Here is a 56688-nt window from a genome sequence, read left to right on the forward strand (position 1 = left end):
ACCCGCCGGTACCCCCGCCAGCGCCACAGCCGCCAGCACCCGGCTCACCCGTTCCGCCGTCACCCCGCTCTCCGCCGCCGCGACCGGGCGCAGTACCCGGCTCAGCGACGGGCCGGGGACCGGGGGGCCGGGGGTCAGGAGGGTGTCCCGGGTGGTGGGGTCGAGGACGGTGCCGTCCGCGCGGACCCACGCGTCGAGCAGGCCGCTCGCCTCCAACGCCGCCTCCAGACCGGCCCGTTCGCCCGCCGTCAGGCCGTCCGCGAAGTCCACCAGCCGGTAGAGCGGCGCGCCGGTGCCGGGCGGGCGCGCGGCGGTGCGATGCGGCGGGGGCGGCGGCTCGGGATCGGTACGACGCTCCCACTCCGCGTGTTCGCGGCGGAGCCGGTCGTGGGTGCCGGCCAGCTCCCGGACGGTGACCGCCAGCGCGAGCTGCCGCCCGCCCGCCTCCGCCAGCCAGGGGGCGACGGCGGCCCGCACCGCCTCGGCCACCTCCTCGGGAACCTGCGCCGACAACGGCCCGTCCGCCGGGTCATGGGCGGGTACGACGTCCAGGGGGACACCGGTGAGGGCGCGCAGCCGCTCGGTCCAGGCCCCCGCCCCGGCGGCGTACGCCTCCGACTCCCGGGCCGTCTCCGCGCGCCGCAGCTCGACCCGGCCCCGGGCGTCCTCCGCCTGCGCCTCCAGTTGTTCGCGGGCGGCGTCCGCGTCGTGCGCCTCCTGGCGGGCCCGGTCGGCTCGCCGGACGAGGCCGGTCAGTTCGGTGACCGTCCGGGACCGGTTCCTGATCACCGGGCGTACGGCGTCGAGCCGAGCGTCCCAGGCGGCCAGCGCCGCCGCGCACGCGTCGGTGTCGACGGCCGTGACCGCGTCGTGCCGGACGAGGTGCAAGTCGCCGTCCGGGGAGGTCAGTTGGGCCGTCTCGGCAGGGGTGAGGGGTACGACCGGGAGGGCGAAGGGGTCGCCCAGGTGGACGGGGTCGAGGCCCGCACGCTCCGCCTCCGTCACCGACTCGCCGTGCGCCGTGCTCAGTTCGACGAGCCCCTCACCGAACTGCCGTGCCTCCGCGCCCAGTCGGCGTCCCGCGGCATCCTCGTTGCGGTGGGTCTCGCGCAGCGACTTGAAGGCGGTGACGGCCGTGCCGTGCAGCGCCTTGACCGTGGTCCGGCGCTCGCCCAGCTCCTGGAGGCTGCGGTAACCGGTGCTCGCCCGCAGCGCCGCGAGGTCCGTCTCGATGCCCGCCCTCTCGTCGTCCAACGCATCGACGCGCGCCGCCAGTTCGTCCTCCTGGCCCCGGAGCGCCTCCACCTTCCTGGCAGCGTCCCCGGCGGCCTTGCGGTGCTCCACGAGACCGCCCAGCTCGGTGGCCGCGTCCTCGGAACGCCCGCGCAGCACGCCGTGCAGATAGCCTCGGTAGCCCGTCAGGAACGTGCGCAGCGCCAGGTCCGTCCGTTCGAGTCGGCCCAGGTCGGCCCGTACGGTGTCGAGGTCGTCGAGGTTGCGGGCGACCTTCTCCACGACCTCGTCGTCCAGGGCGGGGAGGGTCTCGGCGAGGACGGAGACCAGGCCGCCGGAGTCGATGCGGTCGCCGATCGTGGGGCGGCGCAGGCGGTGCAGGAGGTGGAGGAGGTTGCGGTAGCGGGCGGTGTCGGTCAGGCCGAACAGGTCGCGGGCGACTCGGGCTCGGTGTTCGACGGCCCGGTCGGTGATGTTGTCCGGGCCGACGGCCGTTCTGAGCTGGTCGAGGGGGAGGGGCTGGCCGGCGGGGGCGAGGTGGAGGTCGTGGCCCACTCGGCGGGTGGTGACGAAGAAGTACGGCTTCGCCGTGTTGGTGGAGCGGGAGGCGCGGATGGCTGCGCCGAGGGTGAGGTGGGGGGCGGGGCCGGGGGCGTCGGTGTTGTGGCCGTCGGCGCCGGGAGCATCGGTGTCGGGAGCATCGGTGTCGGGAGCATCGGTTCGTGCGAACTCCAGCCACAAGTAGCCGAGGCGGTTGGTCTGTTCGAAGCCGTCGAGCATCAGCCAGAGGAGGGTGGTGCGGCCGGTTCCGGTGGCGTCGAGGGCTCGGGCGTCGCCGTCCAGGAGGTACGGGAGCAGCATTTCCAGGGCCTTGGACTTGCCCGCGCCGTTCTTGCCGCGCAGGAGGAGGCGGCCCTCGCCGAAGGTGAACTCCTGCTCGTCGTACTGCCAGACGTTGCGGATGCCGGCGCGGTGGAGGCGGTAGCGGTGCTGGCGGTCCGGGCCGGGGGTCATGCGGGGGGCTCCTGGGGGGTGTTGAGGGGGGTGGCGCTGTGGGGAGTGTCGGCGCGGCGAGGAGTGGGGATCGCGGAGGGTTCGGGAGGCCGGTGCGGCTCAGTGGGCCGGTGCGGCTCGGGGGATCGGCGGGGTTTCACCGCGACCGTCGTGGCGTACCGGGCCGCCGCCGCGAGCAGTACCCAGGCGGCCGGGCCGTCGGCGCTGCCGCGCGCCTCGGCGACGGACGTGACGACGCGGCCGTCCGCCGTCGTCGCCTCGTACCCCTCGGGCAGGCCGTGGCCGGCGGCGCGGACGGGACCGGCCGGGGCGATCAGCCGCATGCGGGTGAGGTGGTCGAGGACGGCCGCGAGGAAACCGTCGCGGTCGTCCAGCAGCCCCCGCTGCCAGTTGGCGCGTCTGCCGTACTCCTCGACGAGTTCGTCGAGCAGGACGGCCGGCAGCTCAGGCGGGATCGGTACGCCGATGACGAGCCGCCCGCCGACCGCCGGATGCCCTGGGCTGTCGGGACGCAGCCGGTCCACGAGCCGTACCACCAGCAGCAACGCGGCCTGGGCGACCGTACCCGTACCGGGGAGGTGGAGGTCGGTGAGGTCGGTCTCCGGGTCGATCAGGGCGATCCCCTCGGCCCGGATCTCCGCCTCCAGCCCGAGGAGTTCGGAGAACGCCTGCGACTCGCGCCGCTGCCGCGTGCGCAGCCACTCGCGCTCGGCGTCCGTGAGGTCGTCGAGGTGGACGACGGGGGTCTCGACGAGGCGCCGGCGGACGTACGTACGGGGACCGCCGAAGCCGGGGTCGGCGGCGCGTCGTACCAGGTCGGCGCCGTCCCGGCTCTGCGCGAGCGGGCCCGCGACGACGGCCCGCGCGATCTCCCGGTCCACGGTCAGCAGCGCCTCGCCGCCCTCCTCCTCGGCGACCGCCGAGACGTGGCCCTCGGTCTCGGCCAGCACCCCCCAGTCGACGAGTTGCCGCAGGGCCGCCGCGAGGGTCCGGCGCTCGGACTGCCGTCCGCTGTCGGTCAGTTCGAGGCCGGCGTCCACCGCCGCTGCCTTCAGGTCGCCGACGAGTTGCGAGAGCAGGAGCTGTTCCGGGGCGGTGACGAGGACGGAGAGGGCGAGCGTCAGATACGCGTACGTCCGCGGCGTGAACGGGGTGCCGGTCGACGGGCGTTCGAGGCGGTGGCCGGCGGCGGGGCCCAGGCCGGCCTTGAACAGGCGGGCGTAGCCGGCCTCCACGAGAAGGCGGTAGCCGAAGACCTGCTGGAAACGCTGGGCGAGCCAGTCGGCGTGCTTGCGGACCAGGGGGAAGGTGTCCCGGTGGGGGCCGGTGCTGGTGATCAGGGGGTGGGCGAGGAGGAGCCGGGCGGCGGCTCGGCGCTCGGCTGCGAGGGCGACGTCGTGGGTGGAGGGGAGGGGCATCAGGCGGGGGCCTCGGTGGGGAGGGGGGTGTGGATGAGGGCGTTCGGGTCGCTGGGGGCGGGGACGGGGGCTGGCGCGCGGACGAGGGCATCCGGGTTGCTGGGGACGGGAGCGAGGGTGGGGGCGGCGGCGTTCGGGTCCGCTGGGAGGTTCCGGGCCGTGGGTGTGGCCGCTTCCGGCGGCGCGGGCCATGCCGCCTCCCCGGACGTCCCCTCCCCCGGCGCCGCGTCTCCCGACGTCCCCTCCCCCGGCGCGTCCAGCCTCTCCACCGTCAGCGTCAGGTCGTCCGCCGTCAGGTCGCCGTCGACCGACCGGAGGACCGTGTGGCGGCCGGGCGTGCGCCACGCCGTCAGGCGGATGCCGAGGTCCGCGTCGCTCGCCCGCGCGCCGTCGAGGTCGAAGCCGGTCGCCGAGCGGTGCGGGCGGGCCTGTCCCAGCGCGGTCGTGAGGAGTTCGAGCAGCAGCCGCATGGCGGGCGCGCTGAGCCGCACCTGCCCGAAGTGCCCGGAGGCGCTGCGGAGTTCGTCGGCGGCGGCACGCCGGGCCGACGCCTCCTCCCGCGCCTGCTCCAGGAGCCGGCGCTTCTGCTCGGTGTGGTCCTCGGCCGCCGCGGACCGCCCGCGCGGCGCCCTGCTGCCACGCTCGCGCAGCGCGACCGGTACGTCGACGACGGGCCCGGTCCACCAGCTGACGTACGCGGGAACCGTCCCGTCCGGGTCCGGCGCCACGCCGAGATGCCGCGCGCCGTACAGCCCGAAGGCGGCTACGGCGATGTCGTGCGCCTCCTCCGGTTCGGCCGCGTCGAACCAGGCGGCGAGCCGGAGCAGGTCCTTGCGGCGCGACATCTCGCCGGAGGCGGAGCGCAGCATCCGCTTGGCGTTGGCCAGCAGCGACTGGAGCGCCCGCAGCGTGGCGTCCCGCAACTGGTCGACCTGGCTGCCGTGGCCCAGACCGGCGCTGTCGGTGAACCAGTCGCGCAGCCCCTCCCAGTCGGCCAGGTCCCGGCCCCGGCTGCGCTGCACCCGGGTCTCGGGCAGCGCCTCGGCCAGGGCCCCGATACCGGTCGCGTGCGCGTCGACCCGGGTGAGGAGGGCGGGGAGATGCGGCCAGAGGGCGGTGAGGTGCGCGGCGATGCGGGGCGCGCGCAGCGAGACGTCCTCGGTGATCGCCTCGACGTAGTCGAGCAGCAGTTCCTTGAAGCCCTGGTACTCGGCGCCGTCCAGGTCGTACCGCGCGAGGACCTGGCCCAGGTAGGCGTAGAAGTCCCTTACGGATTCGGCGAATTCGGCGAACTGGACGAAGAGCGTGCTGATCCGCTCCCACGCCTGCTGCGGGTCGGCGCCGCCGGGCGCGGAGGCGAGGGCGACGATCTCGCCGAGCCCCCGGTCGACGAGGGCGAGCAGCTCACTGCTGACCTCCCGCGCGGCGTCCGCCCCCGCCAGCACCTCGTCCGCGTCGCGCTGGACCCGCTCGCCGAGTTTGGAGAGCTGGTAACGGGAGCGGGAGCGCTGGTAGTCGGCGATGCTGGTCGCCCGCACCGCGTGCGTACTGCGGAGGAGGTTCCCCCAGGCCGCCAGCTTCTCCAGGCGGGCGGCCAGCGTCTCGGCGCTCAGCTTCCCGGCGCCCGTCTCGCGCTCCAGCTTCGCGAGGACGTCGGGCACCGCGAGATCCGCGAGCAGCGTGCCGCAGAACACCCTCATCACCGCTATGTACTCCAGGCGTTCGGGCGCCGTGAGGTAGGCGTACACACTGAGCCGCTCCCCCACTTGCCACGATTCGTTCCCCTCCATGTCACAGAGGGTACGGACCGCCACTGACAACGCGCCGCCGATCTTCACAGGACGCCTCGAACCGAATACCCGACGCATACGTAAACTCAGTCAAGCAAAGCATGGCAGAACAGCTGGAAGTGCGGAGGAGACCATGTCAGGGAGTGCGGGGACACCCCCGGTTCTCGTCACCTTGGCGGAGATCGCACGTATCGCGGGGGTCGGACGGGCCGCTGTGAGCAACTGGCGCCGACGGCACGAGAACTTCCCGGCCCCGGTCGGCGGCACCGACACGTATCCGCAGTTCTCCCTGCACGAGGTCGAGGTCTGGCTCCAGCAGGAGAACAAGTTCAAGACACCTGTCCATCCTCTCGACCGGCTCTGGCCCGAGTACGAGGCGCTGGGCGAGCGGAATGCGGCGGGGTCGCTGGTGGCGGAGGTGGGGCTGCTGCTGAGCGGGGGCGGGACAATCCGCCCCACAGGTGGGAAAGCCTCGGACCGGCATCGGTCCGACCTCCTGAAACGAACTCTGGCAGTGGCCGATCCCGACGACGGCCGAGCCACCTTCCTCCTGCTCCTGGAGCGCTGGCTCCGTACCCACGTACGGCAGATCACCGCGACGTCCACGCATCTCGCCGAGCTGATGCTGAGCATCGCGGACCTGGAACACCCCGAACCGGTCTTCACCGTCCTGGACCCGGCGTGTGGTACCGGAACACTGCTGGCCGCCGCAGGCCGGCGGTGGGGCGCGGGCCTGCGTCTGCTGGGCCAGGACAACGACGCCACCCTGACCCGGCTGGCCGAGGCCCGGCTCGCCGTCGACGGTCTGCCGAACGTCTCTCTGTGCACAGGAGACACGTTGCGGGCCGACGCTCATCCGGCGGCGGACGCCGATGTCGTCCTGTGCGATGCGCCGTCGAACGACCGGGACTGGGGCCATGCCGAACTCGCCACGGACCCGCGCTGGGTGTACGGCCAACCGCCGCGCACGGAGCCGGAGCTCGCCTGGGTGCAGCACGTGGTGGCGTCCCTCGCTCCGGGCGGCGTGGCGGTGATGGTCCTGCCCCCGGCAATCGCGGCTCGACGCGCGGGCCGACGTATCCGGTCCGGCCTGCTGCGCGCCGGTCTACTCCGCGCCTTGATCGCTCTTCCGCCGGGCGCCGCTCCCCCCTACGGCGTCGGGTTGCACGTGTGGGTCCTGCACGCGAAGGGCGCAGATACGCGGGGGGAGGAGGAACCCCGCGCCGAGCTGACGCTGGTGGATACCGCACAGCACAGTACGGAGAAGGCAGGCATCGACTGGCCGGCAGTGACAGCCCAGGTGACAAGCGCCCTCTCCGGTGAAGGAACACGGGGCAGTGTCTCCGTACCCGTGATCGATCTGCTGGACGAACAGGTGGATCTGACACCGGCCCGTCACGTCCCGAGAACCCGGACAGCGACTATCGTCGATCTCCGGCGTCTGTGGGCCCGGTTCGACGGCCACATGAGCGAAGTACGGGACACCACTGCCGTCCTCGCGCGGCTGCGTCCCACCGGTGATGACGAACCCACCTCCCTCATCAGCCTCGGCGAGCTGGAGCGGGCAGGCGCGGTGGAGATCCGGTCCGGGCAGACACTGCCGGACGAGCTGGTCCGGCAGGGAGAACCTCAGGAGGACGACACACGTGTCGTCATCGGCGCCCCTCTCTCCGGACAGGCACATCTGTGGTTGTCCTCGTCGGCCGTCGCCCAAGGTGAACTGGACGGTTCCCTCACCGTCACCGCCTCGCAGGATGTGGTCGTGTCCGTGCTGGCCCGCGCCTTCGACGTACAGGTCGACGCCGACGCGCCGTCGGTGCTCGGACCTCAGCTGACCCTGCTCAGAGTGAAGCCGGATGTCCTCGACCCCTGGTTCCTCGCGGGCTGCCTGCGCTCACCGGCCAACGTCCAGCAGGCCGGCACCCACGCGTCGACCACGTCGCGCGTCGACGTACGGCGGCTCCAGGTCCCACGGCTCGCGCTGGCCGAGCAGCAACTGTACGGGGAGGTCCATCGGCGGGTCAGTGCCTTCGAACGGGAAATGCGGGAGATGCGGACGGTGGGTGCGGAGCTCAGCCGTTCCCTGGGAGACCTGCTGGCCACGGGGCAGTTGCCCCGCATCTGACCGCTACGGTTCGGGCAACTGATCCAGGTAGGCCGCGACTTCAGCGCGGTAGCCCTTCTCCGCCAGCTCCTCGCCCGCCTCGCGGCAGCGACGCGCCAACGGCTCCGGCATCGGCGGAGGCAGGGCGAGGGCTCCGCGTACCGCCGACCGCCAGCCGTTGAAGGCTCCGGGGTAGTCCCCTTCGCGCATCCGACAGACGGTGATGCCGAGTTCGGCTTCGAGGACGAGACGGTCCGGTGGATCTCCCTCGTCGGCCACCTCCTCGTACAGGACCTCGGCGTCCGCCGTCCGGCCTTCCAGAAGAGCGGCTTCGGCGCACACGAGCCGGGCCTCCAGCACGTCCTCCACGCGAGGTCCCCAGTCCTTGACCGCCTTGGGCAGCATGGCCAGAAGTTCGGCACACCGCACGCCCGGAGCATCCGCCAGTTCCGCGCGAGCCAGGACGATCCGGCCGGCGAACTGCTTGTGACTGAGCCAGCCGCCGGGACGGCGGTGGGAACGCCGTAGCGCAGGAGGGGGCACGGCGGGGGTGCCGGCGCTTGCCAGCCGGTGACGCGTGGTCGGGTCCGGGTACATCTCCGGGTCGGGTGCGGGGTCGCCGGGTTTCGGCAGGAAGGGGCGCAGGACGTCCAGCACATCCCTCGCTGCACGAGGCCGGTGCACGACATCCTTGGCCAGCAGGTCCCAGACCAGGTCGTCGAGTTCCTGCGGGATGGCCGGGTTGATGGAGCGCAGGCGTGGCGGCAGGTCTTCGAGGTGCTGGATGCTCTTGTTGCGGTCCGGCTTCTCCTCGAACGGCTGCCGACCCGTGAGGAGTTCGAACAGGACACAGCCGAACGCGTACAGGTCGACGGCCTCGGAGAGGTTCCGCTCTCCTCGCAACTGCTCGGGGGCCATGTACCCGGAGCTGCCCGGGGTGGCGCCGAGTTCGGTGTACCGGGTCGCATCGGGGTCGGTGAGGTGGGCGATACCGAAGTCGATCACCTGGGCAGCTCCGTCGACGTTGGCCACCACCACGTTGTGCGGTTTCAGGTCCCGGTGCACCACACCATTGGAGTGAGCGTGCTCCATGGCCTCCGCGACATCGACGGCGATGCAGATCGCGGCGTCGAGAGGGAAAGGACGCCGCCGGTCCAGGAAGGCGCGCAGATCGTCCCCGTCGACGTACTCCATGACGAGATAGGGATCACCGTCCGGCAGGTGGCCGCGGTGCAGGAGCGGAGTAATCCGGGGGTGATCGAGATCTGCGAGGATCGCCCCCTCACGCTTGAACCGCTTCGTCAACTGGATCTCATACTGGGTGCGTTCATTTGCGCCCACCCGGCCGAGCGTGTAGTCGTCCAGGCGCAGCACCTTGACCGCGACCGTCCGCCCGGTCTCCACATCGGTGGCTTTCCAGAGCCTGCCCATGCCTCCTTTGCCGAACGGTTTCCTGACCAGATAGCGGCCGTCGAGGACATCCCCGGCTTCCACACTTCACCCCGCTCTCGATGACCTAGCGTCAGCCATACTGTAGCGGGTCACTCATCACACACGATCACTTCCTTGACTTAGTTCACAATGGTGCGCTTTCCTGGGGTCATCGACACTCTCGCCACCACGCCAGTAAGAGGTGCCCGTGTCACTCCAGCTCCCGCCGCCCCGGACCAGCGGCGACATCCGGCTCATCCGCACTTCCCTCCCCCTGCTCCGCGAGGACCCGCAGGACTGCCCCCGCGGTAACGCCCTCCGCGCTCGACCGTTCGTCCGGCAGTCCGGGGAGCGCTCGCGGCGCAAGCCTGTCGAGGACTTCGCGCTCGGCCCGGTCATGAGCGTCCTGGACTCGGTCGAACACGAAGGGGTGAACCTGGAGGACGCACTGGTGCGGCTGCGGAGAAACAACAAGTACCACGCAGGCCACGCGAGTTGGGCGGAAACGGCAATTCGCCGTTATCTGAGGGCCCGCGAGGAACAAGAGACGCTCCGGCGTACGCTGGGGCGCCCGGCCACCTTGCCCGTGCGCGCCCAGTGGACCGCCATCACCCGGAACGACATTCCGGACGCCCGGGGCGCGACCCGCTACGAACGCACCGCCTGGGGCAGGCGATACGCCTGCGCCGACGGAGCAGAGCGCGAACTGTGGCTGCTGTCGGTCAACTCGGTCAAGGAAGACCGTCCGGACGCCGAACTCGCGGAGGCGGCTGCGGTCGCGCTGAAGGGTGTTCCCTCCCACTCGGCGTTCGGCGACATCTTCCGCGAGTCCGAGGGCGGCACCGTCCGCCCGGACCGCGTCCGTGTCATCGGCGTGGGCTGCGGCCACGGCGACCACGACGTGCTCGCCGACTGGTACGCCGAGGAGATCGAACGGCGTTTCACCGAGCACGCCAAGTCAGTGTTGAGCCGAGTGGTGGAGGGCGACCGGCTCAACCCGGGCTCCAGCTGTGTACGGTGCGAGGGCCTGACCGGCTGTGAACTGCCCGCGCGGGCCCCCGGCGTCCTGGGTGTCCCCGGACCGCGCCGTCCCCGGGCCCGCAGATCTCTCTCCGCGACGGACCTGCGCACCCACGCGACCTGCCCGGCGCAGTTCCACCTCACCCGTGTGCTGCACCTGAGGTCCGGCGCCCCGGAAAGCGAGCCGATCCGCCGGGGACGCGCGGTCGATCACTGGCTGAATGTCCAGCACGCGGAGGGAAGTTGCGTCTCGTCTCCCCTGCCGGACACACTTCCCGGCCTCTCCACCGCCGAGTTGCCCACGGCGCTCACGATGCTCTCCGCACATCAGCGGGACTGCCCGCTCGACGGGCTTCCGGACACGGAGCAGGTGCGGGTGCAGCCGCGTCTGTCGCTGTACGACCCCCAGCTCGACATCGTCCTCGTCGCCGATCCCGATCTGCTGTACACCTCGTCCGGCGGCTGGATCTGGCGCGAGACGAAGACGGCCGCGAAACCCCCTTGGGAGGGCCGGGAGCTGATGGAGACGTATCCGCAGCTCGCCTTCGCCGCGCTGATGATGGCCGCGGGGGTGCCCGGGGGTGATCCACGCCGGTCGCGGGTCGAGCTGGAGGTCCTGTTCGGGAACCGATCCCGGTGCGAGGAGGTCGACCCAGGCGACCCGGGCACCCTGGCCGAGGCCCGCCGCATCATCGCGGGCCTCGCCGAGAAGTGGGCGGTCGACGAGACCTACGCCCCCGACCCCGGTGACGCCTGTTCCGGCTGTGACGTACTGGCTCACTGCTCGGCCGGCCGCGGGCACCTGGAGAACCGGTGATCGCGGGCGACTGGTCCGCGCACCGCGGCATCCCTCTGATGCGCACGCTGGCCACCGCGCTCACGATCCTGGAGGAGGCCACCGGCCCGGACGCCCACCTCCTGCCCTATCACCCCGAAGTGCAGCGCGCGCTCGACCGGACGGTGCTCGCCTGTCTGGAGCGCGGAGCCGAACCTCCGGGAAGCCTTCCGGAACTGGTCGAGTGGTGCCGGGAACGCCCCGTGGCGGACTGGCCGGTGGACCTGCCGGACGAGGCCGTCGGCCCCGATGACCTCCTGCTCGATCCGGTCTCGTCCCGCCCCACCGAACTGTGCCACGAGTGGGCGGAGCAGTTCCCGGACAGCGCGACCAGACTCTACGACCGCGAGATCATCGGCACCGCGCTCCGGCTGTGCCGCCAGCACGGCGAGGAGGACTCCTACACCGAGTTCCGCCGTCTCCTCGTCACCCGGCCCCTGCTCACCGCCGCGGACGAGTGGGCCGTCTCGACGGACCACGTGCTCGACCCGGTGAAGGACCTCCTCGGCCTGATCTACCACCCTGTCCCCGACAGCTACCTCCGTAACGACGCCTACACGACCTGCGACCGCTGCCGCACCCTCCTCACCCCTCTCCAGGACGGCGGTTGGTGGTGCGAACGGGACCGTTGCCGACGGCGGGGGCAACCGCCGGCGGGCCGCCGCCTCCCTCTCGAGGAGACAGGCCGACTGCTCCAACTGGACCGTCCGCTACGTCAGTTCGTGACGGGCCCCGGCCAGGCGGAGGTGTCCCTGGAGGAACAACTCGTCGCCCTCGGCCTGACGGTACGAATGTGGCCCGCCTACGACGCATACGACATCCACATCACGTTCCCCGACGGTCACGCGTGGGCCGTCGACGTGAAGGACTGGGCCCATCCGGCTTTCCTCGGCCGGTCCGCTCGCCCGGTACGGCGCGAGCCCCCGTACGACGAAGCCTTCTGGGTGGTACCGCAGGACCGGGTCGACGACCGGCCTGGCTACATCGCCACCTACGAGCGCAACCGTCCGGCCGACGCCGATCACCCCCTGCTCACCGACACCCGACTGATCGCCCGCGCGAGGCACCGTCTCGCGCCCGGCGGGAAGAAGACCGACGATGCGTGACCGCGACAGCTGGCACAAGCCCGTCACCGGCGAACTGACCCGCCTGTGGGACGAAGTGCCGTCCGAACTGGGCAGAGTGAAGCCGAGCCTGCTCTGCCAGGTGGAGCTGGCTCTGGTCGTCATGGAACGCATCGCCCCCGACGAGCCTGCCGCTGGTGCCTACACCCTGTTCGGCGGCTACGAGTTCGCCCGTGCCCGTGGCCATGTCACCACCTCCGAACAGGAGGTGACACTCACCGCGAGCCGCCATCTGCTGTGGCACCTGCGCAGGCGCCGCACCTGGCAGCTTGCGCTGGAGACCTACCAGGCCCTTCCGGACCGGTTCCGTGCCTTCGACATCCCCTCGCCCGGTGTGCCTGCCCGGCGGCGTGAGCCGTCGGTCGCCTCCGACCGCTTCGCCGTCTACGACGCCGCCCTCACCGCGCTGCCCCCGATCGCCCGTAAACCCCTCCCCCTCGCCCCGGCGGGCCGCGCCACCTTCGTCGGCCACCGGCGCCCCACTTCGGTCACCCTTCCCGAGTGGCTGCAACCCCAGCCGAGCCCAGGACACGAGCCGGAGGCAGGCCGGCCCGGGACCGGCGTGCCCCTCACCGTCAGCCGCGCCCACCTCGTGGAGACCGCTCGCTGGATGGACGCGACGGAACGGGAGAACGAGGTCCAGCACCCCGGCCACTGGGAGGACCGACTCGCCGAACTGCACATCCTGCCGCGTGACCCCGACGGACTCGGGTTCTCGGCGGAAGGCGATCTACGGCTCGACGGCCTGTTGCATCTCGCGGGCATGGTGGGCGCCGGAAAATCCACCCTGATGACTCTGCTCGCCGTCTGGGGGGCCCGGCAGAGTCCTCAGTTGCGCACCACCCTCGTCGTGGGTGACGTCGCGGAACAGCTCCGGCTCACGTCGCTGTTCCGTGGCCTCGGGCTGGCCGCCACCCCTGTGCTCGGCCTGACGACCCGGGAGACACACGTTCAACGGCTGCACCGCCGTGATGCCTCCCGCGGAAAACCCAACCTCCTCGACCACGACGATCTGGGCTTCGACCACCTGAGTACGGTCTGTGTGGTCGACGCGCTGCGCGGCACCGAAGCCGGCGAACCGCTGCGCTTCGCGGACGCTCCGTGCACCTCGCTCCACCCGGAGAAGAAGACGAAGCAGGACGAGGGACAGGACAACGCTCTCCCTGAACCGTACAAGCCCGGGCGGCGCCGCTCAGGAGCCGTCGACACCAGCACACCGGACATCAAGGGCACCCCTCACGGCTGCCCCGCCTGGTACGTCTGTCCGCGTCACCGCGGCGCCCGCGAACTCGTCGACTCGGTGATCTGGGTCGCCAACCCGTCCAGCCTCGTGCAGTCCGCCGTACCTCGGCACCTGGGCGACGAACGGCTACGCCACCTCGAACTCGCCTGTCTGCGCAGCGACATCGTCGTCGTGGACGAGGCCGACTCGGTGCAGATGAGGCTCGACGAGATCTTCGCGCCGTCGGCGACCCTCGTCCGCCCCGACCTGGACTCCTGGCTCGACCAGGTACAGACGCACCGAGTCGAGGAGATCTCCCGGCAGGGCCGGCTGCCACTGACCGACAAAGAGATCGAGCGCTGGTCCACCTCGCTCAACGTGGTCCACGCCTCGGTGGACCGCCTCTACGAGCGTCTCATCTCCGAGTTGGACCTGCGCGAGTGGGTCGACATCGAGTACTTCAGTCCGTGGACCCTCCAGGAGAAGCTGATGCGCTCCTGGTTCGAGGACCCCGCCTCGGACGCCCCTGACGGTGTGGCCGACGAGTCCGAGCTCTACGAGGCGTACGAGGACGACGCACCCGCGCCCGAATCGCCGGGCCCGGACCAGAACTCCCGCCGGGCCGACCTGACCGACCGCTTCGACGACTTCCGCGACGACCCCCTCGGCGGCCACGGCCCCTACGGGAACGTCACCGACGACCTGGTACGCCTCACCCAAGATCTGCTCAACACTCTGTCCCCCACCGCGACCCGGGAACGCGTCCTGGCAGTCCTGCGGCTTCTGCTCTCCGACACCCCTGTGGCCGGACAGGCCGAAGACCCGAAGTGGCTGGACGAGACCGCCCAGCGCCTGGAGTTCATGCTGCTCCTCAGCGCCCTCGACCAGCGTCTGGAGCAGTTGGTCTACCTGTGGCCGCAGGTAGAGGCGGCCCTGCGGCTCGACTCGACCGGGAACGAGTTCTCCCGCCGTCCACCGCTCGACTACGCCCCGCTGATCCCCGAGGCCCCGATGGGCAACGTCCTTGGGTTCCAATACCTGCCCGACGAGCAGGAGCGCAACGCCGACGGGCAGCACAGCGGCACCCTGCGCTTCTTCCGATGCGCCGGTGTGGGCCGCGAACTCCTGCTCGCACTCCCCGAAATAGGGGCTGACCCGGGCCGCGGCCGGCGTGGACCGCACGTGATCCTCATGTCCGGCACCAGCTGGGCCGGCACCTCCACCCGAGCACACCTCGTCGCTCCCGTCGGCGCGGTGCTCACGCCGTCGCACCGGTCGCTGGAGGCGGTAAGCCGATCGGAGTTCGCCACCCGCTTCCTGTACGACGACGAAGGCCGCCCACTGAGCCTGTCGGGTACAAAGCCGAAGGCCCGGCCTGCCGCGTGTAAGGCCATGGTCAAGCGGCTGGGCCAGAAAGGGCTGGGAGGCGCTCCCAGCCCGCTGGAGGAGGAACTGGCCAAAGTGACGGACCCTCGCCGGAGACGGGCGATCCTCCTGGTCGGCAGCTACAAGGAGGCGGCCCTCGCGGCGGACACGCTGCACGAGATGGCACGCTGGCACGGCCGGGTCCGGGTCCTGGCCTCCGACGACACCGACCTCGACCAGGCGGTCCTCGGCTCCGAACCTTCCAGGACGGAGGAGGAACGGGCCACCGCTCTGCACAGGGGTGATCTCGCCACGTTCGCCCAGGACCCGGAGGCAGAGATCCTGGTGGCTCCGCTGATGGCCGTGGAACGCGGCCACAACATCCTCAACTCCCAGCGCAACGCCGCCTTCGGCACTGCTCTCTTCCTGGCCAGGCCGCATCCGCGTCCCGACGACCTCACCCTCTCGGTGTTCGCGATCAACAACTGGGCGACCCGCTTCATCCGTGACGAACCCGGCCTGGCACAGGGCTCGTTCAGCAAACTGGCCATGACGGCACAGGCTCTGGACGACGCCGGACTCGCCCTCCGGCACCTGGCCCGCGGCGAGTGGCGACGACTGCTGTCACGGCGGTACATCTACTCCCGGCTGTCCTCGACGGAGAAGAAGTCGTTCGCCTGGGACCAGCTCGTGACGATCTGGCAGGTCATCGGGCGTCTGGTGCGTGGCGGTGTGCCCGCGCGGGTCGTGTTCGTCGACGCCCGGTTCGCACCACGCACGGCCGAGCTCCTGGCTCCGGGCGCCGGTCCGGCACCACTCCCCGACGAAGACGGCCTGCTCACCGGCCTGCGGGATGTCCTCGCCCCGTATTTCGCGGACGGTGCCCCTCCCGCTGACTGCCCCGACCCGGCCGACCCCGTGGTCGCCCGGTTGTTGTACGCGCCGTTGTTCAAGGCATTGCGCGCGATCACCCATCACACGGACTGACCGACCCCTCGCCTGCGGAAAGGCCCAGTCATGGCACGCCCCTACACTTCCATCCGCACCGCTGCCGCCGTCCCCGTCTCGGCGGATGCCTCCTTCGTCGAGCGGTACCGCGCACTGCCTTTCCCCGAGGAATGGACCGGTGCGCTGCTGGCCCTGTGCAACGCGGGCCGCGAGAAACCGCTGCAGACCGTTCCCACGTTCCGCATGGACCAGGTCGTCCAGGCTCTCGCACCCGACGTTCTGGTCCGGCCCCGCCCCAACCGGCACCGGGGTGACTGCACGGACTTCTGGCTGTACGCACCGGAGGACGTCCCTGATCCACTGCCCGACATGGCGTTGAAGGGCTTGTTGGGCGCCTGGCTGAAAGACCTGCGCCCCGAACCCGAGCATCGTTCGCTGCTCACCGAGACCCGGTCCGCGCTGCTGGAGAACCCTCCTGGGTGGCAGGAGGGTGTGACGGTGGAACTGCTGCGCCGGGAAGGGCCCACCGCCGGCGGTACGGCCGCGCCGGAACCGCGTCAGTTCCAACTGACCACGGACTGGCTGGCACGCCGGATTCTCGCTCTGGACCCCTACGACCACGGGACCGGCCGACTCCGGTTCCGGGCCATGCCGCGCGGCCCGCTCGACAGGGGCGCCGAGCTCGTGTCCCAGGCGCTGGAACACCCGGGGGACCGCGATTCACGGTCGTTCTATTCCGTCGTCCTCAACATCACGCTCCAGACCGTGCCCTTCGACCCGCTTCCACGCTTCCACGTGCACAGCCACATCCGCCGCTATGCGACCCGGGTGAGCGCCAAGACCGAGCGGCTGTATCTGCCCTTCGGCCGCCGGACCAGCGTGCTGCTACGCCCCCGGGTGCCGTGGCTGCCGGGGGCTCCGGCGAGCGACCGGTTCGCAGTGGCCCGGCTCGGGTGGAGCAAGGGCGGGTACGACTGGGTCGGTGGTGGCCCCGCCGGAATGCTGCGCGGCATGTCTCTCACCGAGTCGTTCCCTGACGCCGATGCCGTCCTGGCCGACCCGGAGGGCTGGCTGACGAGCGGCATGCGGGCGGCCGTCGTCCACAGCACGGCAATGGGCTCGCACGAGGTCGGCGCCGGTCTGATGACGGATCAGCGGTCGAGGATCGTCGAGTGGGCCCTCCAGGCTCTCCCCGGAGAGCTGAGGCCGGTGCCCGCGCTGGTGCGTACGAGGCTGGCCGCCAGCACCCCGGCCAATCCGCGCCGGGAGTCCTCGAAGGAGCCGGCAAAGACGGAGGAGGAGCATTCACGTGCCGAGGCCCGCCGAGGCGGTACGGCGCTCGCCCTGCGCGACCTGCTTCCTCTCCAGCCGCAGGGTGAACTGCCTGTGCTGGAAGCCCTGTTGCTGTGGCAGACGCCCGAGATGAGGGACACAGCGATCGGCACGCTGACCGCACACCTGGGCCTCAAGGGCGACGGCAACAGGCCGGCCGCTCCGGAGGCGTACGACGGCACAGTGTCCCTGGAGTGGCAGTCCCCGGAACTCACCGTGCGCCTGCGCTGCCACAGGCTGACACGCTCCCTCGGCCACGACCTGGCCCTGTCTGAAGGCACACGGCACTCTCGGGAGGCGGTCACTGCGGCGCTCTGGACGCGTCGCCGGGAAACGGCCGTCTTCCTGACGGAAAAGGGCTTCTCCTCGTCCGTCCCCACACTCGCGCTGGTGGAGATCGACCGGGCGAAGGACTTCACGTCCGCCGACCACGACGCGAAGTTCGCGCTGCGGCTGGGCTTCGCGGACGCCGGGGTACTGACCCAGTTCCTGGCCGTCCCCAAGAAGGCCAAGGGCTACAACAGCGAGAAGAACAAGGAGTTCCGCGCGGCCAAGGCCTGGGACGACGGACTGCGGCAACTGGGCGTACGTGTCCACCCCGAACACAGTCTGGGCGACCGGCTGCCCGAGAACATGCGGTACGCGGCGGTCTGGATGGTGCGCAGGAACCGGCGCAGTCGCACCCGGTGGGCCGGGCACGTACCGGTCGCGGTGCTGGTCACGCCGGTGCCGTCCGGCGAGGGGCTTGCCCGGGTGAAGGGCTGGGACGACGCGGAACGCGAATGGGTCCCATACCCGGTGATGCTGTTGCGGCTGACGAAACAGTCAGAAGTCCCCTCGGGCCCGGTGCCCGCGCCGCGGGACGGCGAGGTCCGGGCCCCGCGGCCCTCCTGGTGGACGGACATGAAGGAACAGCGACAGGCAACTGAGGAGTGGCTCCAGCGAGTCCGCCGTACACTGCGCGGCACACCGACCCTGTTGCTGGCACACGGGCAGAACATGCGCTCGCACTGGACATGGCTCCAGGACGGCAATGTGGTGGTGGACAAGCTGCGTGACGGCCACGCCCCCGCCCGTCGGCTCGACCCTGACCTGCGTCTGGTCAGGGTGCGTACGGCACGTGACCGAGAGACCGCTCAGTGGTGGGCGGTGAACCCGGACGGGGCCAACGGTCTGGCCGCTCATCTGTGGACGAATCCGGAGGAGAATCCGGAGTCGGCCCGGGTGTTCTGGTCCACGACTCCGAAGGCTCGCACCTTCAAGCTGTCCGTGGCCGCCGACAAGCTGGCACCGCGTGTCAACACCAAGGGCAACGTGACCATCGACACCGACAAGGCGGCCTGGAACCCGGGCCTGGTCGAATTGGCCGTCCTGGGATGCCATGTGTCAGACGGCGATGTGCCGGAGGCTCTCGCTCTGGCCGTGCACCAGCTCAGGCAGGCACCGGATCTACCGGACGCGCTGAGCCTGCCGTTGCCACTGCATCTGGCCGGGCTGGCTCAGGAGTACGTACTCCCGACGGTCGGCGAGGACGGAGAGGGAGAAGGCGACTCCGCGACCGACGCGGACCCTGACACGGCTGCTGCGCCGGGCATCGAGACGGCTCCCGAGCCTCTCGACGACGAGCCTGTGGAGCAGCGGGGCGGGGAGATCCCAGCCCCGTCGCGATCGACTGAGGAACGTCCGGCGGTCGAGCCTCGCTGACATGCCGATCGGGTCCGGGGCGCTTGCCACAGTTCCGGACCCGATCATTCTTCCCGGCCCACGGGCGTAAGCCGTTCGGCAGGCTTCATCGAGGGAGAGCCGCTCCGTCCCCGCGACGCGATCTCCGAGATCCACAAAGCCAGGATGATCCAACCGGGCCGTGTCTCCAGCGATCCGAGACTCTGCCGGTCTGCGTGTCTGGATGATCGTGCTGATCGCGACGCTTCCGCCGAGGCGTTCGTCGTCCGTGATCGCAGCACCGTCGCAGGAAACGCGTACCTCTGCGAGTGACACCACCCTGCGAGGTGATGGGCCCGGCAACGTGCCGGGCCCATCACCTCGTTCGTCAGACGCTCAACCGGATGCACTGCCGAAGCATCGGCTCCAGCCGCAACTGCCCTTCCTGCCGGTCGAACACCTGTAGGGCATCGAGACACGCGAAGATCCAGCGAGCCTCTTCCTCGTCGTCCGTCTGACAGACAAGGGCGGTCAACACACCCTCGGTGTCGGCCGGTTCGTCGCCGATGCCCGAGTCGACCGCGTGATAGCCGGCCGCGAGGCCGGGGTCGGAGAGGACATCCGTCGCCCGGACGAACTCACGGGCCCACGAGCGGTCCGTGAGAAGGTCGGCGAGGCGTCGCAACACTTCCTCGGCGTCGCCGAGTTCGGCGTACAGACGGTGGGCGTGGTCGACGAGGAACGGCCAACCGCCCGTACGGTCGTAGAGCCGGTCATCGGTGCTGAACGCCTCCGTCCACTGGCGTCCGGCCCAGTCGCGCAGACCGCGGCGGTCGTGGCGACGCAGAACGACCGGTGCAGCCGAGGTGCGCTCCTCCCCCATGAGCAGGCTCCGCCACAGGGCGAGTTGGGCCGCGTCCGTCACAATCACCACAGCGCGGCTCACACCAGGGGTGTCGGGAAGTTGGGCCTCGGCCAGGTCGACAGCCAATCGGCAGGCTTCCTGCTTGACGGGTTCCTTGCCGACCTTGCTGTTCTCGTGCCAGGCCAGATCGTCGATGACCACACGACGCTCGCCGGGGTTCCCGCCCGTGAGCGCCTGTTTGAAGGCCGCGAGCCTGCCCACCGGAGGCAACACCCAGCCGTCGATACGTCCCGCAACCGTGTGCAGGGTGTGGCTCACCTCGGCGATCCCGGTGGCGGGCGTGCCGAGAACAACCCGCGTCTGGTTGGCGCGCTGCCCGAGGAGGTCGTCGAGCTGGGCGACGGTCAGGGGGGCGGGACGGCCGTCGGACAACTCGGGGCGGCTTGCCAGGACGAGGCTCTCCTTCAGCTCGCAGTCCTGTTCGGCTCTCATCAGACGGTCGTCGACCTTGTGCGAAGTACCGATCATTCGCAGCGCGTTGGGACCGCGCAGATGCCAGCCCTGACCGTCGTTGTTGGGGGCCAGCACTCCGAGGCCGACCATCTCCGAGAGATACGCGCGGAAGCCCTCGGTGTCGAGCTGCTGGAAGCCCGCACGCCAGTAGGTCTCGCACTCCTCACGCAGCTCGGCGTCACTGAGCCTGGTCTCCAAGCCGTGGTGGTGGGCCTGGTAGGCGAGGACGTTGGCGATCACGTCGTACCGGTGGTCGAGTGCCAGCGTGTCGTTGAAGGCCACCGAGATACGCTCCTTGAGCGCGGTGTCCGACTCCACGACCTCGACGTCGACGGCCTCCACGGCATACGGAGGTGCCTCGGCACCGCGCCGCCGCTTGCGGTGCATCACCTCGACCAGCCTGTGACCGAACATCTGGAGCAGGAACGGCTGGTACGAGCAGTGGCCCAGCACCCGGTTGACCAGATCCACGCTGGCGAACTCGAAGCCGAGCGCCCGCATCGGTTCGACAAGCAGATCGGCCGCGTGCTGTGGGGCCAGCGGGCCGATCACCGTAGGCGTCTGCGCGAGGTGCCCGAACGGCCCGTTGCTCGCGAGCTTGGAGAATCGCTGCACCGAGTGAAGGCCCGCGAAGACGACCTTGGCCCGGTCCTTGTTGTCGGAGCCGAGCCCCTTCAGCAGTTTCGTCTGTTCGAAGCGTGGGGCATCCGCCTCGAAGAACTGGTCGCACTCGTCGAGGAGGATCAGCAGTCCGCGCCGGGAGTCCTCGTCGAGCCAGGCTTTGATCCCGTCCCGTACCTGCGTCTGCGTGGAGTCCTTCTGCTGTTTGCGGCCTTTCGGCTTGTCCGCGAGCACCTGGGCCTGCGTCAGCACCCGGTTCAGCACGCTCCAGAACGCCTCGGGGCCGAGCGCGACGGCCTTGCCGATGTTCTCGTGGTCCAGGTTGACGTAGACCGACTGGTGGTAATCCGGACGCTGCTCCTTGAAACGCTCGCCGGCGTCGCTGAGCAGCGCCGACTTGCCGAGGCCGCGCCCGCCGAAGATGACCTGGGTGCCGCGTGGATCGAGAACGCTCCGGCGTTCGGCGTCCCGGCCGTAGAACATCTCCGCACCGATCTGGCCACGCTTCTCGCTGATGTACGGGTTGATACCGGAGAAGGGCAGCAGGATCTGCGTGGTCGTACCGGCCTGCCGGTTGCCGCGGGCCACGAGGTAGGCCAGGGCCGCGTCGTCGACGACCATGAGCGGCTGGAGGCCGTCGGAGCGGGCGGCGAGTTCCGCGCGGGCCTCCCGCCCGAGGACACCGAAGTGGACGACCAGCAGGGCAGCCCCACTGGGGTCCTTGGACGCGCGGCTCCTGACGACCTCGATGGGCGGACGTCCCCAGAGCACCAGCACCCGAAGGGTGCCCCCCTGTTCCTTGATCTGCGAACCGAACGCCGGGCTCTTGGCCCGCCCGTTGACCTCCACTTCGGTCGCGTCGTAGAAGTGGTACTCACGCCGGTCCGGGGACAAGTTCCCCTGGAGCAGCGCGTTCTTGGCGTCATACCCCAGCAACTTCAGGGCAGCCAGCACCTGTTGCCGCACGGGGGCGTTGTTGCGGTCCTTACGCTCGGCCGCTCCCACCTTCCGCCACTCGTCCATCGCGTCCGCCGCGAGGGCCGCCTCGTCGCTGGAGAGGTGCCCGTAGTCGAGAACGCCGAGGGTGGGGTGCCGCCCGCCGGAGCGGACCAGCGCCACGAGTTCCTCGTCGATCCCCGTGGGCAGACCGTCGGGCACGGCCGGGAAGAACTCGGTCAGATGGCACTCGCCGGCCTCGATCTCCGGGACGTCCTCGCCGATCTCCAGGAAGTAGACGAGGTCGGCGGCGGTCGCCAGCTGACCGGCGTCCAAGTGGCGCAGAACCTGGGCGCGTTTGCCGTGGTCGAGTCCGAGGGCGTCGAGCCGGGCCCGGATGCGGTCGGTCGCCTCCCGCCGGTGTTCGGGCAGACTGTCACGCACCGTGTCCAGCTCCCGCCGGACGTCGAGCAGGTCGGTGGGACCCGCGTCGTCGAGTCGGGCACGGACCACGTCCAGCAGTTCCTGCAACCGCAGGTCCTGGTCGTCCGTCACCGCGCTGTCGGCCTGGGCCCGGCGTAGTTCCGCGACAAGTTCGTCATGCCTGACCCGCAGCGCCGTACGCCGGTCGTTCTCCAGCCGGTCGATCTCGGCCGACGTCCGCGTCAAATCCTGGTTCGGTCCGGGAAGTTCGCCCCGGGCACCGAGCTCGACGATCACGCGGGCGGCCGTGAACGCGTCGTGCTCCAGCCGCTCGTCCAAGGCGTCCGCCCAGCTCCGGTCGACCGCCGTCAGGAGGAGGTCGAGAGCGGGTCGTTCCTGGGTCGTGTCACACACCTTCAGCAGCTCCACGTCGAGCGTGGTGTCCGGATCGACCTTGCTTCCGGTCCGGGCGAGTCCCTTGGCTCCGGAGAGCAGGTCGAAGAGCTCCCCCATCGCGCTGCCGGCCGCCACCGCGTCGGGCCGCTGCGCCATCCGCTCGAGTTCGCCCAGTACGGCGTCCCGTTGGGCCAGCAGCGACTTCCTCAGGGACGAGATCTCCTTGGCGACCCGGTCGACGTCCGAACGTTCGCCCCTGCGGACTTCGTCGACCGCCTGACACCACTCCTTGACCTGGATGACGACTCGCTCGACGAGGTGCACCAAGTCCTGGCGGCCGGCACCCTGGAGAGGCTTCCCGCTGGGCCCGCGGTACTTCTGGTCCATGCGGTCGATCTCCACGTTGACCTCGGGGAGCCCCGACAGCCGGTCCGCCTGCTGCCGGACGTCCGGCAGCATTTCACGGTCGTCCTGGGCGACGGCCGTGAGCAGCACGCCGAGCAGTCCGTCCTCGGGGACCAGCCACCGCTTGGCGATGGCGGTCGCCCGGTTGAACCGCAGCCTCTGCGGCGTGAGAAGGCCGGTGCACTGTGCCCTGAGGTCCCTCATCCGGGCCTCGGTCTCGGAAGCGTCGGCGATGACGTTCAGCGGGGAAGCGATCATGAGGGCACCGCTGAGCGCACGGTCCGCCACGGCCGTCGCCACATCTCCCAGCGCGTCCGGGAGCCGGGGCACCAACGCCTTCAACTGGGCGCCCGCCGTGTGGTCGCCGGTGACCAGAGCGACCCTCAACAACGCCGGCAGCAGGACGAGTTCGTTGCCCTCGACGTCGTGGCCCTCATGCGCGCTCTGTTGCTGGACGAGATCGACGACCGTCCGCGCCTGCTGACCGGCTCCGGAGACGAGTCCCGCCGCCGCGCCCGCCAGCCGCAAGGCCGTGACCCGAGCCTCCGAGTGCTGCGCGGCCCTCGCGATGTGCTGCGCGAGCCCGAAGCGGCGTTCCGCGATCAAACGGTCGAGCGTTCGCCGGGTCGAGGCCCTGGCTGCGGCGGTGGGGGTTTCGGCGAGGTCATCGGCCGACGAGAGGTCGCCGGACTCGGTGGACTTTTCGGCTGAGGTGGACTTGACCGACCGTGCGGGGTTGTCCTCGGGGCCGGGCTCGCCGGTGTCCGCCGACGGACCGGACGCGTCTGCCGGGGTGTGCTCGTCGGCTTTCGGCTTCTTCTTCGGGGCGGACGCGGAGGCCCGGCTCTCGGGCTCGTCCCTCAGCTGCTGGGGCACGGCGCTCGGCGCCTCGGTGGCCGCGGAGCCGACCGGTTCCGGGGCCTCGGTGGGGTCCGGTTCCGGTATGCGAGCGGTGAGCACCGCAGGAACAGTCGTCGCGGCCGCGGAATCCGCGGGGGCCGAGGAGTGAGCCGCACCGGACACAGGCACGTCCGGTGCGGAGGTGCCTTCCATGTCGCCGGCGTCAGGAAGTGTCAGTTCGTGTGCCATCACCGCGGCCATCGCGCACTCGGGCAGAGCGCTGACCACCTGCTTCTGGAGAGCAAGCCGCTCCTCGGCGGCTTCGGGCCGCTGACCGAGCCGGGCGAGTGCGGCCAGCGCGGCCAGCGCGGCGCTCTCCCGCAGTTCCGTCTCTCCCCACTCCGCTGTGGCGAGCAGTCGTACGGCGACGGTACGCACAGCTTCGGCAGCCGAGGCCACTGAGGTGTCCGGACGGCAGCGCAGGGACGACAGACACAGCAGCGTCTCCCTCGCCACGAGGGACTCCCGACGAGCGCTCGCGGCCCGCGTCAACTCCTCCAGGCGAAGAGGCTGTTCCTTGATGCCGTCCCTGGTGAACACAGCGTGGACACCGCCGAACACCGCCTTCAGCCCGGTCAACGGGGCGAGGTCGTCGTCCTGCGGTGGGCGTCCGTCGTCCACCGCTTCGACCACCCGCCGGGCCGCGCGCCCCGCAGCGGCGAGGCTGGACTTCAGCGCTTGGCACGCCTGCTCCGGGTCCATACCGGCCATGTCCACGACACCCGCCGCGTCCTCGGTCTTCGTCTGTTCCGTGTCGAAGGTGTCGGACCCGAACCCGGGGTTCGCCCCCGACACGGCCCGTGCGGCCACGAGTACATCGTCGAGTCCCGCCGTGTCCCACGCGAACCACTCCTGTTCACCCGCCCAGGAGACGATGTGGGCGTCCGCGACGGAGGCGTTGACCCAGGCGAGCACCGTTGCACGGAGCAGGGGACCGTGCCATCGGGTGAGCAGGGAATCGTCATCATCCCTGAAGGCGACCGCGCCCATCTCGTTCATCACGATCCGCGTGAGTCTGACCAGACCGTGGCGGCATTCGCGCTGCCGCGCGTCACGTCGCAGACGTACGAGAACGTCCCTGCACAGCGCGGCGCCAGCGGCACGACGCGGAGCCGTCATCCGGATGCCCAGGCGATCCAGCAGTTCCTGCCGTTCCTTGTACGGGAGAGAGTCGAAGGCTCGTTCCACCATGGGGACCGTCAGGTCGTCGAGGACTGCGGCGACCGGCGCCTGAAGTGCGTTGAGCGCTGAGGCCAGGGCCTCCAGCTCTCCGGTCGACACGCCATGCGGGGACAGCGGTGGCTCCGCGATGACGTGGTAGGGGTCGTGCATACGCGCATTCTCCGTTCGGTCGTACAGGAGGTCGTACGAGTGGTGGGGGCGCTCGTCGGGCTCAGTGGCCGCGGGTGTGCTGGGTGACGAACGTGTATCCCTCGGGCAGCTCCCAGCCGTCCGCCTTGCCGAGCCTGCGGCAGTGGTCACGGAAGGCGTCGCGCTGTGTCTGGCTGGCCAGGCGGCCCGGCAGCAGCCGGCGCAGATGGCCGGGGACATGCTGGAAACTCATCACCCGTCCGGTTCCGGGCCCCAGGTCGTCACCCCAGGGACGAGGGACGCGGAGGACTGCCGGGCGATAGGCGACGAGCGGGATCGTCCGTTGTCCGGTGCGTGCGGGGAAGTGTGGCTGACCGGCGGCGTCCCGGCTGCCGGTCTCCGATTCCAGAAGCAGTTCGGCGAGCAGGTCCAGCACCGCCTTCTCCAGTGCGGAGGACTGTGCCGGCGCCGGTCGACGACCGTACGCGGCGAAGGGCAGACCGACACGGTCGAGCACGGCATGACCGTCGACTGTGAGCAGTCCGCACCGCCGTACGGTACGCAGCACCAACTCGCGAGAGGTGAGTCCGACGGCACTGTCGCCGTGGCGATCGCTGCCGGGTGCGTCCTCTCTGGTGAGGACTCCGGGGTCATAGGTGTGCCCGATGACTCTGTCGCCGACCTGCAACCAGTGACCCAGGCTCGTCGTGACCAGCCGTAGGCGTCGGCTGCCGCGCGGCCAGTGGAGGTGGAGAATCAGACCTGGGAAGAAATCGGGAGGCCAGTCGACTCCGGTCAGCCGACCGGCGTTGTCGCCGAGCTCGGCGAGGACGGTCTGCTCGGTCACCTCAGCCCCGTGATCGAGTACGAGGGCGATCACAGCACTCGGCCCGAACACCGAGCTCAGTTCCTCGGCGGCGACCGGATGCAGCGGCAGACAGCCGTCGATCAGGTGAGCCAGCCGCAGCGGCACCCGCCACACGATCTCTCCGGCGTCGCTGCGCAGCAGCTCACTCGGCCCGAGCACAGCGTCGTCGGCCAGCGGAAGGTCGACGGGGAAGGACACCCCCTGGACGGTGGACGCCCATCCGTGACCGATCGGGGACAGGGGGTCCCCCATGCCTTCCACGTCGCTGGTCTGGTGGGAACGCCAGACGCCCCCGCTCTCGAAGGCGTCGTCGAGAGCGACCCTGGTGCCGTTGGCGAACAGGCCCTCTCTGCTGTCCTGGCGAATCATGTCGGCGAGCACCATGTTCGCGTGGCACACCGCCGACGCGTACCGCACCCCGCCGATCAGCTCTCCGGCGCCCGGCACCATCCGCAGCCTGGGCCCGACCGCCGTGTAGACCGTGGCCGGGGTGGTGCGTCCGTGGCGGCGGTGGCCTGGAGCGGCCGCACGGCGCAGTGCGGCCGCTAGCGACTTCAGGTCGTCCCCGCCCAACGCTCCGGAATCCCGCTGCCGGGCGGTGAGCGCCTTCTCGGTCATGGCGTACGGACCCCACATATGGAGCAGGTCGCTGGAGTGGAGAACGTCACGCACCATACGCAGAAGCGTGAGCAGGGCGGGGCGGAGCACTTCGTCCTGAGTGCCGCCCGCAAGGTCGGCCACGGACACAGGCACCACGGGGCTCAGGAGTTGCGCCCGCGCGGCGGTCAGCAAGTAGTCCGTGTAGCCGGACAGGTCGTCGCTCCGGGCGGTCTCCGGTGACGGATAGCAGGCGTCGACGACGATGTGCCCGTCCTCGTTGAGCCACCGCCGATGGCTGCGTAACCGCTGTAACTGAGCGGCCGTCAGACTGAGTCCGGAGCCGAAGGCATGCGGATCTGGTACCAGCAGCTCCCGCCTGCGCGCGGTCGTCCCCTCCTTGCCGGGCCCCTCCGCGCCGGCCGGCGCCCCGGACACCCACCCCGGTACGTCCCCCGTCCCGCTCACGTCCGGATGAGCGCCCTCCTTGTACACGATCTCCGCGTACAGCGGATCGGCTCCGGTGACGACCCGAACCATGGCTCCCACAGGCAACGCCGGTGCCCGCTCCCCAAGTTCCACCACAGGGAAGTCGTCCAGCCGCAGCGGGCTGCGCCCGTACCCCTCGCCGTCGAGGTCGTACCCGAAGTACACGGCGTTGAAGGCGACCGCCACGTGTACAGGCGCAGCCCGCGCCGCGACGACCGCTTCCAGATACCGCAGCAGCCGCTGCCGCTCCTCTACAGGAACGGCACCACCTTCCGCCAGCATCGCCGGAGTCAACAGCGCATCTTCGCCGTACGGTTCCGGTACCTCGTCGTTTCTTGGATGTTCCCCACCCATGGCACCTCCATCACATCGCGGGCCTCCCCAGCCCACGCGCAACGTGTGGCACAGACTATGCCTGTTCTTGGCCGCCCCACTGCGTTTTCTTAACCTTCGCCGGAAAAGAGTGGCCTCACACCAATGGCGACTGAGCAGACTCGTAGAAAAAGAGGTCAAGCATCCCGTGATGGCTCTTTGCCGTCCCTTGAAGAAAACACCCCGCCCGGGGAACCCTCGTCACCACCTGGCACTCTTGCGATCCGAATGGATATTCGTAGGCGGACCTTGGGGGGTACTTTGCCTCGGCAGTCTCGGCAGTGGGGAAGAGCCAGTCTCGCACTGGTGTCGGTGACGGCGTTGACGGGGGTGGCGTTGGGGACGCCGTCCCAGGCGGCGTCGAACGCGGGCGGCTCGGCGGTGTCCGGTGGCTCCGGCAGTTCCGGTGGCTCCCTCGGGTTCGGTGGGGAGAAGCGGGTCACGCTGATCACCGGGGACCGGGTCGTCGTGGACGGCGAGGGACGGGTGCGCGCGGTGGAGCGGGCCGAGGGGCGGGAGGGGGTGCCGTTCCAGATACGTGAGATCAAGGGGCGCACCCTGGTCGTCCCGGCCGACGCCGCCGCGATGATCGCCGCCGGGAAGGTGGACCGACGGCTCTTCGACATCGCGGAGTTGAGCAAGCCGGCCCAGCGCGGCGGGCTGAACGTCATCGTCTCCTACCAGGGCAAGGCCCCGACGGCACGGGCGGACGTCCGCGACGCCGCGACCGTACGGCGCAGCCTCAAGTCCCTCGACGCGGAAGCCGTGTTGACGGACCGTCAGGAGCCGGGGAAGCTCTGGGACGCGGTGACCGACGGGAACCGTACCACCAAGGGTGTCGCCAACGTCTGGCTGGACGGCGTGCGCACGGCGAGCCTCGACAAGTCGGTCCCGCAGATCGGCGCACCGGCGGTGTGGGCGTCCGGCTACACCGGCAAGGGCGTGAAGATCGCCGTACTGGACACGGGAGTCGACGCCACCCACCCGGACCTGAAGGGCCAGGTCTCGGCGTCCAAGAACTTCTCCCCCTCCCCCGACGCCCGCGACCGCCAGGGCCACGGCACGCATGTCGCGTCGACGGCGGCGGGCACCGGCGCGAAGTCGAACGGCAAGTACAAGGGCGTCGCCCCGGGCGCAACGATCCTCAACGGCAAGGTACTTGGGGACGACGGCTCGGGATACGAGTCCGGCATCCTGGCCGGCATGGAGTGGGCCGCCGCGCAGGGCGCCGACATCGTCAACCTCAGCCTCGGCGGCACGGACACCCCGGACGTCGACCCGCTCGAAGAGGCCGTGAACCGGCTCTCGGAGCAGAAGAACATCCTGTTCGCGATCGCCGCGGGCAACGAGGGCGAGGACGGCGAGGAGACCGTCGGCTCCCCGGGCAGCGCGGCCAACGCCCTCACCGTCGGCGCGGTCGACGGCGCCGACAAGCTCGCGAAGTTCTCCAGCCGGGGCCCGACGGCCGACGGCTCGGTCAAGCCCGACGTGACGGCCCCCGGCGTGGACATCACCGCCGCCTCGGCCCCCGGCAGCGCCATCGCCCGCGAGGTCGGCGAGAGCCCCGCCGGGTACCTGACGATCTCGGGTACGTCGATGGCGACCCCGCATGTCGCGGGCGCCGCCGCACTCCTCAAGCAGCAGCACCCGGACTGGAGTTGGGCGGATCTCAAGTCCGCGCTGATGGGTTCGGCGAAGCCCGGGGCGGGCCTGACCCCGAACCAGCAGGGCAGCGGCCGGATCGCCGTCGACCTGGCCGCGAAGCAGACGGTCCTGGCCGACACCCCGGCGCTGAACTTCGGCGTCCAGCAGTGGCCGCACACCGACGACACCCCGGTCACCAGGAAGCTCACGTACCGCAACTCCGGTGCCGCGGACGTGGTGTTGAAGCTGACGGGGTCGGCCGTCGGCCCGAACTCCCGTACCGCTCCTGCCGGTTTCCTCACCCTGGGCGCCTCCGAGGTGACCGTCCCGGCGGGCGGCTCGGCCTCGGTCGACGTCACGCTCGACACCCGGCTCGGCGGCACCCTCGACGGCACCTGGTCGGGCAACGTCGTCGCGAACGGCGGTGGCCAGAACGTCCGTTCGACACTGAGCGTGCTGCGCGAGGTCCAGTCGTACGACGTCACCGTCACCTACGTGAACCGGGCCGGGCAGTCGCCGGTCCACCTCACCTCGCTCTCCGGGTACTCCGGGCTGGGTGACGCGCGCGAGTACGCGTCCCAATCGACCGCGAACACCGTCAAGTTGAGGGTCCGCAAGGGCAAGTACCTGCTGGACTCGCTGAGCGCGAAGAGCCTCACCTCCGAGGCGGGCGGCGTCGACTGGGTCGTCCAGCCGGTGCTCGACGTCAGCAAGGACACCGCCGTCACGCTCGACCTGACGAAGACGAAGGCGTCCGACATCACCGTCCCCGACAAGACCGCGAAGCAGGTCCAGGGGAGCGTGTCCTACGCCTACGACGCCGGGTTCGCCGACGTCGGCATGGACGTCTCCTCGCTCGCCAACCTCCGTATGGCGCACGTCGGTCCGGCGGTGGCGAGCGGGCTCTCGCAGACCTGGTTCGGACAGTGGCAGAAGGGCGCGGGCGCCGAGTACGACATCCTCACCTCGCGGAAGGTGACCCGGGTCGGCGCGCTCACCAAGCACTACAAGGCAACCGAACTCGCCACCGTCCGCGCGGGGCTGGGCAGTTCGTCGAAGAACCGGACGGGCGCGGTGGGCCTCTTCGGTGAACTGGCCTCCGACGGCTTCGGCACGAACAGCCCGCAGCCCCAACGCCTCCCCGGCACACGCACGTTGTACCTCTCCACCGGCGAGGGGGCCCGCTGGACCCTCTTCTACGGCCAGTTCGCCCCGAAGCCCGACGCGGCGGGGGACCCGGTCATCGAGGCCGAGTACGCCGTCGACGACAGCCGCGCCTACGCCGCGGGCAAGACGTACGCCGAGACCTTCAACACCCCGGTCGCGGCTCCGCGCGTGAACGGCGGCGACTTCGGCATCTCCCGCCAGGGGAACGAGATCTACGGCTCGCTGCCGCTGTTCGCCGACGGAGCCGGCCACGCGGGCACGTCCCTCTACGGCTCGGCCACGACCACGCTCTACCGCAACGGCAAGAAGGTCGGCTCCCACGACGACCCACTGCTGGGGCTGAAGGCGTTCACGGTCCCGGCGGCCAACGCGTCGTACCGGCTGACCACTTCGGTGACCCGGCCGGCCTCTCTCTTCCCGACCTCCACCCGGATCGACGCGTCCTGGACCTTCTCCTCCAAGTCCGCGCCGCAGGGTGCCCGGCTGCCGTCCTCGGCGCTGCGCATCCCCGCGCCGACCGACCTCGCGGGCCTCGCGCCCGCCGGCCGCAAGGTCACCGTCCCGGTGACCGTCCTCGGCTCCGCCGCCGGGAAGAACCTCAAGTCCCTTGCCGTGTCCGTCTCCTACGACGGCAAGAAGTGGACCAAGGTCTCGGTCGTCAAGGGGAAGATCACGTACAAGAACCCCGCGCGCGGCAAGGCGGTCTCCTTCAGGTACACGATCACGGACAAGAAGGGGAACGTGTCGAGCGTGTCGATCTGGAACGCGTATCTGGGCAAGTAACGGCCCATATCAGCACCCTGTCGCCGTCCCCGGCTACGCTCGACGGCCGGACCATGGGGAACGTCCTGTGAAGGGATGAGGCGGGGATGGCACGGTGGAAGGAACTGCCCGGGGAACTCGACCCTGTCGTGGTCGAGTTCGTCGGGCAGTTGCGTCAGCTGAAGGACAACAGCGGGCTGAGCCTGAACCGGCTCGCCACGCGGACCGGTTACAGCGTGTCCTCCTGGGAGCGGTACCTGAACGCCCGCCTGCTGCCGCCCCCGGCGGCGGTGGAGGCGCTCGCGGGGGTGGCGGGGGTCTCGGGGGTCGACGGGGCGCGGTTGTCGGCGTTGCGGGGGGCTGCGGGGGATCGGTGGGGGCGGGGGCGAGGGGAGGGGCGTGCGGGCGGGGGGCGTACGGGGGAGGGGTTTGGGGCCGAGGGGCGTGCGGACGGGGAGGAGGCTGGCGCACTCGCGGCGCCCCTTGCGGACAGGGAGGGGGCCGGCGCACTCGCGGCGCCCCTTGCGGTCGCCCTGACGGCCTCTCCCCCGTCCTCCCCCGCAGCCGCGCCTTCGGACAACACCTCCTCCGACACACGTCCGGTCGCCCCCTCGAACGCCCCTGCGGAGTCGGGCGCATCCGCCCCGCACGGCCTCGAACTACCCTCGGCACGAGGACCGGTGACGCGCCGCCGCCTGTATCTCACCGCCGCCGCAGCCGCCTTGACGGGAGCGGCGATCGCCACGGCCGTGACGGCGGCGATCGACAGCGGCACGGCAGACGACTCCCCCCACGCGACGACCGTCGCCCAACCCATCGACTACGCCTGCCAGTTCGTCCGCAAGGCCGGCGCCTGGTACGCCGGGGAGAGCGCCACCAGCACCGACCTGCTCGAAGTCGACATGTCGGGCCCGGAGGTCGCCGAACTCCAGTGCCTGCTCCAGCACGCCGGCATCTCCCCGGGCGGCGTGGACGGCAACTTCGGTCCGCTGACGGAGTCCGCGGTCATCGCCGCGCAGAAGCGGTACCACCTCGACGTCGACGGCCAGGTCGGGCCGCACACGTGGGCGGCGTTGCGCGGATGACCGGGACACCACCGGAGTGCGAGCGCCTCGCCGCCCACCTCCGCACCCTCCGCGACCGCCACCGCCTCACCCTGTCGACGCTGGCCGCGGAGTCCTCGTACAGCAGGTCCTCCTGGCAGCGCTGGCTGACCGGACGCTCCGTACCCCCCTGGGCCGCCGTCCAGTCACTGTCCCGGCTGACAGGCGAACCGGAGCCGCAGGCAAGGGCGTTGTGGGAGCTGGCGGAGACCGCGTGGAGCCGGCGGACGGCCACCTGCACGGTTCCGGCGGCGGCGAACACCCCCGAGCGGGAGCACTCCACTCCGGAGAACTCCCCCACGGCTCCAACACCCGTACGCCGCAACCGAATCACCGCGGGCATAGCCGCCTTCACCACCGCACTGGCCCTGTCCGCCACCGCCCTCCTCACCGGGGCGACCCAGTCCCACTCCCACGACTCCCCGGCCTCCCCCGTCGGCTGCACAGGCACCGCCTGCAACGGCAAAGACCCGGGCCCCGTACTCTGCGGCCTCACCCCCAAAACCCTCCTCCACACCCAAACCCCCACCGGAATCGGCCTGGAGATCCGCTACAACCCCCTCTGCCGAGCCGCCTGGGCCCGCGTCTGGAACGCCCCCGCGGGCACCACCCTCACCTTCACCGTCCCCGGCCAGCCCACCCAACACGTCACCGTCACCCACGCCCCCGACACAGACCCCTTCATCTACACGGGCCTGGCCGCCCTGCTCGGCCCCGGCCCCGACATCAGCGCCTGCGTGACCCCACCCTCGAAAACCCCGGCCACCTGTTACACGGCACACCGGCCATGAGTTCGCCGCGCGGGGCGATGTCCGTGCCCGAGCGGCTACCAGTGCGTCAGGTCGAAGACCTGTGAGCAGTACGGGTCCACGGCGTCCGAGGGGTTGTACCGGAGCTGGTCGTCGGCGACGAGCGAGGGCAGGGCGGCGGCCAGGCCGGTGACGCCCACGCTCACGGCCCCCTCCCCGTCGCTCAGGGACACATCCAGACCGACCACACCGGTCAGCCCTTCGCCGGCGACGTACAGACGCGCACTGTCCCGGTCGAGCAGGAGAAACCCCGACAGCCCCAGCTCCTCGCCACGTTCACCACCTCCCGACGGGACGATCCCGGCGGCTGCGGCCTGGAGGGCGTCGGTGAGATCGAACACCGGCTCACCGACGTCCAAGGGCACAACGGGAATGCCGTGCCCGTCCCGCCCCTCCACTGCCCCCAGGTCGCCGAACATCTGCCGCACAGCCCGGCGCAGCACCGCCACCAACACGAACGGCGGACGATGGTCCCCCTGCCGGTCCAGCAACGGCAGGTCGTACGCCACCGAAGTCCCGATGTCCCGACCGTCCCAAACAACAACCCGCCCCACCCCTCCCCGCCCCGGAACAGGCACAACACCCCGCACCACGGGCCCCCCACCCAGCGGCACCGCCGTGAACCGGAGCATCTCCCGAACCAGCCCGCCCCGCAGCCGCGCCAGCCCCACGTCATCCCAACGCTGCACCACCACCGACTCCTCAATCCCCTCCGGTCCCTTCTACCAGGGGCTTCGCCGCCCATATTGCCCGCCGGTCTGCGGGGTCAGTGCGGAAGCGGGGTGGCCTTGAAGGCGGGTCGGGTGCCGATCAGGCCATGAGGCCGAGGCAGAAGCCTGAAGGCAGACGAGCCGGGCCGTACGCCGGGTTCTGTTTCCTCGGGGTCCTCGCGGGCCCCGGGGCGACGGCCATCCATCTAGGGCCGACGTTGCCGTCGGCCTCGTGCGGTCTACCCGCGGACTCGGGCGGGCAGCCCTCGAACGTCCGCGCAGAGCCGCGCCTCTTTCGAAGCGGCGGCTCCTTTTGACCTTGCTCCGGGTGGGGTTTACCTAGCTGCCCAGGTCACCCTGGGCACTGGTGGTCTCTTACACCACCGTTTCACCCTTACCCGGCGCCGAAGCGCCGGGCGGTCTGTTTTCTGTGGCACTGTCCCGCGGGTCACCCCGGGTGGCCGTTAGCCATCACCCTGCCCTGTGGAGCCCGGACGTTCCTCGGGGGCTCCCCTAGGGGGAGTCCACGCGGCCGTCCGCCCGGCTCGTCTGCCGTGTCGACCATGTTACCGGGCGTGCGTCGCGCTTCGGTCCCGGAGAGTCCGAGGGGCCGGATTCCAGGTCCGAGCCCACGCCCGTGCCTACGCCCACGCCCGCGCCTTCATCCGCACCCGAGCCCGAGCCCCCGCCGGAGGCCGTCGCCAGGACCGAGCCCGCCAGGATCAGCGTGAACGCCACCCCGACCCCCACCGTCAGCTTCTCGTCGAGGAAGAGCGCCCCCGCCGCCACCGCGACCGCCGGGTTGACGTACGTGATGACCGTGGACCGCGTCGGCCCGACCTCCTTGATCAGCTCCAGGAACGCGACGAACGCGATCGCCGTGCAGATCACGCCGAGCCCCGCGAGGGAGGCGAGGACGGTCGCCGAGGGCATCTCGGAGGGCCAGGTCGCCGCCGCGAAGGGCGCGTAGACGAGGGCGGCGAAGGCGAGGCAGGCGGCGGTGAGGTGGAGGGACGGGACGTCCTTGAGGTGGCGGGCGGCGATCAGGGGCGCCGTCGCGTAGCCGACGACCGTCACCAGCACCTCCGCGAGCGAGCGCGCGTCCCCGCCGGTCAGATGCGGGACGGTGAGGACGCCGACGCCGGCCAGGCCCAGCGCGAGGCCGGCGACCCGCCGTATCCCGAGCTGTTCCGCGTCCCCGAAGAAGCGGGCGAGGACGACGCCGACGATCGGGACGCCCGCGATCAGCAGGCCCGCCGTCGAGCTGGAGAGATGGCGCTCGGCGTCGGTGAGGGTGAACCAGGGGCCGACGATCTCGATGCACGCGAACGCCAGCATCGGCAGCCAGTGGGCGCGCACCACACGCGGGAGGCCGCCCTGCCGGAGCGCGAAGGGCAGCAGGAGGGCCGCGCCGAGGGCACAGCGCGTGAACACCACCATGGTCGGGGAGAGGTCCTCCACCGCCACCTTGATCATCAGATAGGGGATGCCCCAGACCACTCCCATCAGGGAGAACAGGAACCAGCCGCGTGCAGTCATGGACCGAGTCTCAGCCCCCTCCCCCGCCGCCGTCTTGAACGCTGTTGCGGTACGCCGCCGGGGTGACCCCGAGGACGCGCCGGAACCAGCGCGTGAGGTGCGCCTGGTCCGCGAACCCGACGAGGGCGGCGGCCTCGGCGGGGCGCAGCCCGGCGTCCAGCAGCCCCCGCGCGCGGTGCACCCGGTGCTGGGCGAGCCAGGCGTACGGCGGCAGCCCCATCGTCGTACGGAATGCTCGTAGCAACTGATACCGGGACAGCCCCAGGTCGGCGGCGAGTGTGGACAGGGCCGGGGGTTCCAGGAGTTCGTCGGCGAGCCGGTCGCGGACCGCGCGGGCGAGCGCCGCGGCTCCGGGGAGGCGGTCGTCCGTCGGGCGGGCGGTGGAGTGGCGGCGGGCCAGGGCCGTGAGCAGCCAGGGGACGGTGGACTCGGTCTCCAGCGGGTCCGGGTGGGCGCTGAGGGTGACATGCGTGCGGCGCAGGGCCTCGGCGAGCTCCGGGTCGTGGATCAGCGGCTCCCGGAAGTGCGGTACGCCGCCGAGAGTGCCCTCCCTGAGGAGGCCCGGTTCGGCGTAGACGGCCCGGTAGGCGTAGCCGTCGGTGGCATTGCCCGGTCCCCCGGTGTGCGTCTCCCCGGGGGCCAGTACGACGATCGTCCCGGGCCCGGTGCGGATGTGCCCGCCCCGGTAGGCGATCACCTCGGAGCCGCCGACGCACACCCCGACCGTGAACTCCTCGTGCGCGTGCGGCGCGTAGACGTGTTTCTCGAACCGCGCGGTCAGCAGGTCGAGTTGTGGACCGCCGTCACCGAGCCGTGCTCTGGTCCATGTCGCTCGCTCACCCATGTGACGCCCCCGTTCTCTGCTGCGGCAACTCCTGGGTCGCGTTCTCGTATTCCGGGTGGTGGTTCCTGATCTGTACCGGTCAGCTCTCCAGGTCTGCCCCCGGGACTGTCTCCGGGTGCGCCTCTGTGACGGCCCCCAGGGCCGCTTCCAGCGCCGTGAACGCGCTGGTCAGGCGCGCGCGGTGGTCGTCGGTCACGGCGGAGGCGGGTTCGCCGGCCATGAGGCGCCGCGCGGAGGCGACGTAGACCGTGCGGTACGCGGCGATCGTGAGGGCGGCGGCGAGGCGGGGGTCGGGGTATTCGGGGGCGGTCTCGGCGAGGGTCGCGGCCAGGGCCGTCTCCAGTTCCTCGACGCCTTCGCGCGCGCGGGCGCGCAGGGCCGGGGAGTCGACGACGACCTGCCAGAAGGAGGGGAAGTCGTCGTCCACGGCGGAGAGGGGGTGGTGGGCCTCCAGGAGCGACACGGCCAGGTCGTGCAGGGCCGCGAGGGGGGTGCGGTCCGGGGCGCGGTGGCGGACGGCCTCGGTGAAGGTCTCCACCGCTTCGGGGATGCGGTCGAGGAAGAGGTCCTCCTTGCGCGGGAAGTAGTTGAAGACCGTCATCGCCGAGACGTCGGCGGCGCGGGCCACCTCCGCGACCGTCACCTCGTCGAAGCCGCGGGCCACGAACAGGCCCGTCGCCACGTCGGAGATCCGCTGCCGCGTCGCTCGCTTCTTCCGCTCGCGCAGGGACAGTTCGACCGTCCGCTCCAGCCTCGTCCGCCCGTCCTCGGCGGGATTCTTGGATTCCATGCAAAAAACTATAGCGGAAACAAACTTTTAGTGGCTACAGTGTTGGCATGACGGATTTCGAGGTGGTGATCGCCGGAGCCGGTCCGACCGGCCTGCTGCTGGCCTGCGAGCTACGGCTCGGGGGCGTGGCGGTCCTGGTCGCGGAGCGCCTGGAGGAGGTGGACGAGACGATCAAGGCGATGTCGGTCAACTCCCCCTCCGCCGTGGCCCTGTACCGACGCGGCTTCCTCCCCACGCTCGCCGCGGTCCAGGAGCGGGCGATGGCCGGCTTCCGGCGCTTCCGCGAGGAGCGGGGCGAGGATCTGGTCCCGCCGCCCAGATTCGCCGGTCACTTCGCGGGCATCCCCCTCGACGCCGCCCACTTCGACCTCACCGACCCCGCCTGGGCGGACACCGGCCGCGCGGAGGAGGTCGGGCTGATCCCGCAGGCCGAGCTGGAACGCGTCCTGGCCGAGCGGGCGCGGGAGCTGGGAGCCGAGGTGCGCAGAGGGGTGGAGGTGACGGGGTTCGAGGAGGGCGGGGACGACGAAGGGGTGTCGGTCCGCCTGACGCAGACGGCCACCGGCGAGTCCCGTACCGTCCGCGCCGGCTGGCTCGTCGGCTGCGACGGCGGGCGCAGCACGGTCCGCAAACTCGCCGGTTTCGACTTCCCCGGCACACCCCCGGAGATCACGGGCTACCAGGCGGTGGCCGACATGACGGGCACGGAGACCCTGGCCACCGGCTGGAACACGACGGCGACGGGTACGTACGCGCACGGCCCGATGCCGGGCCGGATTCTCACGGTCGAGTTCGACGGCCCCCCGGCCGACCGCACGGCGCCGATCACGGCCGAGGAACTCCAGGGCGCCATCCGCCGGGTGACCGGTGTCGAGGTGACGGTGGAGAAGGTGCGTACGGTGACCCGGTTCACCGACAACTGCCGCCAGGCGAGCGACTACCGCAAGGGCCGCGTCATCCTCGCGGGCGACGCGGCGCACGTCCACTCCCCCTTCGGCGGCCAGGGCCTCAACCTCGGCATCGGGGACGCGGTGAACCTCGGCTGGAAGCTCGCGGCGGTCGTACGCGGCTGGGCCCCGCCAGCCCTCCTCGACTCGTACACGGCGGAACGGCACCCGATCGGAGCCTGGGTCCTGGACTGGACGCGCGCACAGATCGCCCTGATGCGCCCGGAGTCCCACGCGCGAGCCCTGCGCGAGGTCTTCACCGACCTCACCCGCACCACGGACGGCACGACGTACCTGGTCAAGAAGATCTCCGGCATCTGGCAGCGGTACGACCTCCCCGGCGACCACCCCCTGGTCGGCACGAGCGCCCCCGACCTGGAGCTGGCCGACGGCACCCGCCTCGCCGACCGTCTGCACGACGCGCGCGGCCTCCTCCTCGACCTCACCGACGACCCGAAGCTGCGCGCCCGCGCGGAGGGCCACGGCGACCGGATCACCGTCGTCACCACCACCTGCCCCGACCGCCCCGGCCTCGCGGCCCTGCTGGTCCGGCCCGACGGGTTCACGGCGTGGGCGGCGGACACGAAGGGGACGGCGGCCGGGGAACCGCTGGAGGCCGCCTTGGAGCGCTGGTTCGGAGTACCGGACGGCTCCGGAAGGGGGACCCCCCATGACCACCCTTGACCTTGCCGCGACGTCAACGTCTGTACTGATGGGCATGAGGATCGGAGAACTCGCGGAGACCGTCGGCGTCACCACCCGGGCCGTACGCCACTACCACCACCTGGGCCTGCTCCCGGAGCCGGACCGCCTCTCGAACGGCTATCGGGACTACACCCTCCGACACGCGGTCGCCCTGGCGAGAATCCGCCGGCTGACCGAGCTGGGCGTGGGCCTGGGGGAGGTGCGGGACGTCCTGGCGGACGACGCCGGGAAGGACCTCACCGAGGTCCTCGAAGAGCTGGACGAGGACCTGGCCCGGCAGGAGACGGCGATCCGGGAGAGACGGGCCCGGCTGCGGGTCCTCCTGGAGGCGGGCGAGCTGTCGCCCGAGGGCCCCGTCTCCCCGGAGCTGGCGGAGCTGTTCGCGCGGACCTCCGCCGGGCTCACCGACTCCCCGATGGCCGCGAAGGACCGCGAACTGCTGGCCCTGATCGAGACGGCGGCACCCCCGGAGGCCAGGGAACGGCTGCTGGCGGCGGTGGGGTCGGTCGCGGAGTCCCCGGAGACCATCGCGCGGGCGAACGAGGCGTACGCCCTGCTCGACGCGCTGGCCGAGGTCACCGCGGACGACCCGCGCGTGGAGGCCGCCGCGCACCGGCTCGCCGAGTGCGTGCCGCCGGGCCTGCTGCCCGAAGGGCCGACCGAGCCCGACAGCACGTTCCTGCGCGCCTTCTACGCCGACTTCCCGCCCGGTCAGGCGGCGGCGATCCGGCGGGCGCTGGAGATCCTGGGGGTGGAGACATGAGCGTCGTCCGGACGCTGGCCCGGCATCAGGGCCGGATGTGGGCCGACCTCGCGCGGTGGGCGGGGCGGCGGCGCACCGGCGAGGGCCGGCGGCTGGCGTACATGCGGGGGCAGGGGTCGACGACCGCGGCGATCGTGTTCGTGTGCGTGATCGAGACGGTCGGGATGGCCGCCCTGCTCTGGGAGTACCCCGTCGTGCACTGGGCGGTGTTCGCGCTCGACGTCTACACCCTCGCCCTGGTCCTCGGACTGCACGCCTCCTGCGTGGTCCGGCCGCATCTCCTGGAGGCGGACGCGCTGCGGGTCCGCTACGCCGGGCAGGTCGACCTCCGTCTCCCCCACGACCGAATAGCCGGCGTCCGCCGCGAGACCCGGTTCTCCCACGCCGAGGCGGACGGCGAGCTGAACCTGGCGGTCGGCGGACAGACCTCCGTCACGCTGGAGCTGACGGACCCGGTGGTCCACCGAGGGCTGCTGGGGCGGGCCCGGGAGGTGCGGGTGGTGCGGTTCCACGCGGACGACGCCGACGGTGTCGTCCAGGAGATCGAGCGGGAGATCGAGCGGGAGGTCGGACAGGTGGTCAGGCGGGTGCGAAGCGGACCGTGCGTGTCGCAGGGTCGGCTCGGGTGAGGCGGACGCGGAGGTGTTCGCCGAGAGGAAGGTGATCGCCGTCGATACGGCCGACGACAGCGGGGGACTCCAGATGGACGGTGCCGTGGTGGTTCTCCAGGTCGATGACGCAGGCGTCGAAGGTCTCGCCGACATGCCCGGCGAGGACGGCGGCCTCGACGATGTCCACGCAGGCCCGCTCCACGGCGTTCGACCGGTGACCGCCCTCCGCCATCCGCTCCGGGAGCGCGTCCAGGGCGGCGAGGACCCACTCCGGCGGCGGCTCCCCGGCCACCGCCGCGAGGCACAGCTCGGTGGCGTAGCGGTCGGCGAGGCGGCGGAGGGGGGCCGTGCAGTGGGCGTACGGAGCGGCGACGGCCGCGTGGGTGGTGAGGTCGGGCAGGGTGCCGTCCCGGAAGACGGTGTAGCCGGCGCCGCGCAGGAGGCTCGTGCACTCCTGGAGGAAGGCCGCGTGGCGGGGGTCGCGCGGATCGAGGGAGCGGATGAGGAGGGAGTACGGGACATGGTGGGGCCAGTCGATGCGGAGCGCCTGGGCGACCCTGCGCAGACGGCCGACGGCGCCGTCCGGGGCGACCGGGAGGGTGCGGAGGACTCCCGTGCCGTACGACAGCATCAGGTCGGCCGCCGCCATGCCGGTCAGCAGGGAGAGCTGGGCGTTCCAGCCGTCCGCCGGGAGGGGCGCGCGGTACGTCAGCTCGTACGTGTCGTCGCGCTCCACGATCTCCTGTTCCGGGACGTTCAGGGAGATCCCGCCGCGCTCGGCCTCCAGGCGTTCCCGCAGCTCACCGATGGTCTTGAGCAGGGCGAGGGGCTCCTCCGCGGTGCCGGTGTCGAGCTGCTTCTGGACGCCGGCGTAGTCGAGCCGGGCGCGGCTGCGGACGAGGGCGCGGCGGACGTCCACCGAGGTCGTCCGGCCGTCCGGGTCCAGGTCGATCGTCCAGAGCGCGGCCGGGCGGGTCCGGTCCGGGAGGAGGCTGGCCGCGCCCTCGCCGAGGACGTTCGGGTGCAGGGGGACCCTGGTGTCCGGGAAGTACAGGGTCGTCACCCTGCGGTGGGTCTCCGCGTCGAGCGCGCCGCCCGGGGTGACGAACGCGGCAACGTCGGCGATCGCGTAGTGGACGCGGTAGCCGGTGCCCTGCCGGGACAGGTGCAGGGCCTGGTCCAGGTCGGTCGAGCCCGGTGGGTCGATCGTCAGGAAGGGGATGTCCGTCGCGTCGTGCGCCGGCAGGGTGGGGTGCTTCGCGGCCTCGTCCGCCTCCGCGAGGACCTCCGGCGGGAAGGCGTCCGGGATTCCCAGTTCGGTACGCAGGGCTGCGAGGGCGGCCCGGAGGGGGGCTTCGGGGGCGCCGGTCACGTGAATGGGGCGGCGGGGCATGGGTCGAGCGTAGGGCGGGGCGGGGGGTGGGGCATGTGCAGGGGGTGAGGGGGTGGCGTGGCAGGAGTCCGGTCGTGGCGTGGTGGCCGCTTACGCTGGGGGGAGTTGTCGTTAAGGAGAGCGTTCGTGCTTGTGCTGCTTCCGCCGTCCGAAGGCAAGGCTTCCTCTGGGACGGGGGCGCCGGTGAAGGTGGAGGCGTTGTCGCTTCCGGGGTTGCGGGAGGCCCGGGAGGCGGTCCTGCGGGAACTCGTCGAACTGTGCGCGGGCGACGAGGAGAAGGCCCGCGAGGTGCTGGGGCTCAGCGAGGGGCTCCGGGGAGAGGTCGCGAAGAACGCCGACCTGCCGAACGCGGGGGCCCGGCCCGCCGGGGAGATCTACACCGGGGTGCTGTACGACGCGCTCGGGCTCGCGACCCTCGACGCGGACGCCGCCGCCCGCGCCGGGCGTTCGCTGCTCATCTTCTCCGGGCTGTGGGGGGCCGTCCGGGTCACCGACCGGATTCCGTCGTACCGGTGCTCGATGGGCGTGAAGCTGCCGGGGGTCGGGGCGCTCGGGGCGTACTGGCGGGGGGCGATGGCCGGGGTGCTGCCGGAGGCGGCCGGGGAGGGGCTCGTGCTCGATCTGCGGTCGTCCGCGTACGCCGGGGCGTGGAAGCCGAAGGGGGAGGTCGCGGGGCGGACGGCGACGGTCCGGGTGCTGCACGCGCCGACCCGGAAGGTCGTCAGCCACTTCAACAAGGCGACGAAGGGGCGGATCGTACGGAGCCTGCTGCTGTCGGGGGCGGAGCCCGCGGGGCCGGAGGAACTCGTGGAGGTGCTGCGGGGGTTGGGGTACGTGGTGGAGGTCGCGGGGGTGGGCAAGCTGGACGTGCTGGTGGACGAGGTGCACTGAGCGGGAGGGGCCGGGTGCCCCGGGGAGGCGTGCGCCCGCCGGTCTCGTACGGCTCCTCGGGCGGCGGCGCTCAGCGCAGGTGTGACGTCTCGTTCATCAGCCGCACGCTCGCGTTGCCGTCGGCGTAGTAGGCCACCGCGGACAGGGACGCGGCGGAGAGGTCCATGCGGAAGAGGGCCTCGGGCGGGGCGCCCAGGGCGAGGCGGATCAGGGTCTTGATCGGGGTGACGTGGCTGACGACGAGGACCGTCCGGCCGGCGTACGTCGCCGTCAGGCGGTCCCTGGCCTCGGCGACCCGTTCCGCCACCTCCGCGAAGCTCTCGCCCCCGCCCGTCGGACGGGCCTCGGGGTCGCCCAGCCAGACGTTCATGTCCGCCGGGTACCGCTCGCGGACCTCACCGAACGTGAGCCCCTCCCAGGCGCCGAAGTCCGTCTCCCGCAGGCCGTCCTCGACGACGACGTCCAGACCGAGGCGTACGGCGACGGCCTCGGCGGTCTCGCGGGTGCGGGCCAGCGGGGAGGTGACGATCGCCTCGATGGTCCCCCTGCGGGCGAGGGCCTCGGCGACCCGGGCGGCCTGTTCGCGGCCGGCGTCGGAGAGGGCGGGGTCCGATCCGCCGCTGCCCGAGAAGCGCTTCTGGGGGGTGAGGGGGGTTTCGCCGTGTCGGAGGAGGACGAGGGTGGCGGGGGGGCTCATGTCGGGGGCGGCGGTGACGGTTGTGGGGCGGGGTGCGGGGCTGGGGGGTGCGGGGCTGGGGGGTGCGGGGGTTTCGGCGCGGCTCGGGGTAAGGCGGGTTGCGGGAGTGGCGTCCACGGGAGCGGCGTCCGCAGGAGTGAGGTCGGTGGGAATGGCGCCCACGGGAGTGACGTCAGCAGTGCCGCTCGTGGCGACTCCGCCCGCTGGAGCAACGTCCGTAGCAACGCCGCCCGCGGCCTCGCCGTCGTCCACCTCACCGTCGTCCAGCTCGCCCTGTACGGCGACGGTGCTCGCCAGGGTCGTACGGATCGGGTCCTCGATCGGTGCCTCGCCCCGTTGGCCCGCGTCCATCGCCTTGTTCGCCAGGCGGTCCGCGCGTTTGTTCTGGGCGCGGGGCATCCACTCGTAGGAGACCTGGCCGGTGGGGAGGGTCCGGCGGGCCTCGGTGGCGAGGGGGCGGAGGGCGGGGTGTTTGATCTGCCAGCGGCCGGACATCTGCTCGACGACGAGCTTGGAGTCCATCCGGACGCGGACCCTCGCGGCGGGGTTCAGGGAGCGGGCCGCCCGCAGTCCGGCCAGCAGACCGCTGTACTCGGCGACGTTGTTGGTGGCGACCCCGAGGAACCCCGACCGTTCGACGAGCAGCTCTCCCGTACCGGCGTCGACCACGACGGCCCCGTACCCGGCGGGCCCGGGGTTCCCCCGAGACCCCCCGTCGGCCTCGACGATCAGCTCGACGGGGACGCCGACGGCAGGGGCGTCCGGCGTCGAGGGCGGGGCCTCGGCGGGAACGGCGGCCGAAGCGGGACCCGGCGTCGGAGCCGGGGCCTCGGCGGAGACGGGGTCGATGGGGTGGTCGAGCTCGACGGCGGCATCGGGGCCAGGGACGGCGTCGGCATCGGCGCTGGCATCGGCATCGGCATCGGCATCGGCATCGGCATCGGCATCGGCATCAGGATTGGCGCTGGCGTCGGCGTCGGAAGCCAAGGTCGAGTCCAGAACCCCGGCCGGCCCCGGAGCCGCGCCCAGATCCGGCGTCGAGCCGCCCCCGGAGACCACCCCCGAACCCTCGTCCGCCCCCGAAGCCACCCCTGAGCCGTACCCCGAGACAACCCCGAACTCCACGCCCGAACCCCCCGAAATCTCCCCGACCCCGACCCCGGCTCCGACCCCGGCTCCGGCCTCAGCTCCGGAATCAGCTCCGGAACCAGCCTCGCTCCCGGCCCCGACCCCCACCCCTCCTACAGCCCCGACTCGACCGTGCGAACCAGAATCCGTCGGCAGTTCTCGCAGCGCACCACCGCGTCCGACGGCGCCTTGCGGATCTCGGCGAGTTCCGCGGCGGCCAGCTCCTGGCGGCAGCCCTGGCAGGTCCGGGCGTACAGCTTGGCCGCGCCGATCCCGCCCTGCTGCTCGCGCAGCTTGTCGTACAGCTTGAGGAGGTCGCCCGGTACGGCCCCGGCGACGACGCCGCGCTCCTTCGTGACGGTCCCGGTCTCGCCGTCGATCTCCCCGAAGGCGGCTTCACGGCGCGCGGTCGCGTCGTCGATCTTCCCCTGGACCGCCCCGACGCGCTCCGTCAGCTCGGCGACCCGCTCCTGCGCGGACTCCCGGCGCTCCATGACTTCGAGGACGACATCTTCGAGGTCGCTCTGCCGCTTGGCGAGGGAGACGATCTCGCGCTGGAGGTTCTCCAGGTCCTTCGGCGAGGTCACGGCCCCGGAGTCCAGCCGCTGCTGATCGCGCACGGCGCGCTGGCGGACCTGGTCGACGTCCTGCTCGGCCTTCGTCTGCTCGCGGGAGCAGTCGCTCTCCTCGGTCGTCGCGGCGACGAGCAGGTCACGCAGTTGCGTGAGGTCCTTGCCGAGCGACTCGATCTCGGCGTGCTCGGGCAGCGACCGGCGCTTGTGGGCGAGCTGCTGGAGTCGGACGTCGAGGGCCTGGACGTCGAGAAGGCGGTTCTGGTCGGCGGGCGCGGCGTTCAGTTGGGGGCTCCAAAGGGGGATGCGGAATGGCTGGTCCAGGGGTCGGTGACCGTGGCGGAGACGTGGGTGCGCAGACCCCAGCCCTCGCGTTCGGAGACCGCGTCGAGCTGGGCGGCGGCCTGCTCGCACCAGGGCCACTCGGTGGCCCAGTGCGCGGCGTCGAGCAGCGCGAGGGGGTGCTCCGCGCGGGCCTCGGACGCCGGGTGGTGGCGCAGGTCCGCGGTCAGGAACGCGTCGACGCCCGCAGCGCGGACGTACGCGAAGAGGCTGTCGCCGGAGCCGCCGCTGACGGCGACCGTGCGGACGACGGCCTCGGGGTCGCCGGCCACCCGGACGCCCTGCGCGGTGGCGGGCAGCCGTTCGGCGGCGCGGGCGGCGAACTCCCGTACGGTCAGCGGGTGGTCGAGTTCGCAGACGCGGCCGAGGCCACGCCGGCCGTGCGGGTCGGTGGTGTCGGGGACGAGCGGCCGGACGACGCGCAGGCCGAGCGCGCCGGCGAGGGCGTCGGAGACGCCGGGGTCGGCGGTGTCGGCGTTGGTGTGGGCGACGTGCAGGGCGATGTCGTGCTTGATGAGCGTGTGCACGACACGGCCCTTGAAGGTCGACGCGGCGACGGTGGTGGTGCCCCGCAGATAGAGCGGATGGTGCGTGACCAGCAGGTCCGCGCCGAGTTTCACCGCCTCCTCGACGATCTCCTGGACGGGGTCGACGGCGAACAGCACCCGGCCGACCTCCTGCTCGGGATCGCCCACGACGGTACCGACCGCGTCCCACGACTCGGCCCGCTCGGCGGGCCACAGACTCTCCAGCGCGGCGATGACTTCAGACAGACGGGGCACACACCCAAGGCTACCTGCCGGTTCCTGTGGAACATACCGGTCGCACGGATACCTGCGGTGCGGGGGCGGGGGGTGGTGCTCGGGGTGGGGACGGGTGAGGTGGGGGCGGTGTCCGATCAGGGCGGCGAGGGGGTGGGGTGCGGGTGGGGTCGATCAGGGCGGCGGGGGCGAGCCGCGCCGTCTCCGTCGCCGGGTCCCCTCGTCCCCTTCTGTACGTCGCCGGGTCCCCCGCTCCCGTCGTCCCCCTCCCCCTCGGCTCGCCCCCGAGGCACAAAACCCGCCCCCGCCTCAGAGGAATCGCTTCTGCGCCACTCGTACGAGCGAAGTGGGACCCGGTGGTCCCACGGCCGCGCGTACGAAAACTAGCTTCGGCGGCGGAGGTGATCGGACGATGACGGCTTGTGTGATCGAACCGACCGCGGGGGACGCGGAGGGGGCGACGGGAGCGGGTTGCGTGATCACTGCGGACGGGGGGTACGGGGCGCGGCTCGCCCGGGACGGGGACGCGTGGTTCCCGGAGAGATGGTCGCTGGGGGGACCGGAGGCGTACGTCGTACCGCTGCCCGGCGCGCAGCCCGAGGAGGCCGGGACCGAGGTCCAACCCCTCGCCGACGGGCGGGTGTTGATCCATCGGCGGATCGAAGGGCGGCACCTCTTCTCGCTGTTGTACCCGACGGGGCCCGGGACGGGAGAGGTGCAGCTCGGGGCGGTGGAGTGTACGGAGCTGTCGCTGCTGCCGCCCTCGCCGTGCGGGAAGCGGGTGTTCGCGCTCGCGGTGGGCGAGGCGTCGACGGTCGTGTGGCAGGTGGCCGGGGGCGCGTCCGGGCCCGAGCGGCTGGCCGAGGTGCCGGGGCGGTGCGGCGGCGGGGTGTGGCTGGACCCGGACGGGCGGATGCTGGCCGTCGATCGTGAACTGGGCGGGCGCACCAAGGCGGTTGTGGTCGATCTCGGGCGGGACGGGGCTGTGTCGCCGCTCCTCCAGATCACCGAGGAGAGCGACGACCGGCTGCTGCTCGCCGATCCGGACAGCGGGCTCCTGTTGATCCGCTCGGACGCGCCGGGTGAACCCCGGCTGGGGTGGGGGGTGTTGGGCAGTACGCTGCCGGTCCGCTTTCCCGAGTCGCTGCGGCTGCCGGGGTGTTCGGTGACGCCGTTCGCCGTGCAGCCGGGGCAGGTGCTGCTGCCGGAGAGCTGTGCGGTGGCGCTGCGGGTCGACGGGGCGTTCGGGTGCTGGGTGGGGACTTGGCGGGCGGCGGATCGGCGGGTGCGTCAAGTCGGGGCGCCGGAGGGGTGGTTGGCGGGGAGCGGGTGGTGGTCGGCGGAGGGGGTGCTGGGGTTGCCGTACTCGACGGGGGACGAGCCTTGCGGGGTGGCTCGGGTGCGGGTGTGGGAGGGGGTCGAGGTTCGCCGGGAGGGAGTCTGGGGGGAGCGGGAGGGGGTCGGGGGGGAGCGGGAGGGAGTCGGGGTGGGGCGGGAGGGGGTTGGGGTGGGGCGGGAGGCCGCCGTGCCGCGTCCGGTGCCCTTGCAGCAGGCGCCACTCGACAAACTTGTAACGAAGTAGCCGCCCCGCCCGGCACGCCGCCTCGTTCTCAGTGTCGCTCGATAGACTCGCCGCGCTGTAAGAAAGATCATGTTTACGGGGTGGAGCACTTCCGATGAGCGACGCAAGCACCATGCAGCCGCCGTCCACCGAGACGCACGGCACCGAGACGAACGGCCACGGCCGCCACCGCGGACCGCAGTCGAACCACGACGGCGACACCGCATCGCACGGCCGGCACCGCAGGCCGACGGAGCAGGCCGAAACGGCCGCCGCGTAAGGCGGTTCACACACAGCGGGCCTCGCTGGTCACCTCGCGGTGATCGGCGGGGCCTTCGCTCTTCGGGGAGGCCCCTGTGTCGACGTGCGTCTTCTGCGACATCGTCGCGGGCGACGGTCCCGCCGAGATCGTGTACGCGGACGACCGTACGCTCGCGTTCCTTCCCCTGTACCCGGCGGCAGTCGGCCACACCCTGCTGGTCCCCCGGGCTCATGTCCGCGATCTCTGGGAGCTGTCGGAGTCCGAGGCGCACCATCTCGCCTCGGCCCTCGTCAAGTTGGCCCCCGCCCTGCGCCACGCCCTCTCCCCCGACGGGCTGAACGTCGTCAACTCGGCCGGGGCGGCGGCCACTCAGACGGTGTTCCATCTCCATGTGCATCTGGTGCCGCGCTGGTACGGGGACTCGTTCGGCCCGCTCTGGCCGGACCCCGCCGCACGGCTGCCTGCGGGAGACGAGAGGCAGGGGCGGGCGGCGGAGGCGATCAGGAGGGAGTTGGCCGACTGAGGTCCCTCTACTCCCGCCGCAGCCCCAGCACTTCGGCCGCCCCGAACGTCTCCCCGCTCGGCCGCTCGGCGTAGTGCGGTGTCAGGACGGCGTCCAGTTCGTCGTACGTGAACGCGTCCTGTTTGCTGTCGAACTTGGCCCGGACGCGGGGGCGTTCGACGACGGCGACCATGCCGCCGTGCACGACGAGGAGCTGACCATTGATCCGGGCGGCGGCGGGGGAGGCCAAGTAGCCGACGAGGGGGGCGACATGCTCGGGGGAGAGCGGGTCGATCCCCTGGTCCGGTTCCTCGACCGAGGCGAAGACGTCCTCGGTCATCCGGGTGCGGGCACGGGGGCAGATGACGTTGGCGGTGACGCCGTACTTGGTGAGGGCGAGGGCGGTGGAGACGGTGAGCCCGACGATCCCCCCTTTCGCGGCGGCGTAGTTGGGCTGTCCGGCCGATCCCGCGAGGAACGCTTCGGAGGACGTGTTGACGATCCGCCCGTACACCGGCCCCCCTTCCCGCTTCGCGCGTTCACGCCAGTGCGCGGCGGCGAACCGGGTCGTGTTGAAGTGCCCTTTGAGGTGGACGCGGACGACGGCGTCCCACTCCCCCTCGGTCATGGAGAAGACCATCCGGTCACGCAGGATGCCCGCGTTGTTGACGAGGACGGCCAGCTCGCCGTACGTGTCGATCGCCAACTCGACCAGCTCGCGGGCCTGTTGGAAGTCGGAGACGTCGCCGGTGTGGGCGGTGGCCTCGCCGCCCGCCGCGCGGATCTCGGCGGCGACCTCCTCCGCGGGGGTGGCGGACGCCTCGCCGGAGCCGTCGCGGCCGGCCTGTCCGTAGTCGTTGACGACGACGGCCGCGCCCAGCCGGGCCAGTTCAAGGGCCTCGGCGCGGCCGAGTCCGCGTCCGGCGCCGGTGACGATCGCCGAAAGCCCTTCGAGGGGACGGGACATGACGTCGCCTCAGATCTCGATGCAGGTGCGCAGGGCGGTCCCGGTGCGCATCTGGTCGAGGGCCTCGTTGACGTCGGCGAGGGGGACGCGGTGCGTGATGAGCCCGGCGAGGTCGATGCGGCCGGCCCGCCAGAGGGCGATGGTCCGTTCGTAGGAGCGCAGGACGTCGCCGCCGCCGTACATGGACGGGAGTATCCGCTTCTCGTCGAAGAACAGCTCGAACATGTTGAGTTGGAGGAAGTCGTCCATCGCGCCCGCGCCGACGACGACGAGGGTGCCGCCGCGCCGGGTGTTCTCGTAGGCGGTGCGGGCGGTGGCGGAGCGGCCGACGACCTCGAAGACGTAGTCGAACCCCTCGCCGCCGGTGACCTCTTGCTTCGCGCCGGGCAGCTCCTCGGGTGAAACCGCCTTCGTGGCACCGAACTTGAGCGCGGCCTCACGGCGGGAGGCGACCGGGTCGACGGCGACGATCTCGGCGGCGCCCTTGAGCCGCGCGCCCTGGATCGCGGAGATCCCGACGCCTCCGCAGCCGATCACCGCGACGGACGAACCGGCTTCCACGTCAGCGGTGTTGAGGGCCGCGCCGAGCCCCGTCGTCACGCCGCAGCCGATGAGCGCGGCGATGTCGAAGGGCACGTCCTCGGGGATCGGCACCGCGCATCCGGCGTCGACGACGACCTCCTCGGCGAAGGTGCCGGTCCCCGCGAAGCCGAACACATCGCCGCCGGGGCGACGGAAGTTGGGGGTTCCGGCGTTCATGAACCCGGCGAGGCACAGCTCGGTCTGGCCGCGCTTGCAGGCGGGACAGGCTCCGCAGGCGGGCAGCCAGCAGACGACGACCCGGTCACCGACCGCCAAGTTGCCCACGCCTTCGCCGACTTCGAGGATCTCGCCCGCGCCCTCGTGCCCTGGCACGAACGGCCCCGGTTGCGGCAGCACCCCGCTCATCGCGGACAGGTCCGAGTGGCACAGCCCCGTGGCCCGTACCCGGATACGGACCCTGCCGGGCCCGAACCCCACGGCCTCGACGTCGTCGAGGACCTCCAGCTTGTCCTGACCGATCTCGTGCAGTACGGCTGCGCGCATGGCTGCGGCTCCCCTCAAGGCTTCCTGTCAGGACACGCCGGGATCAGGTGAGTTGGGACCAGGCATGTCGGGATCGTGCGTGTCGGGTCGTGCGTGTCCGGTCATGCCGTGTCCGGTCATGCGTGTCGGACGATCGTGTCGGCGAGGACCGCCGCGTCGTCCCGCTCGACGGCGCTCACCGCGACCCGTACGGCCCCCTCGCCGCGCCACATGCGCACGCGCAGCGTCTCCCCCGGGTACACGACTCCGGCGAACCGCGTGTCGTAGGAGCGGACTTGGGTCACGTCTCCGTCCAACACCGTGTCCACGACGGCCTTCAGGGTCATGCCGTACGTGCACAGGCCGTGCAGGATGGGCCGTTCGAACCCGGCGTGCTTCGCGAAGTCGGGGTCGGCGTGCAGCGGGTTGTAGTCGCCGGAGAGGCGGTAGAGGAGGGCCTGGTCCTCGCGGATCGGGCGTTCGACGGTCAAGTCCGGTGCGCCGGTGGGGGGTTCGAGCCGTCCGGAGGGACCCCGGTCGCCGCCCCAGCCGCCCTCCCCCCGTACGAAGATGTGCGCGTCGCCGGTCCACAACGGGCCGTCGGCGTCGGTGACTTCGGTGCGCATGACGAGGACGGCGGCCTTGCCCTTGTCGTACACGGCGGCGATACGGCCGGTGGCGGTGGCGGTGCCCTCGGCGGGGAGCGGGCGGTGGATCGTCAGGGACTGCCCGCCGTGCAGGACGCGGGACAGGTCGACGTCGACGCCCGGCATCGAGAGGCCGCTGATCACTCCGGGGGAGCCGTTTCCGGCGACGGTCGCGAAGCTCGGCAGGACATGCAGGCGGGACTCCAGGGTGTAGCGGAGTTCGTCGGGGTCGGTCGCGGGGCGGCCGGCGCCGATGCCGAGGTGGTAGAGCTGCACGTCCTTGCGGGTCCAGGAGATCTCGCCGGTGCGGGGGGCGGCGGCGAGGGCTTCGGCTGCGTCGATGGGCAAGGGGGCTCCCTGGGGGCCGGGCTGCGGTGCGGGGTGCTGCGCGGGCTGTCGGGCGGGGTGCTGCGCGGGCTTCGGTGCGGGCTTCGGTGCGGCTTGACCAAGACCTCGGTACGGCTGTCCGCACCGTCGGCCGCACCGAGGTCGTCACGGTCCGGAATGGAACCTGTTCCAGTCCGGCGCCCTAGGTATAGCCGAGGGCAGTTTGATTGTGAAGGCTCCTGACGAGTCATCAGATCCAGCCTCCATGCGGGGGCTCACGAGGTGTGACATTTGTACTGCTGGAGTCGGTACGGACGGTTCTGCCGGGTGGGGGCGGGAGGCGCGTAGCGTCGTGACTCACAGCAATCGGGCAAGCGGCGGCACAGCCGGACGGGGGAATCGCGGAATGAACAGGACGGACAGGAAATGCGGGCCGGGGAGAGCGACCGGCACCAAGGACTTCTCGCTGAGCGGCTTCAGCATGCTCCCCTGGCTGCTGATCGGCGTCGGCGCCTTCTCGAACCTCCTCCAGGCCGAGACCCCGAACCCCTGGATCGGCGGCCTGGGCCTGCTCACCTTCAACTCGCTCTACATCTACGTCGTCTTCCGCGCCTTCCTCCGCGAGACCAGAGAGGCGACGTCGACCCGGTTCGCCCTCGCGCTGCTCGCCCTGGTCACCTGCGCCCTGGCGATCGGCTACGGCGGTACGTGGCTGCTCTTCTTCCCCCTGCTCGGCCTGGCGACGGGCGCGGCGGTGAGGATGCCGCACCTCCGCTGGGTGAGCCTCGCCCTCGCCACCCTCGCGGGGACGGTCGGCGTCCTGCGGGAGGGCTGGGGCAGCCTGGACACGGCGTACACGACGTGGATCTCGACGCTGGTGACGGCGGCCGTCCTCTCCCTCGCGGACACCGTGCGGGAACTGCGCTCCGCCCGCGAGGAGCTGGCGAGGCGGGCGGTGGAGAAGGAACGCCTCCGCTTCTCCCGGGACCTGCACGACCTCCTGGGCCACACCCTCTCGGTGATCGTCGTGAAGTCGGAGGCCGCCCGCCGCCTGGCCCCCCGGAACCTGGAGGCGGCGCTGACGCAGATCACGGACATCGAATCGGTCGGCCGCCAGGCGCTCACGGAGATCCGCGAGGCGGTCACCGGCTACCGCGAGAGCACCTTCACCACCGAGCTGGACCGCTCCCGCTCCACCCTCACCACCGCCGGCATCTCCCCCACCATCACCGAGTCCGGCCCGCCTCTCTCCCCGCAGACGGCGGCCCTCCTCGGCTGGGTCGTCCGCGAGGCCGTCACCAACATCGTCCGCCACAGCGGAGCGACCCACTGCGCGATCGTCCTCACGGGCACCCCGGACCGGGTCCGCCTGACGGTGACGGACGACGGCCCGCTCCTCAAGGTGCCTCGGACACCCCGGACGACCGGACCGGCGACTGCGGACAGGGACGACAGGAGCATCGCCCGCGACACCGAGGGCCCCGGCGACAACGCCGGCTCGTGCAACGCCGACGGCACCGGCGGCTCGGGCGACCCCGGCAAAGTCGGCGACTGCGGCGACCAGGCCGACCCCCTCAACCCCCCGACCCTCGGCACCGGCCTCATCGGTCTCCGCGAACGCCTCGCGGCGGCCGGCGGCACGCTGGAAGCCGGCCCGGGAGTGCGAGGCGGGTTCACGGTGACGGCCGAGCTGCCGACGGAGGCCGAGGAGTACGACGGCGGCGGCAGCCGATGGGACCCGGTGTTCGGCGCCGGAAGCGTGGACGGCTGGCACCCCGAACCCTGTGCGCCGGGCGTGTACACCGTGCGCCCCACCCTGGAGTCCCGTCACACCGCGCCCTCCCCGGGCTCCGGCCCTAGGCTGTCCCCGTGACCAGCAGCCCCCTGAACTCGCCGTACGTCCCGAGGGACCCGGCCGCGAGCGAGATGCCGAGCAGTCACCGTCCCTCGAAGTCCATCCGGGTACTCCTCGCGGAGGACCAGGGCATGATGCGAGGCGCGCTGGCGCTGCTGCTCGGGATGGAGCCGGACATCGAGGTGGTGGCGCAGATCGGCGCGGGGGACGTCATCGTGGACACGGCGCTGATGTGCCGCCCCGACGTGGCCCTCCTGGACATCGAGCTGCCGGGCAAGAGCGGGCTGGACGCGGCGGCGGAGTTGCGGGACGAGGTGCCGGACTGCCGGGTGCTGATCCTGACGACGTTCGGGCGGCCGGGGTATCTGCGGCGGGCGATGGACGCGGGGGCGGCGGGGTTCCTGGTGAAGGACGGGCCGGTGGAGGAACTGGCGCAGGCGATCAGGAAGGTGCTGATGGGGGAGACGGTGGTGGACCCGGCACTGGCGGCGGCAGCGCTGACCGCCGGCCCGAACCCGCTGACCACCCGGGAGCGCGGGGTCCTGGAGGCGTCGGCCGACGGCGCGACCGTGGCGGACATCGCGGAGAGGCTGATGCTGTCGGAGTCGACGGTCCGCAACTACCTCTCGTCGGCGATCGGAAAGACCGGCACACGCAACCGCACGGAGGCGCTGCGGGAGGCTCGGCAGCAGGGTTGGCTGTAGCGGGGCGGGTCGGCCGGAGGGAACGCGGCAGTCGGTCGGACCTCGGGGGACGTGTGACCAGTCGGCCTCGCGGAACGCGGAGCCAGCGGGACACGGGAGCTATCCGGCCTTACGGAACAACGCCGTCCACAGGAAGTCCTTGCCGAAGTACGGGGACTCCTCCCCCGGCTCCCCCGCCTCCCCTTCCCCTTCCCCTTCCTCCCGCATCTTCCGGAGTTCGACCTCGGTCAGCTCTCCGAAGATCCCCCGCAGTGAATCCGCCGTGTAGGCGAGCCCTCCCTTGAGGCCGCCCTCCCGGTAGAACGCGGCGTCGGAGAGTTCCGATCCCATGCCTCCGGCGGCGAAGCAGGTCAGTCCGAAGTACCCGCCGGGTGCGAGGGCCCGGTCCAGCAGACGCAGGTAGCTGATCCGACGGTGCGGAGGCAGGTGATGGAAGCAGCCGGAGTCGTAGACGAGGTCGTAGGGGCCGGGGAGTTCGGTGCCGACGAGTTTGAAGGCGTCGCCGAGATGGAAGCGGACGTCGACGCCGGACTCGCGGGCCCGTTCCTCGGCCCACCGGATGGCGGCCGGGGAGATGTCGACGGCGTCGACGTGGTAGCCGTGGGCGGCGAGGTGGCGGGCGTTGCGGCCGGGGCCGCAGCCGAGTTCGAGGGCGCGACCGCCGGTGAGGGGGCCGTGTTCGGTGAGGGCTGCGAGGTTTTCGTCGGGTTTGTCGACGAAGAAGGGGACGGGGCGGGAGCGGTCCGCGTAGAAGGTGTCCCACCAGTCGCCGCCGGCGCCGCCGCTCCACCGGTCGGCCTCGGGGGCGAAGAGGCTGTCCAGCAGGTCGAGCACGTCGTCGACGGTACGTATGTTCCGGTCCATCCGGCCCCCTTCCCCACCAGGTCATTTTACGGGCCACGGCATGCGCGAACCGGGGCAACTCCCCTGGCCGCGCAGGCCACTTCACCGCTTGCGCAGCACCCGGAGGGACCCCGTCACGCCGATCTCCTCGAACTCCCCGGAGTCCAGCGCCCGGAGGTAGATCCGGTAGGGCGCCTGGCCGGTGAACTCGTCCTCGGGGTCGGGGAAGACGTCGTGGATGACGAGGAGTCCGCCCTCGGCGAGGTGGGGCGCCCAGCCCTCGTAGTCGGCGGTGGCGTGCTCGTCGGTGTGGCCGCCGTCGATGAAGACGAGTCCGAGGGGGGAGTTCCAGAGCCGGGCGATCTGCGGGGAGCGGCCGACGAGGGCGACGACGTGGTCTTCGAGGCCGGCCCGGTGGAGGGTGCGGCGGAAGGTGGGCAGGGTGTCCATGAGGCCGAGTTCGGGGTCGACGGTCTCGGGGTCGTGGTACTCCCACCCCGGCTGCTGCTCCTCGCTGCCCCGGTGATGATCGACGGTGAGCGCGACGACCCCTGCGCGCCGCGCGGCGTCCGCGAGCAGCACGGCGGACCTCCCGCAGTACGTCCCCACCTCCAGCAGGGGCAGCCCCAGCTCCCCCACCCCGACAGCCGCCGCGTAGAGCGCCAGCCCCTCGTCCTCGGGCATGAACCCCTTGGCCCCGAGAAAGGCGTCCAGAACCTCCGGGCCGGGCCGAGTCACGAGAGCGTCCATGAGGGTTCCTTCCGGAAGTACGACGAGTGCGCCCCCATGCTGTCGCACCCCCACCCCACCCCGACCAGCACCCCCTCACCCCGGTACACTCGCGACAACACCACGAACGCCGCCCTGCCAGAACGGGCCGGGCAGAGCGCCACCACCCCACACCCCCGCACGAGCCCGACCCCGGCGCGCAGGGCCGCGAGGACGTCGAACTCCCGGGGCCCCCGCGAGCACGGCCCGGCAACGTACAACTCCCTGGCCATCCCCGGCGGAGGCCGCAGCCCCGCACCCATCCCGTGCGCCCACGGATCGGAATCCCCAGCCCGATCCACCACCCACCGCCCACCACCCACCACCCGGCCCACGGCCCCCGGCCCCCGGCCCCCGGCCCCCGGCCCCCGGCCCCCGGCGACAACCTCCCGCGTCAGGCAGCGCCCCCACGGCCCAGCCGGTCGCTCCGGGTATCCCAATCCCCCCAGCTGCCCCATACATGTCCGCCAACAACCGGCGCCCCCTCCGCAACCAACCGAACCACTCCACCCCCACCACCGCGTCCAACACCCCGCCGACCACCACACACCCCAACACCAGCCACCCCCACAGCCCCCGCACCCCCTCACACCACCGCCGCAGCCAACAGACCGAACGCCCCCACGATCACCGCGACGCGCGCATAGTGCCAGCGCAGCCAGCGGTTGAGTTGTTGCTGCCAGTCGGCGGGCCGGTTCTCCGGGGTCCACGTCTTGCCTCGGTTGTTGATCGGGACGAGCAGGAGGACGGACATGAGCACGCTGAGGATCAGCAGCCCGGCGGAGATGACGACGAGGGTGGTGCCCTGTCGCCCCCACCCGGCGGCGGCCCAGACCGCGACGAGGACGAGCGAGCCGATGTACCAGACGGGCATGAGGGCGCCGAGCATGCGTCCCCCGTGGGCGTGGCCGAGCTGACCGGCGTCGCCGGGGAGCGCGTTGAGGATCGGGTTCATGACGAAGGCGACGGAGAACTCCACCCCCACCATCACGCCGACGACCACGATGGTGACGACTTCAAGCGCAGAGAGCATGACGACCTTCCAGTTTTCTAGCGCCGCTAGCTGATGAGGCAACGCTAGACCTGCCACAGCTCGATTGTCTAGCGGTGCTAGCATCAAGGCATGTCGGTACAGGAACGCAAAGAGCGCGACCGGGCCAACCGCGAGCGCCTCATCATCGCGACGGCCCGTGAACTCGCCGAGCAGCAGGGCTGGGACGCGGTCACCACCCGCCGCCTGGCCGAGCGCATCGAGTACAGCCAGCCAGTCCTCTACAGCCACTTCCGCGGCAAGCGCGAGATCATCGGCGCCGTGGCCCTGGAAGGTGCCACGGAGATGGCGGCGGCCATGCGCGCGGCGACCGCCGCCGTACCGGACCCCCGTACCCGCGTCACCGCCCTGGCCCGCGCGTACCTCGACTTCGCCCAGCGCAACCCCGCGGTCTACGACGCCCTGTTCCAGCTCGACGGCGGACTCGCGTACGCGCGGGAGGACACCCCGGAGCCCCTGAAGGACGCCTTCGCCGCCCTCCTGGAAACCCTCACCGAGGTCGCCGGCGACGGCGTCCGCCCCGGCCTCTTCACCGAACTCTTCTGGGCATCCCTCCACGGCCTGGCCACCCTCACCCGAGCCCGCCGCCTCCCCCCGGAGGACACCGAGCACAGGGTGGAACTCCTGGTCTCCCGCCTGGCCATCACCTGACCCCACCCCACCGAGGCCCCCCTACCCCCACCGCCCCCGACAACCGCGCCCCAAAGCCCCGGCACTTCCCGGGTGCCGGGGGCGCGGGCCGGGGGGTCGGCGGCGGGCGGTGG

Annotated in this window: 37 protein-coding genes, 1 other RNA gene and 1 pseudogene (1 of these 39 running past the window's edge); 18 read left to right on the forward strand and 21 right to left on the reverse strand. The window is 71.6% G+C overall.

Translation table 11 applies throughout. The annotated features are described in order from the left end of the window. The 3 genes in view from ABZX85_RS33280 to ABZX85_RS33290 are tightly spaced (each overlapping or abutting the next) and all read right to left on the reverse strand, a layout consistent with a single transcriptional unit that may run on beyond the window. Window positions 1-2247, reverse strand: partial view of a TIGR02680 family protein gene (locus ABZX85_RS33280; RefSeq protein WP_355876941.1) — the 5' portion only. 2196 nt of this gene lie to the left of the window's left edge; only the first 2247 of its 4443 coding nucleotides appear in the window; its start codon is at window positions 2245-2247; its stop codon lies off the left edge, out of view. Then, window positions 2244-3665, reverse strand: a complete 1422-nt coding sequence (locus ABZX85_RS33285; RefSeq protein WP_355876944.1) for a TIGR02678 family protein — start codon at window positions 3663-3665, stop codon at window positions 2244-2246. The genes ABZX85_RS33280 and ABZX85_RS33285 overlap by 4 nt, the downstream gene beginning before the upstream one ends. Next, the gene (locus tag ABZX85_RS33290; RefSeq protein WP_355876947.1) at window positions 3665-5455 is read right to left on the reverse strand and encodes a TIGR02677 family protein; all 1791 of its coding nucleotides are present in this window, start codon (window positions 5453-5455) and stop codon (window positions 3665-3667) included. Before ABZX85_RS33290 ends, ABZX85_RS33285 begins: the two co-directional genes overlap by 1 nt. A gap of 133 nt (window positions 5456-5588) precedes the next feature. Here ABZX85_RS33290 and ABZX85_RS33295 point away from each other — a divergent pair, with 133 nt between their 5' ends. Then, on the forward strand, window positions 5589-7580 hold the full coding sequence (locus ABZX85_RS33295) for an N-6 DNA methylase (protein ID WP_355876950.1): 1992 nt from the start codon (window positions 5589-5591) through the stop codon (window positions 7578-7580). Between the two features lie 3 nt (window positions 7581-7583). Here ABZX85_RS33295 and ABZX85_RS33300 read toward each other — a convergent pair whose 3' ends face one another. Continuing rightward, window positions 7584-9053: a serine/threonine-protein kinase gene (locus ABZX85_RS33300; protein ID WP_355876953.1), complete on the reverse strand. Its 1470-nt coding sequence runs from the start codon at window positions 9051-9053 to the stop codon at window positions 7584-7586. 145 nt (window positions 9054-9198) lie between these two features. Here ABZX85_RS33300 and ABZX85_RS33305 point away from each other — a divergent pair, with 145 nt between their 5' ends. Genes ABZX85_RS33305 through ABZX85_RS33320 form a run of 4 tightly spaced genes read left to right on the forward strand, consistent with a single transcriptional unit; the run spans window position 9199 to window position 18540 of the window. Next, window positions 9199-10827, forward strand: coding sequence for a PD-(D/E)XK nuclease family protein (locus ABZX85_RS33305; protein WP_355876955.1), 1629 nt, complete (start codon window positions 9199-9201; stop codon window positions 10825-10827). After that, window positions 10824-11951, forward strand: coding sequence for a hypothetical protein (locus tag ABZX85_RS33310; protein ID WP_355876958.1), 1128 nt, complete (start codon window positions 10824-10826; stop codon window positions 11949-11951). The genes ABZX85_RS33305 and ABZX85_RS33310 overlap by 4 nt, the downstream gene beginning before the upstream one ends. Continuing rightward, window positions 11944-15543 (forward strand): hypothetical protein, encoded by a 3600-nt coding sequence (locus tag ABZX85_RS33315; RefSeq protein WP_355876961.1) that lies wholly within the window; start codon window positions 11944-11946, stop codon window positions 15541-15543. Before ABZX85_RS33310 ends, ABZX85_RS33315 begins: the two co-directional genes overlap by 8 nt. A 30-nt stretch (window positions 15544-15573) precedes the next feature. Then, window positions 15574-18540 (forward strand): DUF3962 domain-containing protein, encoded by a 2967-nt coding sequence (locus ABZX85_RS33320; RefSeq protein WP_355876964.1) that lies wholly within the window; start codon window positions 15574-15576, stop codon window positions 18538-18540. 346 nt (window positions 18541-18886) lie between these two features. On the opposite strand, the gene ABZX85_RS33325 is transcribed toward ABZX85_RS33320, so the two are convergent. Together ABZX85_RS33325 and ABZX85_RS33330 are read right to left on the reverse strand one after the other, a co-directional pair. Continuing rightward, window positions 18887-24889, reverse strand: coding sequence for a hypothetical protein (locus ABZX85_RS33325; RefSeq protein WP_355876967.1), 6003 nt, complete (start codon window positions 24887-24889; stop codon window positions 18887-18889). 61 nt (window positions 24890-24950) lie between these two features. Continuing rightward, the gene (locus tag ABZX85_RS33330) at window positions 24951-27104 is read right to left on the reverse strand and encodes a hypothetical protein (RefSeq protein ID WP_355876970.1); all 2154 of its coding nucleotides are present in this window, start codon (window positions 27102-27104) and stop codon (window positions 24951-24953) included. 402 nt (window positions 27105-27506) lie between these two features. Between ABZX85_RS33330 and ABZX85_RS33335 the strand changes: the two genes are divergently transcribed. The 3 genes from ABZX85_RS33335 to ABZX85_RS33345 all read left to right on the forward strand — a co-directional run bounded on the left by ABZX85_RS33335 (window position 27507) and on the right by ABZX85_RS33345 (window position 32661). Continuing rightward, the gene (locus ABZX85_RS33335; protein WP_355876973.1) at window positions 27507-30788 is read left to right on the forward strand and encodes a S8 family serine peptidase; all 3282 of its coding nucleotides are present in this window, start codon (window positions 27507-27509) and stop codon (window positions 30786-30788) included. Between the two features lie 86 nt (window positions 30789-30874). After that, on the forward strand, window positions 30875-31852 hold the full coding sequence (locus ABZX85_RS33340; protein WP_355876976.1) for a peptidoglycan-binding protein: 978 nt from the start codon (window positions 30875-30877) through the stop codon (window positions 31850-31852). Beyond that, window positions 31849-32661, forward strand: a complete 813-nt coding sequence (locus ABZX85_RS33345; RefSeq protein WP_355876979.1) for a DUF2690 domain-containing protein — start codon at window positions 31849-31851, stop codon at window positions 32659-32661. The genes ABZX85_RS33340 and ABZX85_RS33345 overlap by 4 nt, the downstream gene beginning before the upstream one ends. A 35-nt stretch (window positions 32662-32696) precedes the next feature. Here the strand turns inward: ABZX85_RS33345 and ABZX85_RS33350 are convergent, their stop codons facing one another. From ABZX85_RS33350 to ABZX85_RS33370, 5 genes and pseudogenes are all read right to left on the reverse strand, one after another. Beyond that, the gene (locus ABZX85_RS33350; RefSeq protein WP_355876982.1) at window positions 32697-33368 is read right to left on the reverse strand and encodes a hypothetical protein; all 672 of its coding nucleotides are present in this window, start codon (window positions 33366-33368) and stop codon (window positions 32697-32699) included. A 154-nt stretch (window positions 33369-33522) separates the two neighbouring features. After that, an RNA gene (rnpB, locus tag ABZX85_RS33355) (RNase P RNA component class A) lies at window positions 33523-33937 on the reverse strand. Between the two features lie 142 nt (window positions 33938-34079). After that, window positions 34080-34928: pseudogene (locus tag ABZX85_RS33360) on the reverse strand (EamA family transporter); the annotation flags it as partial. Between the two features lie 10 nt (window positions 34929-34938). Continuing rightward, window positions 34939-35772 carry an AraC family transcriptional regulator gene (locus ABZX85_RS33365; RefSeq protein ID WP_355876985.1) on the reverse strand — a complete coding sequence of 278 codons (834 nt, stop codon included), beginning with the start codon at window positions 35770-35772 and terminating at the stop codon, window positions 34939-34941. Between the two features lie 79 nt (window positions 35773-35851). After that, window positions 35852-36562 carry a TetR/AcrR family transcriptional regulator gene (locus ABZX85_RS33370; RefSeq protein WP_355876988.1) on the reverse strand — a complete coding sequence of 237 codons (711 nt, stop codon included), beginning with the start codon at window positions 36560-36562 and terminating at the stop codon, window positions 35852-35854. Between the two features lie 47 nt (window positions 36563-36609). Here ABZX85_RS33370 and ABZX85_RS33375 point away from each other — a divergent pair, with 47 nt between their 5' ends. The 3 genes from ABZX85_RS33375 to ABZX85_RS33385 are packed head-to-tail and all read left to right on the forward strand — an operon-like array spanning window position 36610 to window position 39606. After that, complete coding sequence (locus ABZX85_RS33375) at window positions 36610-38193, forward strand: FAD-dependent monooxygenase (protein WP_355876991.1); 1584 nt, start codon at window positions 36610-36612, stop codon at window positions 38191-38193. Window positions 38194-38227: 34 nt separating this feature from the next. Continuing rightward, complete coding sequence (locus ABZX85_RS33380) at window positions 38228-38977, forward strand: MerR family transcriptional regulator (protein ID WP_355876994.1); 750 nt, start codon at window positions 38228-38230, stop codon at window positions 38975-38977. Continuing rightward, a complete protein-coding gene (locus ABZX85_RS33385) occupies window positions 38974-39606 on the forward strand; it encodes a hypothetical protein (protein ID WP_355876996.1) in 633 nt (210 codons plus the stop codon). The genes ABZX85_RS33380 and ABZX85_RS33385 overlap by 4 nt, the downstream gene beginning before the upstream one ends. On the opposite strand, the gene ABZX85_RS33390 is transcribed toward ABZX85_RS33385, so the two are convergent. Further along, the gene (locus ABZX85_RS33390) at window positions 39557-40981 is read right to left on the reverse strand and encodes an RNB domain-containing ribonuclease (RefSeq protein WP_355876999.1); all 1425 of its coding nucleotides are present in this window, start codon (window positions 40979-40981) and stop codon (window positions 39557-39559) included. The genes ABZX85_RS33385 and ABZX85_RS33390 overlap by 50 nt on opposite strands. Before the next feature lie 126 nt (window positions 40982-41107). Here ABZX85_RS33390 and yaaA point away from each other — a divergent pair, with 126 nt between their 5' ends. Continuing rightward, complete coding sequence (gene yaaA, locus ABZX85_RS33395) at window positions 41108-41872, forward strand: peroxide stress protein YaaA (RefSeq protein ID WP_355877002.1); 765 nt, start codon at window positions 41108-41110, stop codon at window positions 41870-41872. 70 nt (window positions 41873-41942) lie between these two features. Here yaaA and ABZX85_RS33400 read toward each other — a convergent pair whose 3' ends face one another. The 3 genes from ABZX85_RS33400 to ABZX85_RS33410 all read right to left on the reverse strand — a co-directional run bounded on the left by ABZX85_RS33400 (window position 41943) and on the right by ABZX85_RS33410 (window position 45393). Continuing rightward, window positions 41943-43301 carry a bifunctional RNase H/acid phosphatase gene (locus tag ABZX85_RS33400; protein ID WP_355877047.1) on the reverse strand — a complete coding sequence of 453 codons (1359 nt, stop codon included), beginning with the start codon at window positions 43299-43301 and terminating at the stop codon, window positions 41943-41945. Between the two features lie 509 nt (window positions 43302-43810). Beyond that, window positions 43811-44554, reverse strand: a complete 744-nt coding sequence (locus ABZX85_RS33405) for a C4-type zinc ribbon domain-containing protein (RefSeq protein WP_355877050.1) — start codon at window positions 44552-44554, stop codon at window positions 43811-43813. Further along, window positions 44551-45393: a Nif3-like dinuclear metal center hexameric protein gene (locus tag ABZX85_RS33410; RefSeq protein ID WP_355877005.1), complete on the reverse strand. Its 843-nt coding sequence runs from the start codon at window positions 45391-45393 to the stop codon at window positions 44551-44553. The genes ABZX85_RS33405 and ABZX85_RS33410 overlap by 4 nt, the downstream gene beginning before the upstream one ends. 391 nt (window positions 45394-45784) lie before the next feature. Here ABZX85_RS33410 and ABZX85_RS33415 point away from each other — a divergent pair, with 391 nt between their 5' ends. From ABZX85_RS33415 to ABZX85_RS33425, 3 genes are all read left to right on the forward strand, one after another. Next, window positions 45785-46954 carry a hypothetical protein gene (locus ABZX85_RS33415; protein WP_355877008.1) on the forward strand — a complete coding sequence of 390 codons (1170 nt, stop codon included), beginning with the start codon at window positions 45785-45787 and terminating at the stop codon, window positions 46952-46954. A gap of 94 nt (window positions 46955-47048) precedes the next feature. Continuing rightward, window positions 47049-47213 (forward strand): hypothetical protein, encoded by a 165-nt coding sequence (locus tag ABZX85_RS33420; RefSeq protein WP_355877011.1) that lies wholly within the window; start codon window positions 47049-47051, stop codon window positions 47211-47213. Window positions 47214-47289: 76 nt separating this feature from the next. After that, window positions 47290-47718 (forward strand): HIT family protein, encoded by a 429-nt coding sequence (locus ABZX85_RS33425; protein ID WP_355877014.1) that lies wholly within the window; start codon window positions 47290-47292, stop codon window positions 47716-47718. Window positions 47719-47725: 7 nt separating this feature from the next. Here ABZX85_RS33425 and ABZX85_RS33430 read toward each other — a convergent pair whose 3' ends face one another. The 3 genes from ABZX85_RS33430 to ABZX85_RS33440 all read right to left on the reverse strand — a co-directional run bounded on the left by ABZX85_RS33430 (window position 47726) and on the right by ABZX85_RS33440 (window position 50724). Continuing rightward, entirely contained in the window at window positions 47726-48664 is a 939-nt protein-coding gene (locus tag ABZX85_RS33430) for a 3-oxoacyl-ACP reductase (protein ID WP_355877017.1), read from the reverse strand. Window positions 48665-48673: 9 nt separating this feature from the next. After that, window positions 48674-49750, reverse strand: a complete 1077-nt coding sequence (locus ABZX85_RS33435; RefSeq protein WP_355877020.1) for a Zn-dependent alcohol dehydrogenase — start codon at window positions 49748-49750, stop codon at window positions 48674-48676. A 116-nt stretch (window positions 49751-49866) separates the two neighbouring features. Beyond that, a complete protein-coding gene (locus ABZX85_RS33440) occupies window positions 49867-50724 on the reverse strand; it encodes a MaoC/PaaZ C-terminal domain-containing protein (RefSeq protein ID WP_355877023.1) in 858 nt (285 codons plus the stop codon). A 460-nt stretch (window positions 50725-51184) separates the two neighbouring features. Between ABZX85_RS33440 and ABZX85_RS33445 the strand changes: the two genes are divergently transcribed. Together ABZX85_RS33445 and ABZX85_RS33450 are read left to right on the forward strand one after the other, a co-directional pair. Next, entirely contained in the window at window positions 51185-52576 is a 1392-nt protein-coding gene (locus ABZX85_RS33445) for a sensor histidine kinase (RefSeq protein ID WP_355877053.1), read from the forward strand. A gap of 53 nt (window positions 52577-52629) precedes the next feature. Next, on the forward strand, window positions 52630-53262 hold the full coding sequence (locus ABZX85_RS33450) for a response regulator transcription factor (RefSeq protein WP_355877056.1): 633 nt from the start codon (window positions 52630-52632) through the stop codon (window positions 53260-53262). 99 nt (window positions 53263-53361) lie between these two features. On the opposite strand, the gene ABZX85_RS33455 is transcribed toward ABZX85_RS33450, so the two are convergent. The 3 genes from ABZX85_RS33455 to ABZX85_RS33465 all read right to left on the reverse strand — a co-directional run bounded on the left by ABZX85_RS33455 (window position 53362) and on the right by ABZX85_RS33465 (window position 55906). Further along, on the reverse strand, window positions 53362-54126 hold the full coding sequence (locus ABZX85_RS33455) for a class I SAM-dependent methyltransferase (protein ID WP_355877025.1): 765 nt from the start codon (window positions 54124-54126) through the stop codon (window positions 53362-53364). 81 nt (window positions 54127-54207) lie between these two features. Then, window positions 54208-54855, reverse strand: a complete 648-nt coding sequence (locus tag ABZX85_RS33460; RefSeq protein ID WP_355877028.1) for a class I SAM-dependent methyltransferase — start codon at window positions 54853-54855, stop codon at window positions 54208-54210. Between the two features lie 604 nt (window positions 54856-55459). Next, a complete protein-coding gene (locus ABZX85_RS33465; RefSeq protein WP_355877030.1) occupies window positions 55460-55906 on the reverse strand; it encodes a DUF1772 domain-containing protein in 447 nt (148 codons plus the stop codon). Between the two features lie 90 nt (window positions 55907-55996). Between ABZX85_RS33465 and ABZX85_RS33470 the strand changes: the two genes are divergently transcribed. Further along, window positions 55997-56575 carry a TetR/AcrR family transcriptional regulator gene (locus tag ABZX85_RS33470; RefSeq protein WP_355877033.1) on the forward strand — a complete coding sequence of 193 codons (579 nt, stop codon included), beginning with the start codon at window positions 55997-55999 and terminating at the stop codon, window positions 56573-56575. Window positions 56576-56688: the final 113 nt, after the last annotated feature.

The sequence above is a fragment of the Streptomyces sp. NPDC004539 genome (assembly GCF_040610055.1).
Classification (GTDB): domain Bacteria; phylum Actinomycetota; class Actinomycetes; order Streptomycetales; family Streptomycetaceae; genus Streptomyces.

What these genes read in the sequence shown, in the direction of transcription:
- ABZX85_RS33290 (WP_355876947.1), bottom strand. Translation starts at nt 5,455, where the DNA reads ATGGAGGGGAACGAATCGTGGCAAGTGGGGGAGCGGCTCAGTGTGTAC.
- ABZX85_RS33465 (WP_355877030.1), bottom strand. Translation starts at nt 55,906, where the DNA reads ATGCTCTCTGCGCTTGAAGTCGTCACCATCGTGGTCGTCGGCGTGATG.
- ABZX85_RS33365 (WP_355876985.1), bottom strand. Translation starts at nt 35,772, where the DNA reads ATGGGTGAGCGAGCGACATGGACCAGAGCACGGCTCGGTGACGGCGGT.
- ABZX85_RS33385 (WP_355876996.1), top strand. Translation starts at nt 38,974, where the DNA reads ATGAGCGTCGTCCGGACGCTGGCCCGGCATCAGGGCCGGATGTGGGCC.
- ABZX85_RS33430 (WP_355877017.1), bottom strand. Translation starts at nt 48,664, where the DNA reads ATGTCCCGTCCCCTCGAAGGGCTTTCGGCGATCGTCACCGGCGCCGGA.
- ABZX85_RS33460 (WP_355877028.1), bottom strand. Translation starts at nt 54,855, where the DNA reads ATGGACGCTCTCGTGACTCGGCCCGGCCCGGAGGTTCTGGACGCCTTT.
- ABZX85_RS33380 (WP_355876994.1), top strand. Translation starts at nt 38,228, where the DNA reads ATGAGGATCGGAGAACTCGCGGAGACCGTCGGCGTCACCACCCGGGCC.
- ABZX85_RS33330 (WP_355876970.1), bottom strand. Translation starts at nt 27,104, where the DNA reads ATGCTGGCGGAAGGTGGTGCCGTTCCTGTAGAGGAGCGGCAGCGGCTG.
- ABZX85_RS33315 (WP_355876961.1), top strand. Translation starts at nt 11,944, where the DNA reads ATGCGTGACCGCGACAGCTGGCACAAGCCCGTCACCGGCGAACTGACC.
- ABZX85_RS33435 (WP_355877020.1), bottom strand. Translation starts at nt 49,750, where the DNA reads ATGCGCGCAGCCGTACTGCACGAGATCGGTCAGGACAAGCTGGAGGTC.
- ABZX85_RS33370 (WP_355876988.1), bottom strand. Translation starts at nt 36,562, where the DNA reads ATGGAATCCAAGAATCCCGCCGAGGACGGGCGGACGAGGCTGGAGCGG.
- ABZX85_RS33295 (WP_355876950.1), top strand. Translation starts at nt 5,589, where the DNA reads ATGTCAGGGAGTGCGGGGACACCCCCGGTTCTCGTCACCTTGGCGGAG.
- ABZX85_RS33455 (WP_355877025.1), bottom strand. Translation starts at nt 54,126, where the DNA reads ATGGACCGGAACATACGTACCGTCGACGACGTGCTCGACCTGCTGGAC.
- ABZX85_RS33320 (WP_355876964.1), top strand. Translation starts at nt 15,574, where the DNA reads ATGGCACGCCCCTACACTTCCATCCGCACCGCTGCCGCCGTCCCCGTC.
- ABZX85_RS33340 (WP_355876976.1), top strand. Translation starts at nt 30,875, where the DNA reads ATGGCACGGTGGAAGGAACTGCCCGGGGAACTCGACCCTGTCGTGGTC.
- ABZX85_RS33450 (WP_355877056.1), top strand. Translation starts at nt 52,630, where the DNA reads ATGCCGAGCAGTCACCGTCCCTCGAAGTCCATCCGGGTACTCCTCGCG.
- ABZX85_RS33285 (WP_355876944.1), bottom strand. Translation starts at nt 3,665, where the DNA reads ATGCCCCTCCCCTCCACCCACGACGTCGCCCTCGCAGCCGAGCGCCGA.
- ABZX85_RS33420 (WP_355877011.1), top strand. Translation starts at nt 47,049, where the DNA reads ATGAGCGACGCAAGCACCATGCAGCCGCCGTCCACCGAGACGCACGGC.
- ABZX85_RS33375 (WP_355876991.1), top strand. Translation starts at nt 36,610, where the DNA reads ATGACGGATTTCGAGGTGGTGATCGCCGGAGCCGGTCCGACCGGCCTG.
- ABZX85_RS33325 (WP_355876967.1), bottom strand. Translation starts at nt 24,889, where the DNA reads ATGCACGACCCCTACCACGTCATCGCGGAGCCACCGCTGTCCCCGCAT.
- ABZX85_RS33345 (WP_355876979.1), top strand. Translation starts at nt 31,849, where the DNA reads ATGACCGGGACACCACCGGAGTGCGAGCGCCTCGCCGCCCACCTCCGC.
- ABZX85_RS33390 (WP_355876999.1), bottom strand. Translation starts at nt 40,981, where the DNA reads ATGCCCCGCCGCCCCATTCACGTGACCGGCGCCCCCGAAGCCCCCCTC.
- ABZX85_RS33470 (WP_355877033.1), top strand. Translation starts at nt 55,997, where the DNA reads ATGTCGGTACAGGAACGCAAAGAGCGCGACCGGGCCAACCGCGAGCGC.
- ABZX85_RS33445 (WP_355877053.1), top strand. Translation starts at nt 51,185, where the DNA reads ATGCTCCCCTGGCTGCTGATCGGCGTCGGCGCCTTCTCGAACCTCCTC.
- ABZX85_RS33415 (WP_355877008.1), top strand. Translation starts at nt 45,785, where the DNA reads ATGACGGCTTGTGTGATCGAACCGACCGCGGGGGACGCGGAGGGGGCG.